Source organism: Ruegeria sp. YKSD179, assembly GCF_059612885.1.
Genome location: NZ_JBXWRL010000010.1, coordinates 1 through 57,671 on the forward strand (window position 1 = coordinate 1; position 57,671 = coordinate 57,671).

At 54.0% G+C, this 57,671-nt stretch carries 42 protein-coding genes (1 of these 42 running past the window's edge); 26 read left to right on the forward strand and 16 right to left on the reverse strand.

Annotated elements, in window-relative coordinates; genetic code table 11:
• Positions 1-366: 366 nt before the first annotated feature.
• Complete coding sequence (locus AC2FNE_RS07755; RefSeq protein ID WP_496805091.1) at positions 367-1,776, forward strand: leishmanolysin-related zinc metalloendopeptidase; 1,410 nt, start codon at positions 367-369, stop codon at positions 1,774-1,776.
• A 483-nt stretch (positions 1,777-2,259) separates the two neighbouring features.
• Here AC2FNE_RS07755 and AC2FNE_RS07760 read toward each other — a convergent pair whose 3' ends face one another.
• The 4 genes from AC2FNE_RS07760 to AC2FNE_RS07775 all read right to left on the reverse strand — a co-directional run bounded on the left by AC2FNE_RS07760 (position 2,260) and on the right by AC2FNE_RS07775 (position 6,780).
• Positions 2,260-3,867 (reverse strand): N-acyl-D-amino-acid deacylase family protein, encoded by a 1,608-nt coding sequence (locus AC2FNE_RS07760; protein WP_496805092.1) that lies wholly within the window; start codon positions 3,865-3,867, stop codon positions 2,260-2,262.
• 10 nt (positions 3,868-3,877) lie between these two features.
• Positions 3,878-5,167: a TRAP transporter large permease gene (locus tag AC2FNE_RS07765; protein WP_170610657.1), complete on the reverse strand. Its 1,290-nt coding sequence runs from the start codon at positions 5,165-5,167 to the stop codon at positions 3,878-3,880.
• Positions 5,164-5,703: a TRAP transporter small permease gene (locus AC2FNE_RS07770; RefSeq protein WP_170610655.1), complete on the reverse strand. Its 540-nt coding sequence runs from the start codon at positions 5,701-5,703 to the stop codon at positions 5,164-5,166. Before AC2FNE_RS07770 ends, AC2FNE_RS07765 begins: the two co-directional genes overlap by 4 nt.
• Before the next feature lie 78 nt (positions 5,704-5,781).
• Positions 5,782-6,780 carry a TRAP transporter substrate-binding protein gene (locus AC2FNE_RS07775; RefSeq protein ID WP_496805093.1) on the reverse strand — a complete coding sequence of 333 codons (999 nt, stop codon included), beginning with the start codon at positions 6,778-6,780 and terminating at the stop codon, positions 5,782-5,784.
• A gap of 156 nt (positions 6,781-6,936) precedes the next feature.
• Here AC2FNE_RS07775 and AC2FNE_RS07780 point away from each other — a divergent pair, with 156 nt between their 5' ends.
• The gene (locus AC2FNE_RS07780) at positions 6,937-8,562 is read left to right on the forward strand and encodes an amidohydrolase (RefSeq protein WP_496805094.1); all 1,626 of its coding nucleotides are present in this window, start codon (positions 6,937-6,939) and stop codon (positions 8,560-8,562) included.
• Positions 8,559-9,461: a CobW family GTP-binding protein gene (locus AC2FNE_RS07785; RefSeq protein ID WP_170610647.1), complete on the forward strand. Its 903-nt coding sequence runs from the start codon at positions 8,559-8,561 to the stop codon at positions 9,459-9,461. Before AC2FNE_RS07780 ends, AC2FNE_RS07785 begins: the two co-directional genes overlap by 4 nt.
• 350 nt (positions 9,462-9,811) lie before the next feature.
• Here AC2FNE_RS07785 and AC2FNE_RS07790 read toward each other — a convergent pair whose 3' ends face one another.
• Entirely contained in the window at positions 9,812-10,618 is an 807-nt protein-coding gene (locus AC2FNE_RS07790; protein ID WP_170610644.1) for a methyltransferase domain-containing protein, read from the reverse strand.
• 302 nt (positions 10,619-10,920) lie between these two features.
• Positions 10,921-11,823, reverse strand: a complete 903-nt coding sequence (locus AC2FNE_RS07795; RefSeq protein ID WP_496805095.1) for a LysR family transcriptional regulator — start codon at positions 11,821-11,823, stop codon at positions 10,921-10,923.
• Positions 11,824-11,910: 87 nt separating this feature from the next.
• On the opposite strand from AC2FNE_RS07795, the gene AC2FNE_RS07800 reads away from it, so the two are divergent.
• Complete coding sequence (locus tag AC2FNE_RS07800; RefSeq protein ID WP_496805096.1) at positions 11,911-12,123, forward strand: hypothetical protein; 213 nt, start codon at positions 11,911-11,913, stop codon at positions 12,121-12,123.
• A 374-nt stretch (positions 12,124-12,497) separates the two neighbouring features.
• On the opposite strand, the gene AC2FNE_RS07805 is transcribed toward AC2FNE_RS07800, so the two are convergent.
• Entirely contained in the window at positions 12,498-14,261 is a 1,764-nt protein-coding gene (locus AC2FNE_RS07805) for an adenylate/guanylate cyclase domain-containing protein (protein ID WP_496805097.1), read from the reverse strand.
• A gap of 258 nt (positions 14,262-14,519) precedes the next feature.
• Here AC2FNE_RS07805 and AC2FNE_RS07810 point away from each other — a divergent pair, with 258 nt between their 5' ends.
• The gene (locus AC2FNE_RS07810) at positions 14,520-15,650 is read left to right on the forward strand and encodes a phosphotransferase (protein WP_496805098.1); all 1,131 of its coding nucleotides are present in this window, start codon (positions 14,520-14,522) and stop codon (positions 15,648-15,650) included.
• A 546-nt stretch (positions 15,651-16,196) separates the two neighbouring features.
• On the opposite strand, the gene AC2FNE_RS07815 is transcribed toward AC2FNE_RS07810, so the two are convergent.
• Positions 16,197-16,991, reverse strand: coding sequence for a DUF2652 domain-containing protein (locus tag AC2FNE_RS07815; RefSeq protein ID WP_496805099.1), 795 nt, complete (start codon positions 16,989-16,991; stop codon positions 16,197-16,199).
• A 398-nt stretch (positions 16,992-17,389) separates the two neighbouring features.
• On the opposite strand from AC2FNE_RS07815, the gene AC2FNE_RS07820 reads away from it, so the two are divergent.
• Entirely contained in the window at positions 17,390-18,787 is a 1,398-nt protein-coding gene (locus tag AC2FNE_RS07820) for a phenylacetate--CoA ligase family protein (RefSeq protein WP_496805100.1), read from the forward strand.
• A 307-nt stretch (positions 18,788-19,094) separates the two neighbouring features.
• On the opposite strand, the gene AC2FNE_RS07825 is transcribed toward AC2FNE_RS07820, so the two are convergent.
• The 3 genes from AC2FNE_RS07825 to AC2FNE_RS07835 are packed head-to-tail and all read right to left on the reverse strand — an operon-like array spanning position 19,095 to position 21,950.
• Positions 19,095-20,648: a phytoene desaturase family protein gene (locus tag AC2FNE_RS07825; protein WP_496773934.1), complete on the reverse strand. Its 1,554-nt coding sequence runs from the start codon at positions 20,646-20,648 to the stop codon at positions 19,095-19,097.
• The gene (locus AC2FNE_RS07830; protein WP_496805101.1) at positions 20,635-21,030 is read right to left on the reverse strand and encodes a nuclear transport factor 2 family protein; all 396 of its coding nucleotides are present in this window, start codon (positions 21,028-21,030) and stop codon (positions 20,635-20,637) included. Before AC2FNE_RS07830 ends, AC2FNE_RS07825 begins: the two co-directional genes overlap by 14 nt.
• A complete protein-coding gene (locus tag AC2FNE_RS07835; protein WP_496773938.1) occupies positions 21,027-21,950 on the reverse strand; it encodes an N-acyl homoserine lactonase family protein in 924 nt (307 codons plus the stop codon). The genes AC2FNE_RS07830 and AC2FNE_RS07835 overlap by 4 nt, the downstream gene beginning before the upstream one ends.
• A 515-nt stretch (positions 21,951-22,465) precedes the next feature.
• On the opposite strand from AC2FNE_RS07835, the gene AC2FNE_RS07840 reads away from it, so the two are divergent.
• The 14 genes from AC2FNE_RS07840 to AC2FNE_RS07905 all read left to right on the forward strand — a co-directional run bounded on the left by AC2FNE_RS07840 (position 22,466) and on the right by AC2FNE_RS07905 (position 35,713).
• Positions 22,466-22,729 (forward strand): DUF3489 domain-containing protein, encoded by a 264-nt coding sequence (locus AC2FNE_RS07840; RefSeq protein WP_496805102.1) that lies wholly within the window; start codon positions 22,466-22,468, stop codon positions 22,727-22,729.
• Positions 22,726-23,139 carry a DUF2924 domain-containing protein gene (locus tag AC2FNE_RS07845; RefSeq protein WP_496805103.1) on the forward strand — a complete coding sequence of 138 codons (414 nt, stop codon included), beginning with the start codon at positions 22,726-22,728 and terminating at the stop codon, positions 23,137-23,139. Before AC2FNE_RS07840 ends, AC2FNE_RS07845 begins: the two co-directional genes overlap by 4 nt.
• On the forward strand, positions 23,139-24,767 hold the full coding sequence (locus tag AC2FNE_RS07850) for a recombinase family protein (RefSeq protein WP_496805104.1): 1,629 nt from the start codon (positions 23,139-23,141) through the stop codon (positions 24,765-24,767). Before AC2FNE_RS07845 ends, AC2FNE_RS07850 begins: the two co-directional genes overlap by 1 nt.
• Positions 24,768-25,175: 408 nt before the next feature.
• Positions 25,176-26,717: an ADP-ribosylglycohydrolase family protein gene (locus AC2FNE_RS07855; protein ID WP_496805105.1), complete on the forward strand. Its 1,542-nt coding sequence runs from the start codon at positions 25,176-25,178 to the stop codon at positions 26,715-26,717.
• 256 nt (positions 26,718-26,973) lie between these two features.
• Complete coding sequence (locus AC2FNE_RS07860; protein WP_496805106.1) at positions 26,974-28,467, forward strand: DNA modification methylase; 1,494 nt, start codon at positions 26,974-26,976, stop codon at positions 28,465-28,467.
• Entirely contained in the window at positions 28,467-28,877 is a 411-nt protein-coding gene (locus tag AC2FNE_RS07865; protein ID WP_496805107.1) for a DUF5681 domain-containing protein, read from the forward strand. The genes AC2FNE_RS07860 and AC2FNE_RS07865 overlap by 1 nt, the downstream gene beginning before the upstream one ends.
• Complete coding sequence (gene terL, locus AC2FNE_RS07870) at positions 28,858-30,279, forward strand: phage terminase large subunit (protein WP_496805108.1); 1,422 nt, start codon at positions 28,858-28,860, stop codon at positions 30,277-30,279. Before AC2FNE_RS07865 ends, terL begins: the two co-directional genes overlap by 20 nt.
• A 156-nt stretch (positions 30,280-30,435) precedes the next feature.
• On the forward strand, positions 30,436-30,867 hold the full coding sequence (locus AC2FNE_RS07875; protein ID WP_496805109.1) for a DUF6508 domain-containing protein: 432 nt from the start codon (positions 30,436-30,438) through the stop codon (positions 30,865-30,867).
• Positions 30,868-31,169: 302 nt separating this feature from the next.
• Positions 31,170-32,483, forward strand: coding sequence for a hypothetical protein (locus AC2FNE_RS07880; RefSeq protein WP_496805110.1), 1,314 nt, complete (start codon positions 31,170-31,172; stop codon positions 32,481-32,483).
• The gene (locus AC2FNE_RS07885; protein ID WP_496805111.1) at positions 32,473-33,081 is read left to right on the forward strand and encodes a hypothetical protein; all 609 of its coding nucleotides are present in this window, start codon (positions 32,473-32,475) and stop codon (positions 33,079-33,081) included. The genes AC2FNE_RS07880 and AC2FNE_RS07885 overlap by 11 nt, the downstream gene beginning before the upstream one ends.
• An 11-nt stretch (positions 33,082-33,092) precedes the next feature.
• Positions 33,093-33,533, forward strand: coding sequence for a thermonuclease family protein (locus AC2FNE_RS07890; RefSeq protein WP_496805112.1), 441 nt, complete (start codon positions 33,093-33,095; stop codon positions 33,531-33,533).
• Positions 33,534-33,762: 229 nt separating this feature from the next.
• Positions 33,763-34,317 (forward strand): DUF6946 family protein, encoded by a 555-nt coding sequence (locus AC2FNE_RS07895; RefSeq protein WP_496805113.1) that lies wholly within the window; start codon positions 33,763-33,765, stop codon positions 34,315-34,317.
• Between the two features lie 124 nt (positions 34,318-34,441).
• The gene (locus AC2FNE_RS07900; RefSeq protein ID WP_496805114.1) at positions 34,442-34,603 is read left to right on the forward strand and encodes a hypothetical protein; all 162 of its coding nucleotides are present in this window, start codon (positions 34,442-34,444) and stop codon (positions 34,601-34,603) included.
• 99 nt (positions 34,604-34,702) lie between these two features.
• On the forward strand, positions 34,703-35,713 hold the full coding sequence (locus AC2FNE_RS07905; RefSeq protein ID WP_496805115.1) for a hypothetical protein: 1,011 nt from the start codon (positions 34,703-34,705) through the stop codon (positions 35,711-35,713).
• A gap of 141 nt (positions 35,714-35,854) precedes the next feature.
• Here the strand turns inward: AC2FNE_RS07905 and AC2FNE_RS07910 are convergent, their stop codons facing one another.
• From AC2FNE_RS07910 to AC2FNE_RS07920, 3 genes are all read right to left on the reverse strand, one after another.
• Positions 35,855-38,470: an AAA family ATPase gene (locus tag AC2FNE_RS07910; protein ID WP_496805116.1), complete on the reverse strand. Its 2,616-nt coding sequence runs from the start codon at positions 38,468-38,470 to the stop codon at positions 35,855-35,857.
• Positions 38,467-39,597: a metallophosphoesterase family protein gene (locus AC2FNE_RS07915; RefSeq protein ID WP_496805117.1), complete on the reverse strand. Its 1,131-nt coding sequence runs from the start codon at positions 39,595-39,597 to the stop codon at positions 38,467-38,469. The genes AC2FNE_RS07910 and AC2FNE_RS07915 overlap by 4 nt, the downstream gene beginning before the upstream one ends.
• Before the next feature lie 203 nt (positions 39,598-39,800).
• Positions 39,801-40,799, reverse strand: coding sequence for a helix-turn-helix transcriptional regulator (locus tag AC2FNE_RS07920; protein WP_496805118.1), 999 nt, complete (start codon positions 40,797-40,799; stop codon positions 39,801-39,803).
• Positions 40,800-41,132: 333 nt separating this feature from the next.
• Between AC2FNE_RS07920 and AC2FNE_RS07925 the strand changes: the two genes are divergently transcribed.
• Positions 41,133-41,558, forward strand: coding sequence for a hypothetical protein (locus tag AC2FNE_RS07925; protein ID WP_496805119.1), 426 nt, complete (start codon positions 41,133-41,135; stop codon positions 41,556-41,558).
• A gap of 214 nt (positions 41,559-41,772) precedes the next feature.
• On the opposite strand, the gene AC2FNE_RS07930 is transcribed toward AC2FNE_RS07925, so the two are convergent.
• Positions 41,773-44,727: an SNF2-related protein gene (locus tag AC2FNE_RS07930; protein ID WP_496805120.1), complete on the reverse strand. Its 2,955-nt coding sequence runs from the start codon at positions 44,725-44,727 to the stop codon at positions 41,773-41,775.
• Positions 44,724-47,693, reverse strand: a complete 2,970-nt coding sequence (locus AC2FNE_RS07935) for a hypothetical protein (RefSeq protein WP_496805121.1) — start codon at positions 47,691-47,693, stop codon at positions 44,724-44,726. Before AC2FNE_RS07935 ends, AC2FNE_RS07930 begins: the two co-directional genes overlap by 4 nt.
• A 136-nt stretch (positions 47,694-47,829) precedes the next feature.
• Between AC2FNE_RS07935 and AC2FNE_RS07940 the strand changes: the two genes are divergently transcribed.
• The 5 genes from AC2FNE_RS07940 to AC2FNE_RS07960 all read left to right on the forward strand — a co-directional run.
• Positions 47,830-50,205 (forward strand): UvrD-helicase domain-containing protein, encoded by a 2,376-nt coding sequence (locus AC2FNE_RS07940; protein WP_496805122.1) that lies wholly within the window; start codon positions 47,830-47,832, stop codon positions 50,203-50,205.
• 26 nt (positions 50,206-50,231) lie between these two features.
• Positions 50,232-53,387: a helicase-related protein gene (locus AC2FNE_RS07945; RefSeq protein ID WP_496805123.1), complete on the forward strand. Its 3,156-nt coding sequence runs from the start codon at positions 50,232-50,234 to the stop codon at positions 53,385-53,387.
• Positions 53,387-55,207 (forward strand): DrmB family protein, encoded by a 1,821-nt coding sequence (gene drmB / locus AC2FNE_RS07950; RefSeq protein WP_496805124.1) that lies wholly within the window; start codon positions 53,387-53,389, stop codon positions 55,205-55,207. Before AC2FNE_RS07945 ends, drmB begins: the two co-directional genes overlap by 1 nt.
• A 2-nt stretch (positions 55,208-55,209) precedes the next feature.
• Positions 55,210-56,877, forward strand: a complete 1,668-nt coding sequence (locus AC2FNE_RS07955; protein WP_496805125.1) for a nuclease-related domain-containing DEAD/DEAH box helicase — start codon at positions 55,210-55,212, stop codon at positions 56,875-56,877.
• A gap of 215 nt (positions 56,878-57,092) precedes the next feature.
• Positions 57,093-57,671, forward strand: the 5' portion of a protein-coding gene (locus AC2FNE_RS07960) for an ATP-binding protein (protein WP_496805126.1). It continues 1,059 nt past the right edge of the window; the window shows 579 of its 1,638 coding nt (coding positions 1-579); it begins with the start codon at positions 57,093-57,095; its stop codon lies beyond the right edge, outside the window.

Consider the following 57,671-nt stretch of genomic DNA (forward strand, 5'->3'; position numbering starts at 1 on the left):
ATCAGGGCCAGCGGTCAGACGCACCGCGCAAACAGGCCGGACACAAGACCGCTTCTGACCACACACCCCTCACAAAAATGTCTTGCTTTGCAGGAGCCATCCACACAGGACAAAGCTGTGATTGGCTTTGCGCATCGCCAGTGAACCATTGTCAATGGACAATTTTGATTCGAATGATCCGCGAGCGCGCCCAATACTGTTGCCTCATTTTCGTCACATATTCAGAAAAATTGGAGACAAACGGCTATTCATGAAATCACTGTCAACAGAACCAAGACAAGTATCACCTTTCGCTTAATGGGTTGCCGCTTAACTGCCTAAATTTCGGGTTACACTATTTCATTCCCCCGGCGGAGGACTATTGAAATGCGATACATCCCAAAACTGCCTGATGTATTTGGCGAAGAAATAGACATTCTGGAATCTCTGTTTGGCGAGCTGCCACCGACGGGCAGCACACCGATGGTAGACCCAGCAGAAATTCTGGCATCCCTGTTTGACGAGCTTAGCGAGCAGTCACCGACAGATAACACACCGATGGCCGACCCAACAGAAATTTTCGATGCAGTCAGCTATAAAGCGCAGGGAATGCAGGGCTTGACCGTTGACCTTCTGACCGGTGCGTCAACGCGCGGCGTAAATTTCCGATCGGCAGCAGGCGAGACGGAGCTCGCGAACGCGATCCTGATGCCCGGTGGATACGACCATGATCACGACAGTGAAGAGCATCACCAAGATGAAGATCTGTACGGAGCCTGGAGCGGTGGAGAAATAGCGACGGCGGCGACGCCCGGTTTCGAATACAGCAACGTTGGTCCTCCTGCGGGTAAAGGCCCGAACAGGGGCGGCGGTGACAATACTGGAGGCGACAGCACCTCAAACACCCTGTACGCGACCTATACCAGCGGTCAGCAGGACACTGGTGAATTCGATTACTTCAATATTAACATTCAGTTCTACGGCGAGTGGTCTTCTGTCTATATGGACGCTTTCGCGGCCGCTGCGGATTTCCTGAGCTCCGTCATAGTGAGCGGACTGCGCGATGACACAGAATCCTTCAATACGTTCAGCACGGATTTGTTTACTGTAGACGATGTTCTGATCGAAGCGCGCCTACCTGCAATTGACCAAGAGGGCGGTATACTTGGCCGGGCTGGTGCCTACTCTGTACGCGAAGGTGGCACAGAAGACGAATACACGACCGTTGTTGGTGTTATGGAGTTCGATAGCGCCGATGCAGCCTCGCTGCTTTCAGATGGCACATGGGACGATACGATTCTGCACGAAATGATCCATGTGTTGGGCTTCGGTTCGCTATGGGACAATTTCTATCCGGACCTCGTTACGGTAACGGAGACAGTGAACTGGATTGCTGGGGAAGAAACCAGAAATCCGCGTGACGACATTGTGGAAGTCACTTCGACCGCTGTTTACAACGGTGCCGCAGGAACGGCCGAGTACCTTGCTGAAAAAGATGCGGCAATGCCGGACCAGCTCATTGTCGAAACTGACGGCGGCAGTGGTACGGCGTTGGCCCATTGGGATGAATTTGAATACGATGGCGAGTTGATGACTGGATATCTGAACTCCAACGCCAGCGACATGTATCTTTCGGATTGGTCGCTGATGGCGCTTGAGGATATCGGATATGACGTGACCGATGCTTTCGAAGGTGCCAGCAGTCAAAATGCACTAGCAGATGGTGTCGATCTGGAATCTGCCGATCCGCTTCTAGCATTTTATGATGCGGACGGAGGTGTACTCAGTTTTGCGTAACCGGAAACGTGGAAGCATTGAGCTTTCTGATCTGATACAAACAAAGACCGCAGGTTCGCTCATGCGGTCTTTGTCTATGGCTGTTTCGTAGAAAGAACGCCAGTTTAACTGAAATAGAACGACGGCTCCGGGCTCGACTCGGTCATCTGAGCGATTTGGTCAGATGTCCCCTAATGGACGGATAGCAGACCCAACGTTGCAAAACGCCAACCTCTGCCTTGCGGACAAAACGGACCTTAATCTTTTAGGGGCCCACAAGTTTAACCAACCGAGAAGGCTTTTCTTGGTGGTGCCTGCGTCAACATTCCTGCAATCTACAAGAGTCTCTGCGTTCAAAGCATGCATTTATTGATTTGAAGCGAAATGCATTCGTCGACCGAAACAAGAATAGATACGCGCGTGTAGGTCCAATTGAACGTCAAAACGACCAAAGTTCGGTGGTGCTCCAAACAGCGCATCCGACAGCGAGTCTTTCTGAATTTCTTAGTTTACAAAATCCCTCAACACGCGGCCTGCATTAACTTGAGTGCGAGAACCATTGTGCATCGCGAGTGCGCCGTTGACTAGAACGTGAGCAATTCCTGTCGCATAGCGTCTTGGGTTTTTTGCAGTTGCATTGCTCGCGATGTTGGCCTGATCAAAAACACAGATGTCGGCTTGATAGCCTGGAATCAATCGGCCACGGTTTTTTAAGCCCAATCGGTCAGCGGGGATCGAAGTCAATTTCGCTATGCCTTCGGCAAGGGTCAACACCTGTCGATCCCGCACAAAGTACTGAAAGAACCGCGCCGCCCAACCATACCCCGACAACGAGCCGACGTGGTCCTTCAATATGCCTTCGTTTGCAATGGCCACCGTGTCGGAGATGACAGCGCATTCCGGTTGGTCGAGACAGAGTTCTAAATCCGAGTTTCGGAACGACTTGGACGACCACATGCAAGCCATTAAGTTCTCGCCTTCTTCAAGCAAGATATCGAGTACAGCGTCGTAGGGGTGACAATTGCGCATTCGTCCTATCTCAGCAAAATCGGCGCCCACGATGTCTTTGTTCACAGTCGCGTTCAACAACACGATATCTGACCACTTTTCCGCCTTCACAATCAACCACATGGGTTGCGGGTTGGCTTTTATCTTCTCGCGACACTCCGGGTCAGCCAAACGTTGCAGAACATCGTCAAGCCTTCCGGCCTGCGCCCATTTTGGAAGGATGGCGGCCATCAACGTATGGTTCCAGTCGTGCGGGATGACGTCGAATGCAATGTCGCAATCATGGTTGCGTGCCACATCAATCATCTCAAGCGTGTGTTCCATCGCGTAATCTGGCGCACCAAACTTGGGCTGGATATGGCTGATCTGTAGCTTGGCTCCTGCTTGGCGGGCGGTTGCGATGGCTTCGGCAAAACCCAGGTCGTAGTGAGTGTCGCGGTTGCGAACGTGTGTTGCATAAAGGCGTTTGTGTTTTGCCGCGATCTCGCACATCGGCACTAGGTGTTCCGGTGCGGCGAGACTGCCTGGAAAATACTCCAGCCCGGATGAAAACCCACCCGCGCCCTCGTCCATGCAACGGTCGACCAACCTTGCCATTTCTGCCACTTCGTTTGCTTCTCCCGGGTGCAACTCATCCCCCAAGACGGCACGATGAATCGTACCATGACCCACAAACGCCATTACGTTGACACCGAGTTCCGTACGATCCAGCACTTCCAGATAGTCCCCAAATCCCAACCACGTGTCGTGCTTGGCATCGGCGGTGTACCAAGGTGCCACTCTCCGAATATCGCCCGCGGAGTTTACTGGTGCACAACTGATCCCACATTGCCCGATCACCTCTGTTGTAACGCCTTGATGAACTTGGCTTTCTGCGCGCCCGTCCGCGATGAGAGTGAAATCTGAATGCGTATGCATGTCGATAAAGCCAGGCGCAACTACAAGACCTGAAACATCTATAACGTTAGCTGCGTTGTTAACGTTCAATTCGCCGTTGGCTTCGATTGCGACAATCACTTCGCCTTTGATGCCCACATCCCCGCAAACACCATCTGTTCCCGATCCATCAAATACAAAGCCGCCTCTAAGAACTAGATCGTACATTCGGTCTCTCCTACTTTGCCTCCCCGTAGAGCCAATTGGGCAAAAAAGTGGTTAAATCTGGGAAAAAGATCAGTATCACCATTCCGATGACGTAGGCCAAAATAAATGGCAAAACGGCAACGGAAATTCGCTCGATCGAGATTCCAGAGATTCGCGCGGCCACAGTCAAGTTTGCCCCCAACGGCGGCGTCAAGAAGCCGATTTCGCAAGTAATGACTGTGAAAATCCCAAACATCACTGGATCGACACCCAGGGAAACGACCAATGGTAAAAACACAGCGGTGAACAGAACGATCTGGGCTAGTGATTCCATGAACGTTCCAATGAAAATGTAAAAGATGCCGATCAGCAAAAGCACGAGAAATTTGTTCTCGGTAATCGATGTGATACCGTCTTGCACCGCGGTGGGCACGTCATAAAACGCAGTCAATTGTCCGAAAGCTAGCGTCGGCGTCAACAGGATTAGAATGCCGGTCAGCAGTGCCGTAAATCGGAGGGCTTCTATTACTTTTTTGAAAGTCAGTTCACGATAAATGAATAGACCAACGAAAAGTGAATAAAAAACCGCGACTCCGGCCGCTTCAGTCGGTGTGAACGCGCCGCCGTAGATACCACCGAGTATAAGAACCGGGGCGCCGATCGACCACTTTCCGTCCCAAGCGGCATGCAAGAATGGACCCCAGGAAAACGGATCTCCGTCCCCGCCATAACCGCGCTGGCGCGATATAATGTAGGTCGCGATCATCAGCAGAACTGTCACCATAACGCCCGGAATCAGTCCGGCCAAAAACAGGCGAGGGATCGAAGTCTCGGAAACAAGGCCATAGATAATCAAGAGATTGGAGGGAGGGATCAGGCTACCCAACGCTCCGGCGCTTGCGGTGATTGCTGCAGCAAATGGAACATCGTAGCCTTCACGACGCATCGCCGGCACGGTAACCGAACCGATGGCAGCTGTTGTTGCTGGCCCCGACCCTGAAAGGGCCGCAAAAAGCATGCAAGCAAACACAGTCACCAGTCCCATAGAGCCGCGGTAGGCACCTACAAGGTTAGTAGCGATGGCGATCATCCGGTTGGCCATACCCCCTACTTCCATTAACCTTCCAGCGAGCACAAAAAGCGGGATCGTCAGCAGCGGAAAAGGCGTGAGGCTGCCGTAACCGGTTTGAGCCATCAGCGTATACGGAATGTCGATAAGGAAAAGCGCAAGGGCGGTTGTCAGACCAACTGATACGAATAGGGGCACACCCATGATCGTTAGAACTACGAATGCAACCGCGAGGATCATCAGTGGGCTCATAACTGATGCTCCTGATCCTTGGTGGTTTCTTCCCACTCTTCTTCAAGCATTCCAGGGAGGCCGTTTCCTCCCTCTCGCCACCAGGAAATGTATGTCTGGATCAGCCTAATCAGCATCAAGCCATAACCGATGATTAGGATGGTTTGTGGATAAAACTGGTTGATGCCAAGCGACGGGCTGGTTTCAGGAAAACGCCAAAAAACATAGAGGTAATCCCAGCTAATGCGGACCATGAAAATGCAAAAAAAAGCCCAGAGTAAGTCGGCGAGGAAAATGATCACTCGGCCGATACGTTCGGGCATTGCTTTCACGCCTACAACGATGCGTATATGGAAACGTTCGCGCACGCACAGTGAAGCACCCATGTAAACCGCCCAAACCATGCAAATAGCGGCAGTTTCTTCGGTCCAGTGCAACGCAACTTCGAAGGCGTAACGGGCGATCACCTGAGAAAAAACGGCGACGGCAATCACCGACAGGCAAACACAACAGATTACTTCCTCAAAATGACGTTCTAGCCATTTGAGCGCTGGCATACTCGCCTCCCCGTTTAGTCATTGTTGTCGAAAAAAGGGGCGCCTCGACGCCCCATTTCGTGTTTTGCGGTGCGGCGGTCAGTTTGCGGCAGCCTGAATCGCTTGGACTAACGCGACGAAGTCATCGCCGCGCTTAGCTGCGAAGTCCGCCTGGACCTGTTTTGCTGCTTCGACAAAATCGGCCTTGTCCGGATCGGTGCGCGCCATTCCGCCTTCCGAAACTAGCCACTGACGAACTTCTTCGGTCTCAGCGGCAAATTGGCGGGACAGCTCGTCGCTGGCCGCCTGTGCTGCTTCATAGACCCAGTTCCGCTGTTCGTCCGACAGCTTGCTCATAAAGTTTTCCGAGGCAAAGAGAGGTGCGAAGGCTACGAAATGTTCAAGGATCACCAGATGGGGTTCGAACTCGTAGAATTTCATGTCGCGGATAAAGGTTGTGCCGTTATCACCACCGTCAACGGTACCGGTCTGCAGTGCCGTCGGTGTTTCCGACCACGCAAGCGGAACGGGGTTCGCACCGAAAGCTTCGAATGTGGCTATCATAACCTCGTTCTTAGGAACGCGAACTTTTAGACCCGCCATATCGGCCATCGAATTTACCGGACGCACAGAGTTATAAAAATCGCGATACAGCGCTGGCCCGAATGCCAGCATGTGAACGCTGGTTGCTGCCTGAAGCTGATCCTTCATCATCTGGCCAACCTCACCTTTGAGAACGTTTTCGAGATGATCGCGGTCCTGGAAGATGTAAGGCAGAACGGTGACATCCATCAAAGGCCAGTGTGGCGAGACGTTATTCGCCGTAATGAAAAATCCATCAACTGTGCCCAGTTGCATAGCCTTGAACGCTTCATCTTCGCTGGAAATCTGGTTACAGCACCGCAGTTTGACCTCCATTGTGCCACTGGAACGCTCTGCTAGCTCTTCTTGAAACAGCTTCCCGAAACGACCATAAATAGACTCCTCTGGCGCCCCAAATCCCACATTCATCGTCACATCGGCCGCCGCCGCGGGCAGCGCCAATAGGCTAACAAACAACGCCCCAGCGGTCGCTTTCATCACAGATCTTCTGATCATTTGAACCTCCCATTTTAGATGCAATCGGCTTTTCTACTCGTATGCATCGGGTACAGCCGACCATGCCGTGACTACTCGCGTCAAGCGATTTGGTTTAGTTGCACGTAGACGAAATGCGAAATTACAGCCAATCTGATCTGAGCGAGGTTGTTAAAAATGAAGGATATAAAGGTAATCAAAGCGCGCAAAATCCGAACAATGGATAGCGGTCGACCTGACGCCACCCATGTCGCTGTTAGTGACGGTCGAATACTAGCGGTGGGAGACGCGGATTGTGCCACTCAATGGGGCAGTTTCACTGTTGACTCAAGCCTCTCGGACGTGGTTCTCGTGCCGGGTTTCGTCGAGGGACATGCGCATCTAATGGCCGGCTCTATATGGGACCATACCTATGTCGGTTATCATGACCGAACAGATCCTAATGGCGTACTATGGCCCGGTATTTCCTCAACTGAGAAGATGATTTCGCGCCTAAAAGCGGCAGCAATTGCAGCGCCGGAAAATGAACCAGTGTTCGGATGGGGATTTGATCCAATTTTCATCGCGTCCGAACGTTTAAGCCGTGCCCATCTGGATCAGGTTTCGCTGGATCGGCCAGTAGCCGTAATGTTTTCAAACTTTCATCTGCTATGTGCAAACTCAGTTGCATTGCAATTGGCTGGCTACGATGAGCGTACCCTTGCCGAAGGAGTCGTTAAAGGAGACGATGGTTTGCCTTCGGGCGAGCTGCAGGAAATGGCGGCGATGTTTCCTGTCTTGCGCCGAATGAACATTGATTTTCGAAGCCTGTCTCAAAGCGAGCAGGCAATGCGAAGTTACGGGAAAATTTCTGTTCGTGCAGGCGTCACGACGATTACTGACCTATTGTCTATGATGGAAGGAGACGATCTTAAGCAAATGCTCAGCATTACGGGTCAAGACGATTATCCGGTTCGCGTTGTACCCGCGATTGCAGCCAACGGAACACCCGAACAAGTCGCGGAAAAGGCGCTGGATTTAAAGACAAAGTCTACGGACAAACTACGTTTAGGTTCGGTTAAGTTAATGACTGATGGGTCAATACAGGGCTGGACGGCTCGCGTGCGCTGGCCCGGCTACATCGGTGGAAAGCCAAACGGTTTGTGGAATGCAGCACCGGACGAGATCTTTGCAATGACGGCTGAACTGCAGTCCCGCGGCATCCAAATGCATATTCATGTCAACGGAGATGAGGCGGCGGAGGTTTCGCTTGATGCTCTCGAAGCGGCGGCGAGGAAAAACCCATGGCCAGGCGCGCGCCACGTGCTTCAACATTGTCAAATGATGGACCGAGCGCTTTACCATCGCGCGGCCGAACTTGGTGTTGCATGCAACATCTTCGCGAACCACCTCTGGTATTTCGGAGACCAACATGTGGCCCTGACCATTGGCGCCGATAGGGCAAATCGCATGGACGCAGTTCGGACAGCGCTCGATGAAGGAGTTTGCTGCGCAATTCACTCTGATGCGCCAGTCACACCCTTGGGGCCGCTTTTCACAGCGTGGTGCGCCGTGAATAGGCAAACAATGTCAGGAAACGTATTGGGCGAGGCCGAGCGCATTTCAGTGTACGAGGCGCTGGAACTAATCACACTGGGCGCAGCGCGTACGTTGAAATTGGACAGCGAGATCGGAAGCATCTCTCCAGGTAAACGTGCGGATTTTGCAATACTTGAAGATGACCCACTAACAGTTGAAAAGACGCGGCTTAAGGACCTGTCCATATTGGGCACTGTCTTTGGCGGGAAGGTTAACCTGATATGAAACCCCTTCCTCTTTCGGTCATCGGTGGATACTTAGGCGCTGGAAAAACTACCTTAATCAATCGGCTTCTAGCTGCGGACCATGGGTTGCGGTTAACAGTTTTAGTTAACGATTTTGGAGCGATCAACATCGATGCCAGGCTGTTGAAATCGGGCAGTGCGGATACCATCGAACTAACGAATGGCTGTGTCTGCTGCACGTTATCGGGCGATCTGTATTATGCGGTTGGCGATATCCTAAATAGAAAGGACAGGCCAGATCACCTTTTGATCGAAGCCAGCGGAATATCGGACCCAGCAAAAATTGCTAATGTGGCATTAGCCGAAATGGACCTGCGATACAGCGGTGTTCTGACAGTTATTGATGGGTTGAACTTCCCACAGTGTTTTGCCGATCACAGAATTTCTTCGCAAGTCGCTGCGCAGGTAAAATGTGCAGACATCCGGGCGATCAGTAAAACAAAGGAACCGAGTACAGAACTGACAAAAGCGCTGGAAAATGCGGGCGTGACCCATTGGCTCGACGCCGACGACATTGATGCTATCCAGCATGCTCTTTTCGAACCCTCTTTGCAGAGAGTTTTGGAACCGTCCATACAGCTTTCGCACCCAAGTTACGCGACTTGGTCATCCAAGAACTTGGCAGCAATATCGGAAACCGATCTAAGATCGCTGATGTCTCTGGTGCCTAAAGGTACCTTGCGATTGAAAGCTATTTTGCCAGATGTTTCGGGCGGATGTCTTGAGGCGCATGTGGTTGGTTCGATTCAGGAGATTCACAATCGGTCCGACTCCCAAGCTCCCGGAATCATCGCAATTGGGATGAAGAACGAATTGAGACCGGGCGAATTGGAGGACTGGTGGAATTCAGGAATGCCTGCGTTGCGCGGTGAAATATAGGTTTTCCGCTAGGTTTCTAAATGATTGAAATTTTTTCCTGCAAATTCAATCTTCTGCGACTGCGAGCACCCGTGCGAGCCTTCTTTCTCGCAACTCAGACCACCCATGTTTAGCTTAATTGATTATGCGCTGCACCTTTATACATTAGACGCAATCAAACGTCCGGATTGGGCTCAGAACAGTCGTTCGCTGCGTTTTGCACGAATAAGCGCATACAATTACGGTTGCAGTTGAAACCGAACAAAACCATCTAATCTTCATCTGGTCTATGAAAGGGACTTTAGGACCTCGTCGGTGAAAGCCTTCTCCGCGGGGGGCTTTGACCGACTAAGCAAACAACATCGATTGTCCTAACCAGGCTTCGATGCAATGAGGCTTAAAAACGACATGAAGCCGAAAAAATGGCCCTGTCCGATCCTGGCCGCCGCCTCAGCTTTTAAGGCGTCGGCAGTTTCCTGGGTCATAAGCCCACCACCAGCCATAACGTCCGCGCCTCTTGCAACAACAGTGCGGAAGTACGGTGCATCCCCTTCTGCAAGGTAAGCGTGTCCTTCTACCTTTCCGATCTCAAATCCGGCGTCAGAAACCAAAGGTGTAAAACGCCGAGTCAGCCACAGGTCGTGGACATGTTCGCGTATGAACCATTGCACGACCGCATCAAGCGGATCGTTATCGAATAGAGCTACCGAGGAAGTATCGTAGTCGCCGTCGAAAATCGCCAGTGTTCCACCTGGTTTGAGTATGCGGAAAGCCTCTTCAACAGCCTTCTCGGGTCCAGGTACATGGCAGAGTACTGTATGCAGAACAACAAGATCGAAGCTTTCATCTGGCAAACCGGTGTTACGCGCGTCGCCCTGCCGAAATTCCAACCCTTGGACATCTTTGTGCAGCTCGCGTGCCCGGGTTACCATTACCGGTGAGAAATCGAGGCCGAGTACGTCTCCGCAGTCAAATACCTCAATCAGATCGCGGGCGAGATGGCCAGTTCCTGACCCTAAGTCGACTGCTTTTGCACCCTTCGAAATATCCGTATCGCCGAGATAGCGGTGCCGCATACGGATCTGCGCGGGCTCCGTGGACCTGGCTTCCATAGCTGCGGCAATTGCCAATTGAACGTCATCGTTAGCCTGATCAATTGTTGAGTAAGGGTCGGCCATAGCATTGCCTCCATTTTCAAATGTGAAAATCTTGGTTAATGAATTACCGATAGGCAAGCCCTAGCATTTTGGTCTGCTTCGGGCTCGAAGCGGTCGTTCGCCGCTACTTGCTCGTGTGACTGCTTTGCGGACGAAGCCGCCGTTAGCCGCACCGCAGCACCTTTGGCCTGCATGAACGACCGCTTCGCGGACCAAGCGGACTTGAGCGTCACGTGCCAGACCTAACAAAGCCCAGCGATTTATCGACGACGTTCTTCAGAGTTTTGCCGTGCGTAAAGCGATCAAAGTTTTCAAAAAATTGCCTAGCTATCTCGCAAATGTGCGCTGTATCGCGGCGCAAAATATGCTGTGAACGCCTTTACCTCAGGTCGACGATAGGCGGACGGATTCACCAATAGCCAAACGGTTGATCCTAAATCTGCAGGCAACTCGATACAGTGTACGAGTGAATCGTCGCTTTTCATGAAACGTGTTGGGAGAGTTCCAATGCCGGCCCCCATTTGAACTGCTGTTTCCATCGACTTGATGTCTTGGCAGGTCATCGCAATCTGATCTGAATCGATGCGTTCAAACAACCAATCATTCAATGAAACAAGTCTCTGGTTTCCACCAAAAACTAAAAATTTGTGCCCACCCATTTCTGTTTCTGAACGCGGTAGATCAGATTTGGCTGCGTAGGACTTTGACGCAAACAAAGAATGCGTAATGGTGGCTAATTTTCGGCAAATCAACGATGGCTCGTCGATTTCCTTGGTTGCCCACCTAATTGCGATGTCGACTTCTCCTGCCGATATGTCGAGGGCCGCGTCACTCGGGATCAATTCGAAGCTCGCACTCCTGTAGCTTTCGACAAAGCCTTCGAGCATTGCGGAAAGGCGCGGATTAAATGCGTCGGTCACTGCCGTTATTCGAATGGTGCGAGATTGGGAAGACACCAGCCGAGCGGCGGTCGCATCCAATGCTTTCGCCGCGTCCTCAACCGCTTCGGCGTTTGAAACCAGCGCGAGAGCGTCCTTGGTCGGGTGAAAACCCTGCGTGCTGCGTTCAAACAAAACCAGGCCCAGTGTGTGCTCCAATACCTCTATCCGTCTTGCGACGGTTGGCTGCGCCATCCCTAAAGTCTTGGAGGCCGCCAGTGTAGAGCCCGTTCTCAGCACGGCAAGGAAAACGCGCACGTCTGAAAGGTTAGCAAAAACGCTCTTCATTTTTGTAGAACAACACAACATTACCGCGGATACCAGCGCAATCCTCCAAACCTTAGGCTTACCCCAACGCAACGAGAGGACAGACCGATGACACTTACGTTCCCGATTTTTGGCATTTCAGGTCTGCTAGGAGTGTTTCGAACGAATGTGGTGAAACCCGCCACTAAGAGCACCCCAGAACATGAATTGGCCTATGAAGAACGCGCTTTTCTGCGAGAGCTGATCGCACGAAACCCAGAAGCCCTTGAAAACGATCAGGCGGTCATGGCGATGATGACCCAATACCCAAGAAGCTTTTGAGCAACAACTATCGACGGCGGGAGAGTTAGTTATCGCCGACGGCAGATTTTCAAATAACCAACTGTAGGCGTGCAAAGCTTCCGCCGGAAGCTGGATGTGGCTGAACTGAAGAACAGATACGATGCCACCAGTGTCTTCTTGAATGTTAGGTATTCATTTTGAAAATTTGGATAGAAACCAAATAGGCTGCTGAGGCCCAAATTACACATCTATTGTTACTCTAAGGAATGGTCGCGATGTTATTAGCGAGACGTTGCAAAGTCCGCTTTCTGCGCATTGCTGTAATTGGGGCATCGCGCAGCATTGGTCAAAGTGGCCTCGGTGCAGACGTTCGGCAGAATTCAGCGAATGTCTGCTACGCGGACATAGCTGCATTAGTCGCTAGGCAATCCTAATTCGACAAGTGTCTCAAGCGCATCGAGATCGTTCTCATACCATTCCGGCCAGCTTGGCTGAAGAAAGGCGTCCCTGTAATTGTCTTTTGTCAGTTCCGGACGTCGCTGCAGCGCTGCCGAAAGATGCTTTTTCGCACGATCTGTGAATCCCATTCGCACACAACCCACCGCGCAGATCATAAATACGAACCAAGGCGCATTTGTGTACCTGCACGCCGCTTCCATGTCTGCAATATAGGCGTCATCAGGGACCAAGCCGTTTTCGACCCAGCGCCCCAAGGCGGAAAAGAAATGGTACATTGTGGCGCGCGGATCCTTGGGGTTCAGCTTGAGGCATTCCTGCGCGCTTCTGAGCATCAGGTCCCCATCTGTGGCGGGATCGAACAAGCTTACCATGCACATCGCATAGTGGCACTGAACATTGTTTGGATTAAGCGCAAGGGCGCGGTTCACCGAGACCGATCCATCGCGCGGCTCTCCCGCCATTGCCAGCAAGACACCCAGTACGAGATGCGCCACTTCCTGTCGGTCGTCCAAATCCAATCCGCGTTTCACGCTGTCAATCGCGTTCTTGAGTTCCGACGCGGGATCCTTGCTCCACCCTGATCCAAGGCGCACCCACCCATTGCGCGCCAACATCACATGCGGATCGGCAAAGGTAGTGTCGCTCTCAATTGCTTTCCGGAAAAAGGTGTCGGCGGTGTCTATCGCCTCGGGCGTGAATTTCACTTGTTCGGAAATCCCTCTTTGGCACATTTCCCATGCTGTGAGGCTCTCAGAGGGTTTCTTACGCGCCAACGTTCGTTCATGGGCGCCCAATTCAGGTTCGACAGCCGTGACGATGGCAGCGGTCAACTCGTCCTGAACAGCAAAGAGATCATCTAGAGTGCGGTCCCATTTATCGGCCCAGACATGGGATCCGGTTTCCGCCTCGATTAACTGGGCGGTCAAGCGCACCCGGTTGCCCCCACGCCGTACGGAGCCTTCGACGACATAGCGCACGCCCAATTCGCGCGCGACCTGCCTGATATCGGTCGCGGTGCCCTTGTAAACAAAGGTCGAGTTCCGGGCGATGACAAATAGATTTCGGAACCGGCTGAGTTCGGTAATCACGTCTTCGACGATTCCGTCGGCGAAAAACTCCTGTTCGGGATCCGAAGACATGTTGTCGAATGGTAGAACGGCAATCGAGGGGCGCTCGGTTTTTTCTTCTTGCACTGGCGCATTAACGCCGTTGATCTCGACCCGCCAAACCTCGACCGGTTCGGGGATGTTCTTGACCATTTGCTGGCCAAGTTCGGTCATGGGGGCATCAATCTTACCACGAAGCTGGTCATGGACGCTGCGCGAGATGCAAATCCCGCCCGGCGGCGCGAGGCTCTCCAACCGTGCCGCCACGTTGACGCCGTCGCCGAGGATGTCATCGCCGTCTTCGACAACGTCGCCGACATTTATGCCGACGCGAAAGCGCAGGCGCTGGTCCGCGGGGCCGGTTTCACGCGCCACCATCTGTTCCTGGACTGAAATCACCGATCGCATGGCTTCGACCGGCGAGGGGTATTCGACCAAGATGCCATCGCCCATCGTCTTGATGATCCGCCCGTTGGCTTCGGCCACCGCCGGGTTAATCACATCGCTCCGTGTTGCGCGCAAACGCCGGATAACGCCTTCTTCATCGATAGCCATCAGACGAGAGTATTCCGCCAAATCGGCGGCAACGATGGTGGTAAGTCGACGTTGCATAAGAAACTGTCGCAGTCGGATACGCCTAATTCAACAGTTAAAATGTTGAACCCTACGCAATCATAGGATTGGCCAATTCTAAACCAATACTGCTTTGGGCTCGAAGCGGACGTTGGCCCAAAATCGCGAATGACCTTTACGCCGACTAAGCCGCCGATAAAGTCAACTTCGCAAACTTCCGCTTCGGCTCCTAGTCACTGAAACGTGTTGGCCGCTTCAGATAGCCTAAAACGGTGGGGAGTGTGCTAGAGTGCAGCAATGATGAACAACGACATCCCGCTACTGAATGCTGTACGATGTTCCATGGGCGACCCGAAGGCGCAGGTTCTTAGTTGGAACCGACGTGCCCTAGCTGAAGGCTTTGCCGACGCGATGGCCGGAGGCGAGGGGCTCATTCTCCATAGTGGAACGCTCGCGACAAATGGGGTCGAGCGGGCGTATCAACTCGTTGAAAAGGTTTGCCGGGTTATGCCGCCCGGGCGTGAACCGGGGTCGTGGCTCTACTGGAAGCGCGAAGCGCAGGCATATGCCTCAGGACTACTTGATGGCCCTTTTTCCGGCATCCGGGCACCTGACTGCTATGGCGTCACTTATACGCGTGAGCCCTCTGCGCGTGTTTTTGTAGAAGCTGTAACAGACGAGCAGCCTGAATGGTCGGCTGATACCCATGTTCACGCGGCGCGCGCCTTAGGTTCGTTCTCCGCAAGCGTTGCGGGCACGCCGGACACTGAACGCCATAATTGGATGGCAGTAGGACGGGCCCACAGTTGGACAGAAATTGCCGCAGACATATTGAACGATCCAGTTACTCTGAAAGATGATGTTGTTCTCAGACGCTGGCTCGCCGGGCCAAATCTTGCTAGAACTAGGGACCTTTGGAATAACATTGATCTCCTTCAGGCGGCACTGTCGGACCTTCCCAAATGTTTTTGCCACCACGATGCTTTCAACCGCAATCTGTTATTTTGTGAAACAGATGAGGGAGAATCAGAAATTGTCGCCATCGACTGGGCATTCGCTGGCTATGGTGTTGTTGGAGAGGACCTTGCCGCCGCTGTTGGAGCATCGTTGATGTTTCTGGATACTAAATCGGAATGCGCGAGCGACCTGACTGAGCGCATGTTTTCCAGCTATCTGTGTGGGTTGCGTGATGAGAATTGGGCCGACGTATCGGCGGATGTTCGTCTTGGTTTCTGCGCAACCATAGCGATGATGTTTGCATTGGGCGCCATTGGCCCATGGTTGCCGCTTTTACGTGACCCCGAGCTTGAGCCAGTTGTGAAGGGCATCACCGGAGCCGATCCTGACCAGTTCATCGAAAATCTTTCCAAAATTCAGGAACACTTCCTAGACCTCGGCGAAGAAGCAGTCGCGCTAACTGGCGGCTGAAAACTTAGCGCGGTGCCAAAATGATATGCGTCGCATTAGCTCAACGCATAAAGGACATGCCTATGGTGTACTGTGAAAACGAAGTCGTTCGGACAACGCGCAGCATCGGTCATTTGGGCTCGCAGCCGCCGTTCGCTGCAGCTTGCATGAACGTCTACTTTCGGCAGATCCAGCCGTTGGCCAGTCTTCTTTCCAGCGACCGGCTTGCGGACGAAGCCGACCCTGAAAATTAAAAGATTAAGCCCCTTCGAGTTGTGGGCATTTTGTAGTTATTTTGACTGACTGAGTTGCTTGTCCATCTCAGGAAATGACGCCGCCCAGAAATCCGCCAAAAACGCTGAAGCCTCTTGTTCGGAGATTTCCGAACGAGTTCCGCCGGTATCCGTTGCCACTCCCATCGTGTAACGCAGGTTAGTTCCACCTTCTGTTTCCGTCAGGTGGTACGTCTCAGGTAGACTTATACCCGGACGAGCAGGGTCCTGAATACGCGTTGAAAAATAGTCAAACGGTTCCCAATCTGTAACTCGGTAAAAAAAGTCCGCTAGTTCATGAGCGCAATGATAGTCGGACCCTGGGTCTATTCGGGTTATCGACTGTTACAGTCTTGATCCGGTCCATCCAATTTTGCTTGTGCTCGGGAGCAACGAGAGCCTCCCAAACTACTGCAATGGGGGCATTAAAATGGTATCGGAACGTCCACACACCATCTTCTTCGTTGAGGAAATAGCGATCGCGACTAGCCCGTAACTTTTCCCATGATTTCGCCAAATCATAGACCTTCATATCGACTTCGCCGAAATGTTCAAAATCCTGCGAAAAAGGCTCCATAACATCGCCGACGTCCATGGCATTTGCGGCCGCATCGCTGAACAAGGCATAGCTGCGAATACCAGTACAATGGGTTACATCAGTCTTGGTCATCCTGTGGACAAGAATAACATCGGCCCCGGATATGTCTTTGGTCGGACCCAACTGCAATTCATCGAATTGACCGTGATGAACGATTATTTTGAGATCCAGATTGCCGACATTGGCGCAAGCACGGCATGGGCATGTCGTGTTGGCGATTATGTCCTGTCGCCTGAGCGCAAATGCGTTGTAGAGATTTTCGCAGATAGTGAGAAACGTCTCTCCTGATGGGAAATCCTGTCTTGTCGAATAGGCCAAAACGGCGTCGCCTTCAGTTTTCCAAAAGTGCAGTGGGTCTCCAACTTGCTCAAGCAATGCTCCCAGCAGAGATTGCAAGATGGGATTGGCATGATCCATTTCCGAAGATGTCAGGAATTGTGTGTAGCCGGTGACATCTGCAATCAGCAAATAACCTGTGTGTGTTGTTGTCATCGGCTCCCCCTGATTGAGAAAAAGATACAGTGCGCTCATTTTAGTTGGAATTTTTACTCAAACAACAACCATGCCCGCATTGGACTCAACGCGGTCATCTGAGTCTTTCAGACAGATGACAGCTTAGGAACGGATAGCGGTCATTGTTGGTGGTCATTCCGAGAAATTTCGCCTGAAGGTCTGCATTTACCAGCACCAGACATTCGTTGAAATCTTCTGAACGGCAGAATTGCGGACGGAGCTGCCGTTTGGTGTTGGTGACCTCATGTCCGCTTTCGCGGTATCTCAGGTGACTTTGATCCTGCGCGGCTGTCAGATTTGACATTGGTCAATGCAGCCCAGCTCTTTGCTATAGTTAAAAATTAACGACTTTTCCGACGCGGGATACAAAACGAGAAATGCCAGAAAACATGCATCTTAGTCTTCATAAAGCATTAGGGTATTTGATTGGTGGACTCTGGACAGGTTGGGGCGGACGTACGCGAATAGAAGCCAAGCAACTCCGCAACCTGCGGCGCCTCGTGGATAAGGCGCGTGGTGACTCACCTCTGTTTCGCCGACTATACGCAGAGCTGCCACCAACCGCCGAGATCGAACTTCACGACTTACCGGTGACCCATAAGCCCGAACTCATGGCGGAGTTCGACGACTGGCTGACAATCCGCTCTCTTCCACTTGACAAGGCCCGCGAACATCTGCGGGACCTGCGCAAGGTTGGTGTGCCTATCGACGATGTCGCCGTTTTTCAGACCTCCGGGACTTCGGGCGAACCTGCCGTCATCGTCTTGTCTGAATCATTCGTGGAATATGCCTATGGCATCATGCTCGCACGCTTCGAACGATATCATCGGAAGCTCGTGCGAGACGTCCGAAAACTTGGCGACAGGGTGACGATTACAGGAGGGAACGGCCATTTTGCCGGAAACGGTTTCAACAAACTAGTGCAACGTTTGAACCCCCGGCTTGCCAAGGGCTTTGGTGTCACCTTTGTCGAGGCTGAACAGCCAATTGGTCAGCTTGTCAAAAGACTGAATGCGATTGGGAACATCGCTTGGATCGTGACGTACCCCAGCATGCTGGCCATTCTAGTCCAGGAAAAAGTGGCCAGGCGGCTGCGGATCGAACCGGCGTTCATTACCACAGGAGGCGAGACACTCACCGACGATCTCCGCGAACGAGTCGGGCGAGCCTTTCCGTCGCTGAAATACGGCATTGCCGATCCCTATGGGTGCACCGAGTGCTTGGCGCTTTCGTTCGAGTGTAGCCACGGGAGGAAACACGTGAATGAAGATTGGGTTATCCTCGAAGCGGTCGACGAAGCAATGCAACCCGTTCCCGACGGAACGTTGTCTGCGACCGCTCTGCTGACCGTGCTCGCTAACGACGTTCAGCCCTTCATCCGCTATGATTTGGGTGACTGTATTCGGTTTGACCAGGATGCTTGCCCCTGTGGATCGCCGTTTCGTAGTTTGCAGGTCGAGGGACGCCAAGCGACGTTGGTTCGCGTAGGCGAGGTGACCCTGTCGCCACTGATTTTCGATTTTGAGCACGACCAAGCTCAGCGCATCCAGTTGATCCAGACTGGCGAATTCGATTTCGAGCTGCGCGTGCAACTGGCAACGGGTGCGGCGGAGGGGCTTGTTCTTGAGGAAGTCATCGGGTCGGTGAAGAAAGTATTCCGCGACAACGGCCTAGATGACGTCACAGTTCGAGCAAGTAAAGGATCTCCCGAATTCACCGCAAGCGGCAAATTCCACGAAGTTGTGCCTTTGCGAAACTCTAGGTCACCTTCATGAGATAAACCGGCAGTCGCCAGTAAATCTCTGAGAAAGTGTGTTCTTGGCTTTCCTCTTCCAACTACGCGGGGTTCTTCCCTTCGTCAAAGCCGACATTCGCCGCGACGCAAAAGACAAGTAAATTGGGCTCGGAGCGGTCGTTCGCTACGCAGCGCATCAATGGCCGTTGTGCGAACCGAGCAATCCTTCAAGCGCCGAACTCGAACGGCTGTTTTGTGGCCAAGGAACAAACGCATTTCACCTAGAGGTAGTGCTGTTCAGGAACACTCTTGGTTGTGTAGTCAGACATCCTTGTGCCTTTCCATTCTCATTTCTGGAAGTGTTTGAAGACCCTTGGGTCAACGCTGGCGGCGGCGAGCAACCCACCCCAGAGTGCCCCTGGGATACCGGGACTTGCGACATCCTGTCCTGCCAGAAAAAGACCTTGGATAGGCGTTTTCGCCCGCAACCCATCGCACATGACCCGCTCGGGCGTCACGTCCAGACCGTAAAACGACCCTTTGCGGTGCCCAGTGAAGCTGACGGTCGACAGCGGCGTTGCTAGTTCTTGGTAAACGATCATTTTAGCCAAATCGGGAAACTGGGCTTTGAAATGCGCCACCAAAGTGTCTTCAGCGCGCTTCTTGAAGGCTTCATAATCATCGCCTCGCGCACCGGCTGGACGGTCTGCCCATTCCTCAACAGTGGACCAATCCGCCCAGAAGATGGCTTGGCCCACGTGCGTCTGGCGTGGTCCCGGATCATGCGCGGTGTTCTTGAGCGAGCCAAAGGACACAGCCATGTGGGGCGGCGGCCCGTCAGGCGCATCCGTCCAGACAACATCGGTTTCCCCTGTTGGGTAAAACCAGTGGTTTGCCCGCGTGGCACCGGCAGCCTCTATGTCTCCTTCGAAGCCAAAGAAGAGATTGAAATGAGCAATGCTGGAAGGCAACGCGCGAATTTCTTCGATCCAGTCTTCATGGCCGCAGTTCTCGGGCAAGAGGCTGTCGATGGTCTCACGCGCGCCGATATCCGAAATTACGACCTTTGCGCGAAACTCCGTGCCGTCATCTGTCCGCACCCCGACCACAGTGTCGCCGTCAAAAAGCAACTCTGTGACGGTGACACCTCCGCGTGCTTCGCCGCCGCGCTTGGTGATGGTTGGAAGAATGTGTTCGGCGTAAGCCTTGGCCCCACCCACGGGATACCATGCCCCGCTGGGCAGGTATGCACCTGCAATCAGGGCATGCATGGCAAAGCTCGCTTTGCTGGGGCGTCCGCCGTGGTCTCCCCATTGGGCTGACATGACGGCCGCTAGCTCCTTGTTGTCGGTCAGGTCATCGATGACCTCTTGCGTCGTACGAGCAATCCACTTCGAGATTGTCGCCCTGTTCCACCAATCGAGCATATCTCCTGCGAGCCCCGGCATCGCACGGGTCGGAAAAATCTTGTACATCGCATCGTGGCCGGCTCTCATGGCGTGGGTCCACGCCTCAATGGCATCGGTTGCGTCGGGGTAACGGTCCTTGAGATCCATTTCCTGGGCTTCATAGGGACGCGAGAGGGACAAAGGTTCGGCCGACCCGATGTGCATTGTATCGTAGATCGACCCCAATGGGGCAAATTCGATGGGGGTGTCGGACAGCCAGTCAAGAAGAGCCCGGGCACGATCACCGGGTGACATTTCACTCAGGTAATGAACGCCCACATCCCATGTGAATCCATTTCGGGAAAAGCTATGTGTGAGCCCGCCGAGCGTCCAGTGCTTCTCCAGCATCAAGACCTTGTGACCGACCTGGCTTAGGGCCGCGGCTGCTGCCATGCCCCCCATTCCCGAGCCTATGACGATGGCGTCCCAAACAGTGTTCTCAATTTCCGACATGTCGTATCTCCGTTGGTTGACCCGGAACGATGTCCCAGACCTCTTGAATGCGCCCTGCGACAACGCGCCAGACAACAACGACGTCCACTGTGATGATCTGAGCTTCGAGGGTCAGCGTGTTGCGAGACTGGACGACGACCAGTTCAGGCCCCACGGGCGTGGCCGAAACGGGCTCTAACTGGCAAGTCCCTTGGGATTTCTCTGCGAACTTGGCAAAAAAGGTGCTTATGCCTGCCGGTCCCACGTAGTCGCCGTTCAAGTCCGGGAGATTGGGGTTGGAGTAGTGCCAGAGGGCAACCTCGGCGAAGAGATGCGCAGAGGCCGCCATGTTGGTAGTATCAAGCTGCTGTAAAACAGCCAATTCTGGGTGATCTGCAGTCATGACACTGAACCGTCCGGTTCGCGTGCGGAACCTGTCGCGTGGTCAATGAACTTTGACGCGCCAAAATCATGCGAGGGAACGATCGCAAGATTGGGCAGGCGCTCTTGCAGCTTCCGAACCTTGGCAAAGGACGCAAGCAGCGTTGGGCCGTCGCCAACACCAGGGACCACGTTCTTCGCCATCAAGGCCGCGTCGTAGGTGAGGTCAGCAACAAGCAGGATCGGATCCCAACCCTCCTGCCGGATCAACATCGACATCGAGCCCCTTGTATGACCGGGCGTCGGGATCAAAATCATGGAGCCGTCACCGGCAACGTCATGGATGCCTTCGAAGCCCTCAAAGAGCGGGTCGTCCGTGGGCACAAACGAAATCTGCTGCCACTTTGCGGACGGGATTTCGATATGCTCGCGCAGGATCCAATCCTGCTCTGGGTGTGGCTCCGACAGGATCGACCATTCCTCCGCGCTCACCAGCAAGTCAGCCTGCGGGATGTGACGAATTCCGCCGACGTGGTCAAAATGCAGATGCGAGATGACCGCGGTCTTAATCTCCTCGGGCGCGACGTCGGATTTATGGAGGACGCGATCGATCCGGTCCTCCGCAGTAAGGTGCAGCCGAAAGATGCGCGGCAGCAAGAAGCGCCCTATAGCCTGTTTGATGTAGCCTTGGTCAAGTTGGACAGCAGGGTCGATGCCCGTGTCGAAAAGGACCAGCCCATCACGATGGGTAATCAGAAAAGCCTGTAACGGAAGGTCGACCCAACGCCGTCCAAAGAACACCCACCAGAGTTTGGGGAGGGGACTACCGTTCCGGTGCTCCCAATGCTGTTCAGCGCGCCCGCAATCAAGAACCTGCACAGATCGAATGAGTGGGTCAGCGTTCTGATACGCACGTTCTTTATCCGCTTGTGTGGTTTCCATAGCTTGCTCCCTTCATTGGATCGCTCGGACACATCTCGATGTGTTCGCAAGCTAAATGAGTGTGGAGATCTGATATCAGGGACGACTTTGGCACATTTAGGGATTGGCAGAATTGATCTCTCTCAAAACTCACGCAAATCCATTACGTCATTGCCACGCTTGGCTAACGAGCATTCTGTCACCTCGTGGTCGGCTTCGCGATGCCGGGATCGTCAAATCTGTGTTTTTCCGAAGAGAGAGACTAAGAAGCCAACATTGGTGCGATACGCAACAAAAAGCCGATATGGGCTCGATGCAGTCATCTGAGTTTTTCTGTCAGATGACCGCTTGTGGTCGGAAAGCGGACACGGAAGCCATAACCACTGATCTAATAAATTCGGGCTTTCCCCCTTAAATGGACTGGACTTCATAGCGGTTCAGAGCGGTACTGTCTGTGTCGCATTCGCCCGGTGTCGCCGGGCTCCACTCAGTACGGGGCGAGGGATGTACCTTTGCCCGCAGAGTGGAGAAACACGATGATTACACCAAATGCAGCAACTCATAGTTCAGAGAGAACCACAAAGGTTACCAACAAACTGACCCGCCACCAGCAGTTGCGAAAAATGCTGACGCGGAAATCCGGCGTCACAATCGCGCAGCTTCAAAAGACCTTTGGCTGGCAACCGCATACGGCACGCGCAGCGATATCCGCGCAGCGCAAAGCTGGATGCGTTGTGGACAGAATGGAGACCGACAAGGGATCGGTTTACCGCATTATCGAAATGCAGAGCACCCAATGAAAGCGCAGCAAAACGAAAAGCTATCGATCCTGATATCGGAGATCGAAGCCTTGGATCGCGCTTCGTGTCTCCAGTGCTGGCGAGATTCCTTCGGACGCTCGCCACCGAAGAACCTCTCACCTCAATTCATGAAGCGGGTGCTGATCTGGGAGACGCAAAACAGGGCGCTGGGCGGCGTGTCTGTTAAGACCACCCGGCGCCTGAAACAGATTGCGGCTGGGAAAGCATCGCCCACGACCGCAAAGCCCGGTTCTCACCTTGTCCGGGAATGGAACGGACGGACCTATCAGGTCGAAGTGATAGATGGCGGATACGTCATGGATGGCAAAACCTGGCGGTCCCTGTCAGCCATTGCAAAACACATCACCGGAGCACATTGGTCGGGCCCGCGCTTCTTCGGGGTGCAGTAATGCGACGGATCCGCTGCGCCATCTATAGCCGCAAGAGCTCGGAAGAGGGGCTTGAACAAGACTTCAACTCTCTGGATGCACAACGAGAGGCCTGTGAAGCCTACATTGCAAGCCAGAAGCATGAAGGGTGGGAACTGTTACCCGAGCGGTATGACGACGGCGGGATCTCCGGCGGACATCTCGACCGCCCCGCCTTGCAGCGGTTGATGCAAGCCGTGGATGACAAGCGCGTCGATCAGATCGTGGTCTACAAGATCGACCGGTTGACCCGCTCACTGGCAGACTTTGCCAAACTGGTGGAACGGTTGGATGAGGCTGAAGCATCCTTTGTGTCGGTAACGCAAAGCTTCAACACAGCCACCAGCATGGGGCGGCTCACACTGAATGTGCTGCTCAGCTTTGCCCAGTTTGAGCGGGAAGTGACAGCGGAACGCATCCGCGACAAGATTGCGGCCTCGAAGCGCAAGGGTCTTTGGATGGGTGGCAATGTCCCGCTCGGTTATCAGGCAGATGGCCGGACGCTGAAGATCGAGCCGGAGGAAGCGGCGACTGTTAAAGCCCTTTATGATCTCTATCTTGAGCATGGGCTCATCCGGGTTGTGAAAGAGTACGCAGATCTTATGGATCTCAGATCGCGACGGCGTGTTCGTGGGGAAGGGCGGGTGTCTGGCGGTATCCGTTTTAATCGCGGGCACATCCACCACATTCTGAGCAACCCGATTTATGCAGGACGGATCCGTCACAAGGGCCAGGTCTATGACGGTCTACACCCAGCCATCGTCGCGCCTGAGGTCTGGGATGAGGTTCAGCAGATGCTGCAAGACGGTGCGGCTAAAACCCGAGGCACCAAACGCAAAACCGAGCGATCACTGCTTGCCGGCAAGCTATTCGATGAAACCGGCGATCGGCTCACACCCAGCCACAGCAGGAAGAATGGAAAGCGATTGCGGTACTACATCTCGCACCGGCTGGTGAAAGATCGCAGCCAAAAGCATCCGGATGCCTGGCGGTTGCCTGCAGAAGAACTTGAGACGCTAATCACAGATCTCATCAGAAAGGACCTGAGCCGTCCTGATTTTGTTGCAGCCCTCATGCCGGATGTATCTGCTGCAGAGATCCCTGGCATCGCCACGAAATTGCAAGCCGTCCTAAGTGCAAAACAGTGCCTTGCTCTTGTCGCGCGTGTCGATCTCAAGCCGGGGCAGCTCAATGTTCGTCTTAGCTCGGATGAAATCGCCGCGCTTGTTGGGTGTGAACGCAATCGGATCGACCCAACATCATTGCTTTCTGTAGCTCCGTTCCGGATGCGCCGGCGCGGTGTTGAGTTGAAGCTGCACTTAGGAGATTCACCGACGGAGGTGGATCGCACGCTGGTCCAGAACATCCTCAAAGCGCAACGATGGATGGCTATGATCCTGAATGGAAAAACCTTTACGGAAATCGCAGAGGCGGAAGGCACATCCAAGCGCCGTGTCCAGGACGTGGTTGATCTGGCGATGCTTGCACCAGACATCCTCGACGCCATTGCATCAGGAGAACAGCCGGATGGCCTGAGGTCTGATTATCTCATTAAGTCAGGTGTGCCGGCTTCATGGGCTGAGCAAAGCGAACAGTTCGCAAAGCTCTGAGCGAAGCCAACTAACAATCTATCAAACTCGTACCGCCGAAATGGCGAACAGAGACTGAGGGCCGAAATCGGCCGTATTTGCTCAGCATCCCGCGTCTCTGACAGAAATTGCCCATGCCAACATGCGGAAATCACGCAAGAATATCGCCGCAATCTCTCGTCAGCTCAAATTTAAGGAGTGGTTGGCTGTGCTGCCAGTCTCGAGCTATCCAGTCTGCGCTAAATTTCCCTGGTAACAGGGATTTTTACAGGGAAAATTGCGAATTTGGGCAAATATCTCTGAGATGGCGCAATTTTTATTACATTATTTCAGGTAGATAGGGTAAATTTCCCTACTCTGCAAAACAGGGAATTCATGGGGTCCAACAGTGAACGCACCAACGGCTAACAGGGAAGGAAAATCTTGGGAGTGACTGGCGACCAGGAACAGCAGTTGATCATCAACGAAGTGAGCGTTGGCACCGGTCGTATCGGTCTGGCGAAATGCCCGGGCACAAGCATCCGTGGCAGTGGTGCTGCCCGTGACCGGCATGGCGTCACCTCAGATTTACAGGTCATCCGGCAATGGGGTGCGGACGCCATTTTGTCTTTGGTCGAGGAGGAAGAATTGCAACACCTCCAGGTGCCAGATCTTGGCGACGCCATCCAACGAGCAGGATTGACCTGGTATCATTTTCCGGTGCCTGATTTCGGGGTTCCCGATCCTGGGAGCATGAAGCGCTGGGAGCAGATGTCAGCGCAGTTTCACCGGTTGCTCGACAGAGGTGAGGAGCTGCTTATTCATTGCCGCGGTGGCCTTGGGCGATCTGGCGCGATGGCGGCCCTGCTTCTTATCGAGCGCGGCGAAAGCTGTACGCGCGCGATGGAAATTGTCCGGAGCGCACGGCCCGGCGCAATTGAAACATCTGCCCAGGAGAGTCTTCTGGAAGAGGCTGCAGGTCCGGGAAACAGGTTGTCAAAACTCACGCGCGCCAGTTTGTTCGGGGGCGCGATCGGTGATGCTCTTGGCGCTGAAATCGAATTCTGGCCTCTGGACCGGATCCGACAACGGTTCCCGGACGGGGTCGATGAGATGCTGGCGCACGATGGACGTATCGGCTCGATCACCGACGATACGCAAATGACGCTGTTCACCGCCGAAGGGTTGCTGCGGGCCAGAACGCGGGGCATGACGAAGGGCATCTGCCATCCGCCCGGTGTTGTTCATCACGCACTCATGCGCTGGTTTGCCACGCAGAATGAGACGCCGCTGTGCGACGTTGACAGCACTGGTCTCGTCCTCGACCCGCGGCTGCATGTCAGGCGCGCGCCTGGTAACACCTGTCTGGACGCTCTGGGACACTGCCAGCGTTTCGGTGGGCCTGCAAAAAATGACTCGAAGGGGTGCGGCACGATCATGCGCGTCGCGCCTGTCGCTTTGCTCGCGCAGTATGCTGGTGACCGTGAACGACTTGCCGCCGAAACCTCTGCACTGACACATGGCCACGATACGGCTCAGAAAGCCGCGTCGGCATGGGTGGCGATCCTTTTATTGGTCCTCAATGGCGTGTCTGTTCGTGACGCCGCTACGGATGTTCTAGGTCGCTACAGCGGTGAAACAGCCGTGGCATTGAAAGCGGCACTTTCCGCACCCGAAGATGGAAAGCCGGAGACTGTCGAAAAACTCGGAAGGGGCTGGACCGCCGCGGAAGCGCTGTCGATTGCGCTCTATTCCTGTCTGGTCTCCCGATCATTTCAGGAGGGGCTGAAGATTGCCGTAACCCATTCGGGCGACAGCGACAGTACCGGCGCCGTTGCAGGGAACCTGCTTGGGCTGGTGTATCCAGACGACGTCATGTCGCACCCTTGGCGTCGCAAGATTGAATGTTCAGATCTGATAAATCGCGTCGCGAGAGATCTTGCCGTGACCGATCCTTCTGAAGAAGACCTCGATCGCTATCCGGGGTGGTGAAGCCTTTCGCAGCCCACCGCGGATCAATTTTTGAGATCAGAAAAGTATTCACGAGCCGAAAAGCAGTGCCCCGCAGCACGTTTGTCAACTACATATAGAATTTCCCTATTGACTGGCGCATTATGTAGTGTCATATGCCAACTTACCACGACTTGAACTTGGAGAACCTGTGTGAAGCGAACGCCAATATCGGCGGGCTTTGCGGTTTTCCATATCCGCATTTCCCGCCTCAAAAATTGAGAAAGGAAATGCCGAAATGTCGGTCAACTCTGTCGATCCTCCAAAGAAGACACAGCCTGTGCCAACCGGGCCATCGGCCGGAGGCGATGAGCAAGAGGCGAAGGTTGCGTCAAATACGACGCCGCTTCTGTCGAAACGCAACGACCTGCACCGTGATCTGACATTCGTCGATGTTCCGATTGAAAAGATTAGGATCGCGGAGCAGCGGGTGCGCAAACCGAGCAATCGACAGGTGTCCCGCGTAAAACGGTCAATCGAGACGTTCGGGGTTTGCGGTTTTCCTCTGCTGGACCAGGAAAATTGCATGATTGATGGTCACGCGATCGTCGAAGCAGCCCGGCAGCTGGGACTGAAATCAATACGTTGCATCGTCCTGCAGGACTGCACGGAGTTGGAACGTCGGGTGCTGTCAATCGCGCTCAACCGCTTGCAGGAACGCGGTGAGTGGGACGAGCAGGCACTGAGGCTTGAGTACCAATACCTGCTCGAATTCAATGTGGACCTCACTGTGACAGGGTTCGAGATTTCAGAAATCGACCGCGTGCTCGTGCTGGATGATAATGGTCTGGACGAAGTCGATCCGGCAGACAGGGTAGGGGACTTGCCTGCGTCCGATGGGGCGGCGGTTTCACGCGCTGGTGATATCTGGCTGCTAGGTAATCACAGGGTGATGTGCGGCAACGCCCGTAGTCCTGAACATCTTGCAGCTGTGGTGGGCGATGACACCATATCCGTCGCTTTCACGGATCCTCCCTACAACGTGCCCGTCAATGGCCACGTGCGTGCGTCCAAGGGCAAGTTCGAGGAGTTCGCCGAGGGCTCTGGTGAAATGTCCAACGCGGAATATGAGGAGTTTTTGCACGTCACGACTGCCAATATGGCCAAGCCCGTCAAACCAGGTGGCATCCTGTTCCTCTGTATCGACTGGCGCCATGTTGAAGTTCTGATGCGTGTCTTGCGCGGGTTGGGGCTGGATCTGATTAACTTTTGCGTCTGGGACAAGGACAAGCCCGGGATGGGGTCACTCTATCGCAGCCAGCATGAATTCGTGCTCGTGGCAAAACGGCCCGGTGCGCCGCACCTCAACAACATTCAGCTTGGTGCACATGGCCGTAACCGCAGCAATCTCTGGCGCTATGCCGGAGCCACAGGCGGGCGCAAATCGGAAGAAGATGATTTCTCGCTGCACCCGACCGTCAAGCCTGTTCGGATGGTGCGCGATGCCATCCTCGACGTCACAGCTCTAGGAGAGGTGGTTCTGGATCCGTTTCTGGGGTCCGGAACGACTTTGCTGGCCGCGGAGCGCGCCCATCGTGTCTGCGTCGGCCTGGAGGTCTCGCCCGCTTACGTCGATGTTGCCGTCCGGCGTTGGGAAAATATGACGGGCCTCAAGGCGCGGCTGGCGGACACTGGTCATACCTTCTCCGAAGTCCGTGCTGAGCGCTCAAGTGAGAGCCCACGGAATGAAGCGTCACCCTGGTCTCAAAATGCCGGCACGGAGGATTTCTGATGAGCGATAGTGACAAACCCTATGAGGTTGGTCATGGAAAACCACCCCCAGAGCATCAGTTCAAGCCGGGCCAGTCAGGGAACCCGAAGGGTCGACCCAAGGGGGCGAAAAATCTGCTGAAGGTGATCTCGAAACACGCGGCAAAGAAGGTGACGGTCATCGAAAGCGGTGCCGAGAAGCAGATGGCCAGGCTGGATGTCGTCATAACGGCGATGTTCAACCAAGCCTCAAAGGGGGACGTGAGCGCAGCGCGCCTTGTCACCCAACTGATCCTGGCATCCTCGCAACTGCCCGGCGAAGATTATCAGTCCGGCTATTCCGACGAAGACCTGAAAGTGATCCTGGAGGAAGCGAATTGGCAGGCCGAGCTTGTGAGGTTGGCAGAGGAGAATGACCAAGATGACTTTTAACCACGATCTGCTTCGCAAGGTTTACGCAAACAGCCTGCACGCGTTCGTATGCCGGTCATTCAAAGTTCTGAACCCAGATGACGAATTCGTGGAAGGATATTACCTCAGAGCGCTCTGTGAGGCGCTGACAGGCGTCGCTCTTGGGGAGACAACGCGTCTCATCATTACTCTGCCACCTCGACACGGGAAATCTCAGGCAGTCAGCGTTGCGTTTGTGGCCTGGCTTCTCGGCCGAAACCCTGCCGAGAAAATCGTCTGTGCCAGCTACAGTAGCAACCTCGCTGGTGATTTTGCGAGGCAGACGCGTGATCTGATGCAGGCGCCGTTCTATCGCGCGACGTTCCCAAAGACCCTGATCAATCCGAAAAAGAACGCGGCTGAGGAGTTTCATACCTTGGCAAAAGGGCGACGTATTGCAACCTCGGTCGGAGGGACGCTCACGGGGAAGGGAGGACGTTTCCTGATATTCGATGATCTGATGAAGGCGGAGGATGCAGAGTCGCTCGTAAAAAGGGACAATTGCCACAATTGGTTCCGCAACACGGCAGCCAGCAGGCTGAACAATCCAAAGACAGGCGCAATCATCATTGTTGCTCAGCGGATCCATGTCGATGATCTAGTGGGAAGGCTGCTCCCGAGCGGTGACTGGGAGCATCTGAACCTGCCAGCGATCGCCACCGAGACACAGGTGGTGTCGCTGGGTGATGGTGCCGAGTGGACGCGAGAACCTGGCGAACTGCTTCACCCGGAACGGTTCACGGCGGAAATCCTCGAGGAACGCAAACGTGAGCACGGTTCAAGGGTATTTTCGGCACAGTATCAGCAGCGGCCTGTTTTGCCGGGTGGCAACCTAGTCAAGCTGGAGTGGTTCCGAACGTATGAGAAGCCGCTGCAGCGCGCCCAATATGAAGCGATTGTTCAAAGTTGGGACACGGCCGCTGTCCCAGGGGAATCCCGCGACTATTCCGTTTGCACGACTTGGGGAATAATTGGTCAATACGTCCACCTGTTGGACGTTCACCGTCAACAGTACCTATATCCTGATCTAATTCAGGCCGCCTTGAAACTGAGGGAAAAATGGAAGCCAAACCTTATCGTTATTGAAAAGGCTGTAACGGGTTTGTCTCTTAGGCCAGATCTTGTTCGGAAAGGCGTGAGGGAGGCATTCTGGCTCTCGCCTGAAAAAGGCAAGGTTGAACGCATGGTCGCGCAATCGGCAAAGATCGAGAGTGGGCAGGTTCTTCTTCCGCGTGAAGCTCATTGGCTCGAAGGCTTCAAGTCCGAAGTGGCTGCATTCCCGAATGGCAAGTACGATGACCAGGTAGATAGCCTGTCGCAACTGCTTCGTGCGCTTGACATGCGTCATCATACAACCCGTCATTGCAGTCGCTACAAAGGGTAATCGGTTGCCAGAAATTATCCCAGAAAATCAACAGATTATCGGCTGGCAGGACTTGATTTATTCGCAGCAATTCTCCTCTTTGTCCGCTTCCCTAAAATCAACTGTGCGCATGTGGGTATTAAAGAGCGCGAAAATACGACCGGAGAGAATGCAATTATGCCAGACAATTCCTACAACGATGAAAAATTAATAGCGTTGGCCGCATTCCTTCCGGTTTTAGAGGAACCTAACTTTTCGGCTGGTGAAATGGTATATCCGCCCGATTTGCCCAATGGAGTAGCGCGCGTCCCTTATTCTTCCCGTAGCGAAACTGTCTCTAGCTTCGTGCGTATGCTTTACGAGAAGAACTGGATCAAATCCTTTGATTGGTCTAACTGGTTTAGAGATCCTGAAGCCAACGCTTTGTTTGAAAGCGAGGGCATTGCCTTGTCTGAGGCCAGTGAGGATCAACTAAGCCGAATGCTGACCATTTGCGAACGCCGGTGCAGGTTTTCGTGGGGTGACCCGCTGCTGGAAGATTTCGAGTCCGGACTTATCCTACGCATTGTTCGGCGCGCAGCGGAATTGCTGGAGAAAGGGCAAAACTAGAGGCGCGGTTTTTATCTCGGGTTTGCAGTCGCACGTTGAAAAAGCTTTGCCGCGGTGCGTCGCTCTACAAAGCGACACTTGCGAAAATTTACAAAACGACAGGTTCGAGCGCCCCCGGTTCCTAAGTTTCGCTAGGTGGTTTTTTTTGATCCGGCCCACCACCGTTCCCGCACGTCTGAAGCGTGACAGGATTTGTCACCCACAGAATATATTAAAGATTCGTTAGCGAACAACACTGGCTGTTTTGGCAAGCAAAGCGGCAGTGTCTTTGAGTGCGACAACTGTGAGTAGGAACGGGTAAATTGAACAGTGAAAGTAGAAAAATCATTGGTGTGGCGATCGGCGCGGAAATCCTGATCATTGGTGCGGGGCTGTCGTTGGCCGCAGCCATCGGGTGGCAATCCTTCAGTGAACATCAGAACATCACACTTGCTATGTCGGCAGCCGCGTTTCCCCTGATCCTGGCCTGTCTGGAATTCTTTAAGATACCGGCAGGTTATGCCCTGTACAGATCGCGCTGGATCATGAAACCCTTCGCGCTGCTTTTGCTAGTCGGGGGCATTGTCGCCACCTTTGAGACCGTCACCATGGCGGGATCGACATGGTTCCGATCTGTCCAGTATGACGTGCAATTTGCACAGACCGAACTGGAGGCTCTGCGGCAGCGCAGAGGTGGCCTTGAAACGAACGTGTCGTTTGACGCCCAACAGGCTGTGATCGCGGCACTGCAAGCGCAGCTCAATAGCCTAACTACCTCGGCTGCAAGCAAGCAATTGAGTTCCAAACTGGCGCAAGCCAAGGCTGAGCGCGCGGTGCTTCTGAACAGGGCGTCCGAGATGCGGGACAAATTTGGCGCAGAATGGGACGCTCAAACGGCAGACAACGAGCGCCGGGCTGCCAGTGATAATCCGGTTATCCGCAGCCAGGGAGAAGCCTCGCAAAGGTCTTTGCCAACGCGTGCGAACTACATCGCCACTGAAATGTCTCGCTGGCAAGCGGGCGAGGGCGGTCTGATCGAAGCGGAGGTCAAACGGATCACTGCTCTCATTGCAGATACGGAAGCGGAGCAGGCTCTTCTGGTCAAATCGGAAGAGTATGGTTCGGAAATCGCCTTGGTTCAGGAACAACTAACGGAGGCGAACGCGGCATTGTTGACTGCTCAGAAAGCGGCGTCTCAGGCAGCGGTAGATAAGATTGCTCTTGGTATAGAGATTGAGAAAGCTCGCCTGAACGTGGCGGAAACCGCGAGCGCATCGATCATCTATGACATCGCTGCGAAATGGTACGCCACGCCGATTGGCGAGGTTACCGAAACACAAGCAAACGAGGTAACTAAGTGGATTGTCGGCGGCGTGGCGGCTGCTGCGGCGCTCTCCACGGGGATGGCGGCTTTCGTCGCAGCACATATCGCATCACCTTCTCCTGCCCTGTCCTTAGCGCAGGCGTTGCGCCGGTATGTCCTGCGCCGCCGCTGGCGGCGGAAACAGAAGGTAGAAAAGATCGTTTTCAAGGACCGGATCGTCCACAAATACCTGCCGATCACCGAGGGTCTGACCAACCTCAAAGAGCGGTCGATTAGGGAGGAACTGAAACTGAGGAGTGTTAATGATGGATAAGGTTGAACATGACTTCAGCGCTATCGAACAAGCCCTTGCGCAAAATGAAGCGCCTATGCGGATGCGAGAACGGATTGGTAAAGGTGCCATGGCAGGGCTGGTCATTCTTGCGTCAGGCGTGGCTGTAACACTTGCAGCACTTGGTATAGGCAAGGGGATCTTCTGGGCGAAGGAAGAAAAGGTCATTGAGGTCGAAAAAATCGTCGAAGTGCCGGTGGAGAACATCGTCGAAGTTGAAAAGATCATCGAGGTGCCCGTGCCAGCACCGTCGCTGCCGCAAGTCCCGCCCCAAACGAATGCGAAGGTCGTTCGAAACTATACAATTTTTCAGGATGTCGATGTCCCTGTTGTTGCGGGCAAATATAACGACGACTGGTTTGTTACGGCCGGGCATAACTATGCGACCAGCCAGCAGCGTAATTACGATGAAGCTTACTGCTATGCGTATGCCGTAATCGATGGCGTCTATATTAGTGTGGACCTTTCGACGAAGACGAACACTGGTATCGTCACTGACGAAGTCGATTTAGGAGCCGCAAAGATGGGGATGGACGAAGCCGAGCTGCGCCAGATGCGCAACCTGTGCCCGTACCTTTGAGGAGTGCTAGCGTGAAGTATTTTCTGATTGCCTTTGCTTTGCTCGTAGGGAGCACAATGACTGCTCTGTCTGCTGAGCAACCCGGCGTAGTTGGCTCTGCGCAAATTCGCGACGTCGATACTATCGTTGTATCGGGTGTGCCGATCCGCTTGAACGGCGTTGACGGACCAGAACTTGGCACCGCCGCAGGGAGCGACGCCCGACGCTGGATGGTCAATCATTTGCGGGATAGAACGGTCGCGTGCTTTTTGACTGGAGCCAAAACATACGACCGCCACGTAGGTACCTGCTACATTCAAGGAGGTGCCACAGATCGTTGGATTGATATCGGGGCTTCCGCGATATCAGCTGGTCATGCGCTCGATTGTCGTCGTTACTCTGGTGGGGCATACGCTGATCTGGAAACACCAGCTGCTAAGTCGCGGATCAAACGAGCGGGCTATTGTCGGTAAACAATGGTTGCTTTCTGTTTGAGATGAACAGCCAACTTTTGCGGATTGTCTCTGGGTCAGAATGCCCGGGGTATTGAAGTTTTCTTGAATTATGCGCTGCTGATAACGTTAAAAAGTTTGGTCGAAGTCGGGTCGAGAGTGCGCTTGTATGAAGATAAGTGGCTGAGTGGGCTGTATCGGAACCGAACTTTCTCTACCACCTGCGCAATTTGTTATACCGCTCTTCTGCATGTCTACTCAGCGGCTTGTAAAATTTCTCCAGGCTCCAATCGCTGGAAATCATCGCTCTTCACCTGAACTTCTTCTGGCCATTCCTGAGCACAAAGTTGCGTTACCCGGCGGTCGCCGCGAAAGCCAGTGCGATGTGTTTGCCTTGGTCAAAACTTCAGAAGACACTGTGGCCATCGCGGTTGAAGCGAAAGTGGACGAACCGTTTGGCCCAACTATCGGCGAATGGTTGAAAGACGCCAGCGCAGGAAAGATTGAACGGCTGCGTTTCATTTGCGATTTGCTTGGCCTCGATGCATCACCTCCAGATGGTTTGCGATACCAGCTGTTCCACCGGACGGCTGCGGCAATTCTTGAAGCTAAAAGGTTCAAAACCGATGGTGCGGCCATGATTGTACAATCGTTTTCCCAGGAGAGCCGATGGTTTGAAGACTTCAAAGCATTTGCTGATCTCTTCGGATTGGAGGTTAGGCCGGGAAAAAGTGCACGCATGGAATTACCCTCGGGAAAACCGCTTATTCTGGGCTGGGCTATGGGTTCGGCCGCATACCTGTAGCACTCTCGCCCGGGGCATGCGGTGACCGCTCTTCGTCCTGGCCTGATAAGACTATCCGCAAGGTGTGGCTACTGAGAGATGACTGGCAAATTCAACGGTTTGCGCCCGAGGGATAGTTTGTGAAATGCTTGAGTTTTTACTGATCGTCTGTGCCGTTTTAGCGTTTCTGGCTGTCCTTACCTGGGAGCCAGTACGCCGATTGATTTCTGTCGCGCTGGATCTGTCCATTTTAGCAGTTCTGGTCTTAGTGATTTCGGGGCTGATTTGGTTGTTTGCTCGAGCGTAGATTGGACTGCCGTTGGGGAGTGGCGTGTGCAGCTTCAGGTTGTACAAATGCTAGCATCACAGCTAACCCAAACATGTTAATTGGGGTATTGGAGGAAGAATGAATTGGTTTAAAGCGATTACTGGCTTTGAAGAAGGCGGCTATCACGACACAAAGTCGAAGCTTTTCGAAAGAGACGGATACCTTCATTCCGAATTTTCCCAAAATTGCTATGCCATTGGGGACTTTTGCCTGCCGAGCTTGGCCGAACTGCGTGAAAGACAAAAGCAAGATACACCCACGGGTCGCGTTTCCGTAGTAAACATCTCCGGAGACGTGCGAAATATGCACTCGAAGGCTCAGTATCGTGGAGCGCTCTTCCAGGTGGCCTCTCAATTCAACATGCTGGAAATGGTCCACCCCGGCGTCACACCGGAACACGGTGTCACCGGATATCAACACGACATGACACAAGGTCCCGCTTGTGCGATGGCAGCTGGCGCCGCAACGATTTACAGGAACTATCTTGTCCCCTTCGAAGGACAAGAAGGTCAGTCGGAAGAGCGACAAATCAATGGGCTTGCAGATCTCGGTGCGAAGCTTGCATCGGCAATGGGGGTTGATGTTGCCGATCTTTGGAACATGAAAAACGGCTATGCAATGCCAACGAAGGATAGTCTGTTAAAGATCGGAGAGCTGCTGAAAGACTGCAGTGTGGCCGAAAGGCAATCGTTGAAGAGCTGCCTAAGGATAGGCTTGCACACAGGTTGTCAGGTTACAGATGCACCGCCCGAGGATAATGTATTGGTGTCTCAAGCGTTCTGTTCTGCATTGCCGGTCGCATACACTGATATCGATCCTCAACATTGGGAGCCTTTTGCACGATTGATCCTGAAGGCTTCTTACGAAGCAGCTGTTTTAGCGGGTGTAGAAAACATGCGCGCGGGAAGAAGCGATCATGTTCTGCTGACAAAACTGGGGGGCGGAGCCTTTGGAAACCGCGAAGAATGGATCAGGGATGCGATCATGATTGCGTTGGCGCCGGTGGCTGAAGAAGATCTTAAAGTCTTGCTTGTAAGTTACGGAGCGCCGTCAGAACAAATGAGGGCGATCGAGAGAGCTTTCTCGTGAACTCCTTGAAACACCGTTGTTTAAACTTGTTCTTCCAAGCTTTCCTTTTCATTCATAGGCCCTCGAGCGAGGTGCTGTGGAAGAAAGCCCAAATACTCGAGAGGCATGAAGCATACAGGCTATAAACCCGGCCTGTCTCAATCAGTGCGTTGCAACTTCCTCTTTAACTGACGACAGGCGCAGGGCGTGGCCGCCGAGATCGCGAAATGCCCGCTGCCGGCAGGAAAAAACAATGATTTGCAGGTCGCTGGCCTGTCGGTGCAAGGCATCGAACATGCGTTCGATCCTGTCGTCATCGGTAAAGATCAGCGCATCATCCAGAATGACTGGCGCAACCCGTCCTGAGGCGGCAAGCATTCGTGCGAAGGCCAGACGGACAAGCAGTGCCACTTGCTCTTGTGTCCCGCCGGAGAGGATGTCGATCGACTCCTCCCGACCGTTGCGAACAAGAGCATCGGGTAACAGCGACTCCTCGCCCCAGGTCAGTTCAGCATCCGGCCAGAGAAGGTGGAGAAGCGGTTTTAGCTCCTTTGCGATGGGAGCAAAGTAACGTTCACGCGCTTCGTTTCTAGCTGCACCTAACACTTCCTCGAGCCGTGTTAACACTGCGACCTCATGCTCAATACGCGCCAGTGTTTCTTTAGCCGCTCCCAGTTTCTCTGCAGTTTCGGCCAGACGTTCTTCAATTGCGTCGCCGGAAGAGCGGCCGATACGTTCGTCGAGGCGAGCGAGAAGCGGTTTTAAGTGGGCGATCTGTTCTCTTGCTTGTGCTTCTATGGACTCGGCGCGGGACAGCGCAGCCTGCGTTGCCGCAAGATCTGGAGCGTCCTTGGCTACCTGGGCATATTCCGCCTCGGCGGCTTCGAGTATTTTTTCGGTGGAACCCACCGCTTCGGCGAGAGCGGATTCGGATGTATCGCCGAGCTTCTCCAGCGCGTCCTCAGCCCTTTGCAGACGGTCGCGGAATGAGGCGAGCTTTGTTTCAGCGCGTGTCGAAACGGTTCGGTCATCCGCAAGTCTTTCGGACGCAGTGTCACGGGCGAGGCGCGCTTGCTCATAGGTTTCCCGCGCATCCAACAGTGCCGCCTCAGCAGCCTCCGGGTCCAATGCCTCTGTGTCCAAATCCAAAACAGGGATCCGGTTGAGCGCTTCGCGTAGTCTATCGATCCCGTCGGGCGCGAGACTCGATAGAACCGCTTTAGCTTCGCGATGGCTTTGTTCGGCCTCGGTGCGAACAACCGCCGCTGTACGGGCGGCTTCGAGATCGTCAAATCCGGCCTCTTTCAAAGCATCTTTCAGTTTTTGTGCCGCCAGTTCGACCGTGTCGACGTCATGATCGCTCGCGCCAGGGCGCACCTCAAGCGTTCCCACGCCTTCAATGGTTAGGTGCGTAGCGCGAGGCAGGGCGTGAGCGTGCCCGTCGGCCAGCGTCTCATCCCCGGCGCGGATTGCGCCATCTCTGCCTTCGACATATCGGGCGATGACCTTGGTCGCAGTAGCTTCGCGTGCAGCGCGTGCAGTGTTATGGGCAGTGGCCAAAGCCTCAAGCCGGTTTAGCGTTTCCGCATTCGGACCAGCTCGGGCTGCGACGGCTGCCGCTTCAATCGCGCTCCGCGTCTTCTCCGCATTTGCGATACGCTCCTCTAGCTCGCGCCGTCGCTCCACACCTTCCTTGGCAGCTTTCGCCCGCTGGGCAAGAGCGAGGGCGGTTTCTGACTCCTTGAGCTTAGCCTGCGAAGTCTCGAAGGCGGTTTCCGCAGCATCGCGTACCGTGTGTTGCGCCTCAAGCGCTTCGCTCGCAGATTTCGCCTCATTCGCCGCCGCTTCGACCTTCGCGGCGGCATCCTTCCTCTCAGCCAGCGTTTCGCGGAAGCTGTCGAGCCGTGTCCTCGCGCCATTAGTGGTCAACCGCGCCATTTCGAGTTTTCTGGCTTCGGCCTCGACTTTCTCGGCGTGCTGCTCTGCAGCTGCATGCGCTTTTCTCGCAAGCTCCAGTTTCACGCGCCGTTCTTCCGCTGCTTCTGGAATCTCTAACTCCCGTAAATCACGCCTTGCCCGCTTTCGTTCTGCCAGTGCTTCGTGCAGATCGCGCGCCGTTTCATCAAGCGTCTCGTGCTGGGCCGCGAGCATTTCGACCTGTTCCTGAGCCTCTTTCCAAGGCCCCGAGGTTTTAGGTCTTCCGGTCCCCGTGACATACACCGCGAGCTCTTCGCGGCAACGTGCCAGTGCAGCGTCCATGCGTCGCCCGCCCGTCATTGCTTCGACTTCATCGCCGACTGACGTCATCAGGTCGCGCCGGGCCTCCAGAGCAGCGTCTTGCTCTTTCTTGGAACCCCCGGTCAGATCAGTCATGCCTTGTCGTACCCATATCAAGCCCGACGGGCCGCCAGCGTCACCGCCCAACGTATCCGAGATCCATGCTTCAGCTTCGTCGGCCTGGGCGATCAAAACGCCATTCTGATGTACGGAGGCGACGGGCTTTTGAAGCCATCGCTTGAATACCGAATAGCGACCTTCGTCAGTTTCGATGTCGACAGTGACTTCAGGCGCGCCGCCCGCATGAGGACGGAGGCTCGAGACCTCCTTGTCTCGCGAGCCATGTGGCTTGAAGAATAATGCTTGCATAGCGTCGAAAAGCGTGGACTTCCCAAATTCGTTGGGCTCGGAAAGCACATTCAGACCATCACCGATATCTTCGACACGAGTGGCTTTGGTGAAACGACGGACATTGTTCAGAGTGATGCTGCGTATCTTCATGTCGAGCCCTCCCGGACGTAGGCATAGAGACGGGCGAGCGCATCTCCTGAAACCTCGCGTTCCTCCTGAGAGAGAGTTTCAGACTCCGCATCCTCCATCAGCCTGTCAGCAGCAAGCCGCAATGCGCCGCCACGGTCGATCTCATCGAGATCAGTCGCATCGTACTGAGTGCCGAGGGCATCCGTCTTCAACTCGAAATGCGCAAATTCAGGCGCGCATTGCTCGGCGGTACTTTGAAGATCGACCTGGTCAGGCAGGCTGGCCCAACCGGTCGCCGAGACCCGCAGCAATAGATTGCGACGGCCGGTGGTGGGCAGGACTGAATCCAAGGCGGCCGCAGCGTCCTGACGGGGATGGAGAGGCAGTTCCACCTCGGACCAGAGAAACGAACCCGTTTCGATTTCCTCGACCTGCGGCGTAGCTCCTGGCCCATCGAGCGTGATACAGAGACAGACGCCACGCCGACCATGTTTGAAGCGATCCTGCTCGGGGCTGCCGGCATATTGCACCCTGTCTGATACGGCCATCCGCCCATGCCAATCGCCAAGCGCGAGGTAGTCGAGCCGCGCAGTGCGGTCGCGGTCTGGTGCGATTGCGTCGCCTGAGTCTGTGAAATCCGTCACTCCGCCATGAGCCAGTCCAATACGCAGCTTTCCTTCGTCGCTCGCCATCGTGACCAGTGGTTCGGTAGGATCACTTGCGGCGGAGCGGTAAGCGACGGGGCAGGGTAAGAGCGTTGCCGTCTCCCCAAGGTCATGCGGTGTCGCTTCCATCAACGCAATGACATTGGCTGGGGCGTCTCGCTGGATCGTCTCCCACAAAGGTTCGGCGTCCCGAAGGTTGTCATGGTTGCCCGGCAGCAGCCACCATGTCAGGTCGGGCGTTTCCCCCATAGCTGACAGCGCCTGCCGGATCACAACTGGGGAAGGTGTGGCTGTGTCGAAGGTGTCGCCGGCTAACAGAATGTGTGCTGCGCCGCGATGAATGGCCGCCTCAGCCAGTTTGCCTATCGCACCGTGCCGTGCCTCCATCAGGCGCCCACGGATGTTACCGTCGGCGGGCTGCGGGATGTTGGCGAATTTTCGTCCGATATGAAGATCGGATGCATGAATGAATCGAAAGGCCATAATTTGAATTCCCAAAGTGCTGATTGCCGCGTCTCAACTTAACCGTGCTCAAATCCAACATTAGGAGGGTGTCAGAAACTGTCATAGTTTTAAGAAGTATTTGATTCCGGTGGATAGACTCTCGATGATTGTCCGGGCGATTTAGATGTAGCCCTCACCAAACTGGCAAATTTGAGCGGCCAGTTTGAAGCTGACGTCGTGATTCAAGGAAGCGCCGGAAAGTCGTCTCTCCTGTAGTTTTCAATCATTTCGCGGAGGCTTTCAGGAGCAATGACTTCAACCTGGTTACCCCACTGATACAGATGCCAGGTCATCTCCATGAGTCCAGATGCCGAGAAGCGTACTATCAAGCTGCCATCCGGCATCTCCTCCATTTCCTGTTCAGGGTGAAAGATAAATTGCTTTGCAGTCGATGCCGCCTGAACTGAGAAGCGCCATTCCACAGGCCCGAATTCGGCATCCGAATGAAAGGATCCAAAAGCCTGTGCTGCAAAGGCGTCAAGGTCGAAGTCAGGATTCCGGGCAAAGCTACGTGGCGTGATCGCGGCCTGCTCGATCCGGTCCAGTCGGAAGCGACGCATTCGGCCATCGCCTTCTGATGGGCGGGCGATGAGGTATTTGCGAGTACCGAGCAGAATTCCGTGCGGTTCGATGAGCCGCTCCCTCGGGCAATCATCTTGAGCACCACGATACAAGATCTTCAGCTCCCAAGGCGCCCGCAAAGCTTCGGTCAATGCCCCCAAAAGCTTCATGTCCGAGACAACGCGTGGTCCCGGTCGCGAAGCAAAGCCCTGGGCTTCTAGCAAAGCTTCTGCGTCAGCTTCCGCGCGTCGTTTGTGTGAGCCCGGCATCATAGCCAGCAAGCGATCCCGCAGCCGACGCAGGCTTTCTGCGTCGTTTGCAGAGCCGTCACGTTCGGCACGTCTGATCGACATTTCCAGTGCCGTAAGTTCTGCGTCCCGGATACCTTGTGATGCGACAAGTCTTAAGCTTTCGCCCCCGAGTTTCCAGTATTTGCGACGTTCCTCGTCAGTTCTTGTCTCGACCAGTGGAAAGACAAACTCAAGCGCCTTCGTCATGCGCTGGGCAGTGCGTCGGTCCACCTCGAACGTTTCCTCAATCTCTGCGAGGCCCACGCCAAGGTACCGAACGGCGGCAAGTTCCGCCAATCTCAGTAGGTCAAGTGCTTTATTATAAGACATTTTTTCCTCAGTGACAGATTTTGTCACCCTAAGGATACACTTATTGAGCGTCAAAGAAATTGGCGAAGGAGGGAAAAAAATATGACCAACGCCAGATTATTGAGTCGGTCGACATTTTTTTCCATGTGAGCGCAAGAATTTGACGATGGAGCTGTGCATCAGAAGAAAACCAATCCGAAAACTGAGAATTTGAGGTTTTGCCATATGGGTGCCATTTTCGTTAACGAATGTCGTGATAAAACCTAAGCGTAGGAGCGATCTCGCACCAATTCTGCACGTGATTAACCTTATACTCCAACCATCTTTACCCAACAGCACTAGGAAAGAAATAGAATGTCATTCTTGCTCAAAGTCAGTCGAACAGCATTTTCAGGCGAGAGTGGCTTGGTTCCCAGAATGAAGTCGGCCAAGCTTTCAGCAGATGATATCGGCAAGGAGGTATTTGTCTGGCTTGATGATGGTGGCGGTCAAAAGAGTGGCCTGCATGCAGTTGCCAGGCTTGTGAGCATCGATGAAGTGGAAATGCCACAAGTTCGCAACCCCAATAAAAGCAAGCCAGGCTATATGCTAAAGCTATCCGACATATCGACGAACGTTACATTGCCTCTAACAACCGATAATCTCTCTGACTATCGATATAGCAAGGGGACCAGTGGTCTTGAAAGGCTTGGCAAAATCCACCGAGATCGAAATGACAAGATACTGAGCATTTCCCCGTCCGAACGAGATGAATTGGCCGCGCGCTTCGGTTTTCGTTGAGCCAACTGCATTCAGGCCATGTCATGCTCTCAATCGGAGTACTTACCGTCTTAATCCCGGAAATCGCAAGTAGCGCATCACACCGATTTGTTTGAAATTTCTTGAATTGCTTCGTCTCGCCGATCTTGCCCCGGCAGTCATTGCGCATTATTTCAGCCCAATCGAGCAGGCTATATCTCAAACCGAGGCGCCGACGCATTAGTGTGTGTTGTCTTCACTGATCGCTGACAAGGGACACCAGAATGCTTATCGGCTCTGGCTGCGGAAATTTCAGTCGTCCGGCACCAACCTCCTGAACCAGCCTGATCGCCTCAGTTCCGTTCAGCCTAGCCATTTCAAGTGAACGCTCAAGCACTGCAATTTGACCTTGCCAGAGTTCAAGGGGTACCCCTTCCGGCCGCGAATTTCTGCGCCGCTGCAACCCAAGTTCACGGTTTCGGACTTCAATTTCAATCTGACCAGAAACTTGTGTGGCAAAATCCTCAAGCACCGACAAGGATTGTTCCACAACACGTTGGGAGAATTTGACTGCTTCCGATTTTATATACTCCAGTTGTTTCGCTCGAAGAGCTTTGGCTACATCAGGCCGCAGAAGATTTGCAAACGGGGTGCGTCCACGAGCGATCGCGTTGTCGGTCGAGGCGGTGATGGGCTGGAGGCAAAGGTCAATATGTTCAGTACTCAATTGCTTCCAACCATCTGGACCGTTTACCGTCCCCACCCGGATCAGTGTTCCGGGGTTCTCTAGACGCACTTTGCGTTGTAGCGCCCTAAAGAGAGCTTGAAGAGCCCTACGGTCCGCCAGGAGCGCATTTTTCTGCGCGTCAGTTCTGGCATTGTTGAGAAGTGCTTTTGCCTCTGGAGACCAAAGGTCTGGAACGATTTGATCCGGGAAGGAGTCGACGGTCGCAACCGTCAGGAGCGCAAGAGAGCCAATTTCACGGGCTGGATGGCCTTCGGGAAGTATAACACTGGTTTGCACAACTGGTGTTTCGATGCCGAAGTGATCGCTAGCAGCCTTTGCATAACCGTTCAGCACGGCATCGTGGACGACATTTCCGTGATCCAGGAAATGCAGAGGCCTCGCTGTTTCTTCACCTTGATCGGTAAACACAGCTTTTCGCGGAGGTGTTCCGATATCTGAGCGACGATAGATGAAAGGAATATGACCGGACATCCAGTTGTCCCGAGTGGTCTCTGGTAGCTGAAAAGGGCTTTCGCCTGCACGCCCTGTGGCAGCTTCGCGATAGTACCATAAAGTTCTGAAACGGTACCCGTCCACGTTGTCAGGGCGGGAGCTTATATCGAAGTCTCCGGATTTCCCGATAGTTTTGAACCACGCGCCAAGGGCGCGCTCTTCTCGTTTGACAGGCGTTTCCTGTGACTTTGCAATGTCTTGCATCATTGCTGGTTCCGGGCAGGCCTGGTCCCGCCAAGAAGAGAACGCGACTGTCGCCCGCTCTGGAGTATATGGGTCTGCTGATAGGAAGTTGCTTTTCAGTCCTGTTCCGTTCTCAGCGAGACGCGCTATCGTACCAGGAAGTTTTCGAGTTTTGGCAGTCTCGCCCAGCAGGGTCTGAACCTTCTGAAGTTCGTCAGCGGAAAGGGGGGGTAACGGTGCATCAAAAACACCCAGCGATGCGACGAGATCAGCGATAGCTGCCTCCTGAGAGCCCTCTACGAGGATGCGCCATATGTCGACCGTGTTCTGCTTCCTGCTTCGGAGCTTTGACCTGCCGAGACGGTCGATCCGGCCAATAAGCTGGTCAATGCTATCGATTTCCCAAGGCAGTGCGAAAAAAATAATTCCTTGCGCCACGTGATGAAGGTTCAACCCGGCCTGCACCCAGTCCCCAACAAGCAGAAGCCGGCTCTCGCCCGCGAGTAGCGGAGCAAGAGTTTCCTGTATTTCCCTGAGATTTGATACTCCGTCCACTTCGCTTGTTGCAGGGCGCCGCATCACAGAAATCGCGTCCGTAAGGTCAGGAAAATATCGCGGCAACGAAGTGCGGAGCATGTCAATCGTGGGGTTGTCGCCACAGACAATTATGAAGGATCTTTCCGGTGCATCACTCCATTGGCTGGCCAGAATATCCAGAAGTGCGTCAAGGCGGCTGTCCCCCGGGTCCTCAAGCGAGGCGAGGCGCGCCTGTTCCGCCGTTTCGCCAAGCTTTCCGCCTTGCACTGAAATTTCGGACAGGACGGTGCGAGCAGCCCGTGCGCTTCGCTGCAATGCTCGTGCAGCAGTCCAGGTTGGTCCCTGAAGGCCGTTCGCTGGATCAGCGTCTGCCAGCAATCTGTCAGCAATTTCAAATCGGACACGCTCGGAAGCAATCGGTTGGATACGTACTTCGTGGTTTCTGCGCTTTGGCAAGAAGTCGCTCCACTCGTTCCTTCCGTTGCGGATTATTCTCCTCCCCGAAGACGCTCGTAAAAAGCTCCGAGCCCACTGTCGGGCGTTATTGTCATTTTCAAGGAGTGCGATCGCGTTCTTTTCGCGATCTTCAAGGACTTCATCGAGAGTCCGTCCCTCCAAGCGCGCCAACTGACTTGCTTCAGGTTCAATCATCCGCAGGATCAGTTCACGCCACGCCTGATCGCCGAGGCGTGGCGTGGCTGAAAGTACCAGTACTTGCCGAAAGTTATCAGAGGCCTGCGACAACAGTTGGATTGTCTCGCGCGGCATGGTCTGGGGCTCGTCTACAATCAGTAAGTCGAACACAAACGGATCGGCGGTGATGGTGCGTTTGCCCTCACCCTGGCGGATCATAAGGTCACGAGGCCTTGCAAGAGTGACGGCCGCTGTTTCGTCAATGCTGTCATCCAGCGTGCCTGCAAGGGAAGGCATGATGTGCCCGCGGATCCAGCATTCCTCCTGCCATTGCGACAAGAGGTTGTCGGGAGCGACAACAATCGTACGATGTGAGGACTGCTGCCAGCGCAAAGCATTGATGATCATCAATGCCTGGACTGTTTTACCGAGGCCGACCTCATCTGACAAAAGATGCCGGATGTGGGTATCACCGAGGACTCGTCGCACCGTTGAAAGCTGGTGAGGAAGCGGATCGGCGGCTACTCCAAGAGCTCCGCAAAGGCCGATACTTAGCGCCGAGGTCCTGCGGCGAAGGGCTTGAACTCCATTGACGAAACGAAGGTACTGATCTGTCACGTCATCGCTCCGTCGCGCATATCCTGTCGCGCAAGCTTGTAGCGAAGAGCGGTATAACGAACTGCGCGCGCCGTTCGCACATCTGACAGGGTTTTAGCAAGAAGCCGTGGCCAGTTTTCCTCAAATATTGCTGCTTCTGGAGACAGCCAGAATTGCACTAAGGTTCGCAATTCAGCCCTGCCGATCCATCGCAGTCCAGGTCGACGAGAGGCATCAACGTGGCATTCGTCAAGAAGATCGACAAGATCGTTCTCGGTGAACTCGTCGTACGGGGCATTGGAAAGTGATATCCAACGTGCGTCAGGAAGGATGAAGCGCCTGAACATGGGAAGAAGTGGCATTTCCTGCGCCTGCACTAATGCCTCGAGCCAGTCCTCTGCTGGACGCGCCATATCGACTTCTTCGAACGCTTCGCGACCATCTTTCTCCAGATGAAGTCGAAGGTCCTCGTAAGCGTCAATCACCGCGAGGTCCAGATCTCCACCCAGGTCCTCCTCCCAGTTGTGCAAGGTTTCGGCGATCGTATTTACCGTTGCCCTAAAGCGGTCAATCAGGCGGTCTCTGAAAAACATCCAGTCAGAATTGTTTTCAATGCTCGGCAAGTCTTCACCTGTGAGCAGTCCCGCAGACTCTGCACATCGGAACAGCGCGCCATGTTGAGACAGGATGGAGAGATCTATTCCCGCCTCAGTTTTCTGCCACTCTTTGCCACAAAGGAGTCCAATGACTGCAGCTTCGAGATGGTCGACAACAGAGAAACGACGCCAGTTGCTGATAACATCGTCGGCTTCAGCCAGTTGCCAAGCTAATGTGGCCCGAGCAACATCGATCAATCCGACGTCGCCGTCGCGGGAGTCGGTCTCTCGTAACAAAGTTGGAAAGTTTACCCTTTCTCCAGTTAGTTGTTCAAAACTGAACTGGCGGCTGTCCGAAACAACAATTCCTGAGCCTAGCGTCTGATGCTGCCGGGAAGCCGGTAAGAGTAACTTCAGGTCACCGTCGTCGCCTTGGTCGGCATGAGGCAATGGGGAGCCCGGAGTCGCAACAAGAGTCGAAAAGGTTACGTTTTCGGTATTTTCGTCCAGCCAGCGCCCCAAACCAGGATCATAATAAAGATCCGGAAGGCCGGGTGAAAGCAGAGCACTGGCTGGCCGGAGCCCCTTTACTTCCACGTCGAGGCGCACGCTACCTAAAGGTCCCTCATATTGATGCAATTGCGTGTGTAAGCTCCGCAGCAGCGGCGAACCCCCGGCGATCACATGAGGTGTTCGGTCGATTATTTCTTTGATTGTGGAAATCCGCCGGTCGCCCGACCAAAGGCGAAGGCAGACAGAAACCTGTTCTAACGCAACTGGCGAAGCGATTTTTATCTCCAGTCTGCCGAGCTCAAGATCACGTAAAGTTGCTCTGGCGGGCTGAATACTGATGGAAGCTGGTTCAATATCGGGCGGCTCTATGACCTCGATAAGGATGGAGTCCGCGTCGTCGAGGTCGGGTGATGAAAGCGTGTGCTCTCCCGGAGAAGGCTGAAACGCAGCCCATCTTTCGCCGAGCAACTCCAGCCAGAACTCAGGGTACTTCTCGCCATCGAGAAAAGGAGTAAGACCATTATTGCGAGCCGAAACAAGAACCGGAAACTGCGCGGAAAAACTTGGAGTGACACCGGGCATTGGCATGCCTAGAACACGAAAAGCCGGCTTCTTTGATGGCAACGTGAAACCATGCCGTCGCAGGAACTCAGCATCTGCATCTGAATCTGTTTCAAGACGGCGAAATTCGGGTGATCCATCGCGATCGTTCCGAAGCCATTGAATTACTGACGCGCTTGCTGGAAGAACGTCAGTAGAGAAAACAGCCGTGGCACTGTGTTCTCCCGCTTCAATCAAAAAGAAGGATGCGTCGTCAGGCTGCAATTTATCCAAATATGAGTTTGTATCTTCCCGTTGCTGGCCAGACGAGGTGCCTAAATCATACAGGGGATGTTTTGGAAGAGTACCAAAAGGGCCAAGCGCGATCTCGCCGCCAGCGAGAAAGGAGCGCAGTGAAATACTTTGTTCTGCGCCCATGGCTCTGATCCGATCTCCTTGAATGCGCAGTTCAGCGACCATTTCGTCTCGCAGACTTGCTTTCAGAACTGGTCCACGTATTGCCAGTTCATGAGGTAAGCCATCGGAGAGGCTGAGGACGAAGCGGGAGGAGGGGAATTCCTTCGCTCGTGAAGTCTTGCGTGCCAAACCACGGCGAGCTTCGGAAATCGCGCGGAATGATCTCGCATCCTTGCGGACATCCTCGTCGATCCTGCCAAGAATACCGGCAGACATCCATCCCTCAGCGTCGGGAATGAGCAAACGTCGCATAACCTCGTGCGCGACATCACCGTTACCAAGCCAGTGCTCAAAGCGACGGCTTGAGTGTCCTGACGCAAGTTGTTTAAGGTACTCAAAGAGAGAGTCCGTATCCTCAACTGAAATTCCTGATCGTATCGCTCGCCGGAGCGCATCAGTGATCTGAGGCTGAATCTCCAAAGGCGCTAATGCGTTGCAAATTGGCCATGCAATTAATGGGAAATGTCGTTCCCATGGACTGTCTCCCGGACGTGCCAGCTGAAAATTCTGGTGACCAATTTCAAACAATCGAGTGATGGCGGTCCTAAATTCCAAACCGGTCTCGACGATAATTTCTCGAGATAATAATGGCCAGAAGTCCGTTCCCGTACCCCTGTAACGGTACCCGACCTCAGAAGCCACAATCAAAAGTGGCAAGTAACTCCAGGTCCAGTTTGCCCGCTTCAGGTGGGGATCCTGCTCCAAGGCGAGAGCAAGGGCTGTTTTCAGTTGCTCGATCTGAGTTCTGTCCAGCTCGTGCTCTACGGCGAAGACAGGGAGGTTTTCACGCGCACGGGCGAGATCGGAGAAATGGTCTGCAAGCGCCGAGTGCTGGCCTTTCAGGACCTCGGTTGCTTGCATTAGCCAATCTCCAAACTTTTTTCTTAAAATACTTCGAGTTTAACCTACGGTTGCAAATTTCTGCCGCATCGGCGACAAAGTTGATAGTTAGGCTGATGAAGTCAACAAAAATACTTAAGAAATTTGAGATTTAAGCGTGAATTCTGTCCCGGTGAATTTTCCCAAAGTTTTTGTATCTATGCGTTCTGGCCCACGTACCAGGCGCGCAATTGCGGACCTTGTTCGTAGCATAGTCAACGTTAGAAAAGGCATCAGCCGCATCTCTGTTGTGGAGTGGGTTACTCAATTCATTACTGATGGTGATTCCTCGGATGTCGTTTCCACTGTTGAGAATGTGATAGATGTCTTGTGCAGCGTAAATGACATCGGATTTGGCGTAGTTCGTGATGAACCTGTTTTAGTAGCACTGCCTGAACGGCGGGTGGCGCTTCCCGATGGTCGCATCATTGTGCTCGGCAATCACGAGGTTGGTTTCAGCGAGGAATCTGACCTTCTCTTTCCAGAGGCGGAGACAGGTGCAACTGAAACTTTGATCGACCTGCTGAGAGAGTTCGCAGCAGAAGATACTCAGGGGCCTATTGGCTTTCTGCAATCAAGCGGACGGTGGACAAATCAAAGTCCTATGCCGCCGGAACTAATGTGCGCGCTGCAACTATGCGGTTCTTTCGATCCGGTGACGCTGGAGTGGTCCCTAAGCGACGTGAATGCCAGTTTCCTTAACGAATGGTTCGGGACACTGCCAACATCAGAGTATGAGCAAGGCGCGTCGCGGCTCGATCCCAGTCAGCAAAGAGTGGTCAATGCTCCTGCGCAGGCTCGTCTGGTAGTCGAGGCCGGCCCTGGTTCGGGAAAAACCCATGTAGCATGTAAGCGAGTGATTACGCTCGTACAGGAAGAATCTCTGGCTCCTTCTCGTATTCTTCTTCTAAGTTTCACCCGCTTGGCGGTGGCAGAAATCAGGGATCGGATCTTCGCGCAACTTGCCGACGTGCCGAATGTGACGGCTCTTCAAATCCGTACCTTCGACTCTTTTGCTGCTCGTCTTCTGTGGGTCACCGGGGCTGGAGGATCCGCCGGGTACGATGCCAACATCCGAGCTGCGACGAATCTTCTGCGTTCGGGGGACGCATTAGTGGCAGATGCAATCGGTCAGCTTGAACATGTCGTAATAGATGAGGCACAGGACCTCGTGGGCGACAGAAAGGCACTTTGCGACTCTCTCGTCGAGTTGTTGCATCCTGAATGTGGCGTGACGATTCTGGGAGATTTTGCTCAGGCAATCTATGGTTACCAGGGTCGCAGCAGAAGCGAAGTTACTTTCCTTTCCGAAAAAGCAAATTCTGAGAATTTCCGGAATGATCGGCTGGAGTTTGACCACCGAACCACGAACAGCTCTCTTCAGCGGTTATTTGAAGAAGCGCGGGAGGTTCTGCGAAGTGATCCTGATGGTTCTCGCGATACATACTTCAAGGTGCGCCAACAGATACAGGATGCAGCTCTGGAGACGGGTATCGCAAAGTTCACGACCCATCCGACCACAACGCGCGGCCTGATCCTCACGCGGAGTCGCAAGGCCCTTTTTACTGCGGCGGAGGCGTTGCGAGCCGAAGGGCGTCAGTTCCGCATGCGGCTTCCTGACCGTCCGGTTCGGATTGCACCCTGGATCGGCGCAACGCTTGGCGGTCTTCCGGCATCTGAGAGACTGTCTAGGGAAGCGTTTGAATTTCTTCATGGTGCCCTTCAACCGGCAATTCACGAGGATAGTCAGGCGTGTTGGGAAATTCTGCTCGAACTCGATGGATCCGGCCGCGACAGTATTCTCATAGGCCATGTGGCAGAAGCCCTCGAGGATGCTCCACTGGAACTACTCTGCGACTACGAGGGCAATGGTGGGCCACTTATTTCAACGATTCACGCGATAAAGGGTCGCGAGGATCAACGCGTAATGTTGCTCCTGACCCGTGCTCCATATGGCGATACAGTCGATTGGGGAGACGAGGCGCGAACTCTGTATGTGGGAGCGACGCGTTCCGCTGCCGAACTGAGGACGGCATGGATCACTCCGGACAAGTATTATTCCAAAGGTAAGCCTGCACGATACTGGGCTCCTCGAAAGGAATACCGACTGATCGAAATCGGGCTCGAAGGTGATCTTGAAAACTGGCAAGATTTCCTGCGAGTAGCAAAGATAGACGATCCTCGACATACGATAGCAGCCATCTGGCAGGCTGCGGCTGCCGGAGTTTTTGCAGAGACAGTCGTAGATTCTGAGGAAAGGCTTCTTATTCGTGCTGTTGGCGGAGACGCCGCGCTTCTGGGCTGCCTGTCCCCCGGCTTTGTCGAGGTGCTGCAATCGATAAGGCAGACCGCTTTGGACAGCCCGTTGCCGGAGCGCATCTCTGGGTTTTCGGTGGTGGGTGCCACGACCGTCGTGGTGCTAGATCGCACAGGAAATGCACCCTCTGTTGGATTGATGCCTCTCATAGGGGGCTTCGCTCAGGTACCTCGTTGAAGTGAAAAAGGTTTTGAAGAATGCACATGAACGATGCTCGCGACATATTGGTGAAACGATTGAAAGTCGACCTCATAGGGCCTGAAGCGGAAGATGAGGTGATCAGCGACAGGCCAACAGATCGATATCTCACGGGGATTCTTTTTGCTCAAAGGACGGCAATTTCTGCGGAAGATGATGATGAGGCATCTGATGCTGATGACGCTGATTATGCCGGCACCGCACTTGACGGTGTAAAAGCTGCATCGACGTTCAGGCCGAGTTCTGCAGGCTTGTCATTTGCGGTTTTGCCTTCAGGCAAAGGCGCTTCGTTGCGTGTGACGGTTGAAGGCGCGCGCTATCGTGCGGATGAGGCGCAGAGCGAAGAAGGGGAAACTCGTTCTCGACGCAGGAAGGATTGGCGGCGCGAGCCCTACTTGGCCGAACTCATTCTTGAGCTGGACAAACTGCAATCCAATGAATTGCCAACCCTTAGTCTGGCGGAGTATGGCCTCCCGGGGGCAAGTCTTCACGTACGTGTTGCTCCCTGGAAGGATGTCCAGCTGGTTACACTGGCCCTGACGAACGATGCAAAGCCTGCTGAGGCGAAGAGCCGTGTTGCAAATGAAGAAGCGGCTTTGTTTCAAGTATCGCTCTGTGTTGAATGTGAGCGGGAGTGTCACTTCGTTCCAAAGCCAGATCGTCTGGTGGGCACAAGTCAAGACGACGATGCAAAATCAGCGGGCCTCCTCTACAGAAATGTGCAGCAATGGGCCGTGGGACACACATGTTCCGCGACCTGGGACGAGCCGGTTGATGGCACAGTCCGGGAGGTAAGAACCAGCTGGTTCCCGGAAGCGACAGTTCACGTTGTGAGCGCCGTTGGTGATGTTGAATTCAATAGTGAAGAAGCTCGCGCGCCGCTTAGTGCTAGCTGGCTCGCGACAAATGATACAGCTGTGCTTTGCGAAGGTCTGCGTGCATTTGTCGATGGATATTCTGAATGGATTGCAAAGGCAGAGGGTGGGGTCTCTGGGCTCCCGACCCAACTGACCGAACATGGGGAACTGCACATCAGCCGTTGCCGCGAGGCTGAGCAGCGAATGCGCAAAGGGATAGCGCTTCTTGAAGAAGCGCCTGACGTTCTTAATGCCTTTCGAATGGCCAACGCTGCTCTAGGGCTCCAGTATTCGTGGCGGATTAATCCTGAGCCGCCGGAACTTTCGTGGAGGCCTTTCCAGCTAGGGTTCGCGCTTTTGAGTTTAGAATCTCTGGCCAACAACTCGTCTCCGGAACGTGAGACAATGGATCTTCTGTGGTTTCCAACAGGTGGTGGGAAAACAGAAGCCTATCTTTTGCTGACGGCCTTCGCTATTTTTCTGCGCCGCCTGAGGGCTTCAGGCCATCCCCGTGGTGCAGGGGTAACTACCTTCATGCGATACACGCTTCGTCTCTTGACGATTCAGCAGTTTGAGCGAGCTGCCGCGCTTATTTGCGCCTGCGAGATGATCCGGATCGGAAAAGCTGATGCCGGCTCTGCCAAATTGCCTGCGCATTTTGCCACAGATGCCCCAATTTCATTGGGGCTCTGGGTTGGTGAAGGGGCAACGCCGAACAAAGTGGCAGATGCGGAAAGGGCTCTGGCAAATAATGGCGAAAGTTCTCCGGCTCAACTGCGAACATGCCCAAGATGCCACCAGCCACTGGACTGGAAACAGTCCGCTGACGGGGGAAGGATTGAGGTACGCTGCACTTCCATGTCTTGCGATGTGGCCGAGGCAATCGGTCTGCTGCCTGTCTGGACGGTTGACGAAGACGTCTATCGCGAGCAGCCGACGCTTATAATTGGGACGGTGGACAAGTACGCGCAAATCACCCGAAATCAGACATCAGGGTGCCTTTTCGGCGTAGGAACTCCGGCTGATCCGCCGGATTTGATTATTCAGGATGAGTTGCATTTAATCTCGGGACCTCTCGGCAGTCTGGCAGGGCTCTATGAAACGGCTATCGATGAGTTGTGTCGTGGGACGTCCGAACATCGCGCCAAGATAATCGGATCGACCGCAACAATCCGCCGAGCTGAAGCTCAGATTAGGGCACTGTTTGACCGGAACTCATTCCAGTTTCCACCACCGGGTCTCGACCACACGAATTCCGGCTTTGCTGTTGAGGACCGAAGTGTTCCGGGACGCCGGTATGTTGGTGTGACAACTGTTGGACGCTCGGCCAAGTTCACCCAACAGGCCGTTGCCGCTTCGCTTCTGCAAGCGGCAACAGACGCCAGGCTGGATGACGGCGCGCGAGATGGCTACTGGACGCTGGTAAACTACTTTAATTCGCTAAGAGAACTCGGTGGTGCGCTCGTACTGATGCGAGACGACGCGGCGCGAAGTATTCACGATTACGCTGCTCGCCATGGGAATGAACCAGAACGCGATGCTCAGACACAAATCGAGTTGACGAGTCGTGTGCGCTCAAGCGAAATTCCTCGCTTCCTGAAGGATTTGGAACGACCATGGAACGATCCGGATCACATCGATGTCGTGCTGGCCAGCAACATGATTTCGGTTGGAATGGATGTTTCGCGTCTTGGCTTGATGCTGGTTAACGGGCAACCAAAGACCATTGCTGAGTACATTCAGGCTACCAGCCGCGTAGGTCGCAGCAGTCGTGCCCCCGGCCTCGTGATTACCTTATTTAACGCCGCAAAATCTCGCGATCGCAGTCGGTATGAGACTTTCGCCAGCTGGCACCGCAGTCTTTATCGTGACGTCGAAGCCACGAGTGTCACACCCTTCGCGCCGCGCGCTCGAGACAGGGCACTCCATGCTCCGTATGTGGCTCTGGTTCGCCACCTTGTAAACGGAATGACGGACCCGGGAGCCATTCAACAACATCAGAAAGAGGCAGAGGAGTTGTTGAATAGGATCATTGAACGGATAGAGCGCATCGATCCAGCTGAGGCCGACGCTGCGCGCCGGCAGCTCGACAAATTCCTTGATGACTGGTTTGATCATCAAGGCCTGAGTGAATACTGGAGCGACTATAACGATGCGCTTTTGACCTCGGCAGAAGCTGCTGCAGAGCGCGGAAACAGAGCCCGCTTCAGCAAACAGAAACCAACGCCTAATTCACTTCGCACAGTAGAGGCGTCTACGCCATTCGTCCTCCTTGGTGGATCTCACGACAGGGGGGCAAATTGATGAAATCTATCGGGAAAATTCGACGGAGTCAGGTTCTCTCTGGCAACGGTCCCGGGGCTATTATTGATTTTCGAGGTGAGGACGGGGCGCCTATCTCTGTGGTGGCCGCCGGTCTCGAGTCCTGGGACAAACTTTCGGCTAAGCCGGGCTTGCTCAATGACCAGCGGATCAATCACGAACCGCTCCAGGCACGCCTGCAAGTTCGGGGATTTCGCCTGCCGCCTGTCGGTGAGGAACGTTTCGGACAGTCCAAGAGGCCGCGCCTGCTGCCCGCATATCGCTTCCCAGACTGGCATGTTTGCCCCAAATGCAATCTTTTGCAGAGAAGCCGCTTCTGGGGCTCTGAGATTGAAAAACCCGAACTCTACTGCACAAATTGCAGTTCCGGCAGAGGAAAAAGGATTAGAAAAGTTTACGCGGTTCCGGTTCGATTTGTAGTCACTTGCCCTGCCGGTCACCTTCAGGATTTTCCATGGATGTCATGGCCGAGACATCTTGAAACGTGCTCAAAAAAGAAACCACTAAAACTAATTGGCGATGGAGCTGGTCTGAAGGGGCTGAAAGTTCACTGTACCGAATGCAATCAGCAAAGAGACCTCGACGGGGCGTTATCTCCTGGAGCGCTCGGAAAGCTGCCCTGTGATGGAAAGTCGCCTTGGCTGAAATCTGAGGCAAAGGGGTGCAGCCATCAGCCTGTCGCAATTCAACGAGGTGCTTCAAATGCTTACTTCCCGGTCATTGCTTCGGCGTTAGATGTTCCTCCGTTCGGCGGTTCTTTCCGGGATATGCTTGAGGAATTCTGGGATGATCTCATATCGCTGGACGATCGGGACCAGCTCCCTCTCTATGTGAAGAAAAAGATTCACCCGGTTTGGCCAGATCCGCAGGTTAGAGCAGAGGAACTGACGAAAAAAATTCTGACTTTGCTCAATTTGCTGGACGACCAAACGGGCGATCTTCGGCCCAATGAGCATATGATGCTTTGTTCCGGAGCTGCTGGTGATGAGCATTTCCCTGAGTTCCAGATCAGCCCACAAAGTTTGCCACCCGGCATGGCTGGTTACCTGAGCCACCTCGTGTCGGTCGAGCGATTGCGCGAGGTTCGCGTACTTCGAGGGTTCAGCCGCCTCAACGCTGTGGAGGCCAATGATAATAGTGCATTTGTTGCGCCGCTTTCGGACGCAAAACTGAACTGGCTTCCTGCTATTGAAGTGCGTGGAGAAGGAATCTTCATAAGCTTTGATGACGAAAAAGTTTCAAAATGGGAGGCACGAAAAGAAGTTTCTGACCGGGCCAGAGAGGCGCACATTGCGGCAGAAAGCGCCTGGCGTGAGCATAATGGAGAAGATCGCCCTTTCCCGATGACGATCTCGCCACGCCTGCTTTTGGTGCACACGACCGCACATGCCCTTGCAGAACAGCTTTCACTGGACAGCGGATATTCAACTGCCTCCATCAGAGAGCGTTTGTACGTTTCGCCTGGTCCGGGAGGAATGTGCGGCTTCCTCCTCTATACATCGGCGCCGGATTCCGATGGCACTTTGGGAGGGTTATCCCGAAAGGGACGAACAAACGAGCTGGGGCCGCTTTTGTTTTCTGCATTGCGTGATCTGGAATGGTGCTCCTCAGATCCACTTTGCAGCAGCGGGATCCTGTCTTTGTCGGAAGGCTCGGGTTCTGCGGCATGTCATTGCTGCACCTTTCTTCCGGAAACCTCTTGCGAGCATTTCAACCGGCATCTGGACCGCGGCATGCTCGTAGGTACGCCGAACCAGCCCGAAATCGGGTTCTTCAGAAATCTTCTCAACGGGGGGGAATGAACATGGCCCGCATGTATCCGTCTCAGCTTCCGAAACACGTTATTGAAAATCCAAAACTGTCTTCTGAAATTCGCGTCTACGAGATGCTTCGCGACCAACTCGCAGGTGACTATAACGTCTATTATTCAAGGTCATGGCATGAAGCGGATGCTGGCGGCGGCGAATTTGATGGTGAAGCCGACTTCATCGTAGCGCACCGCGAGAATGGGCTACTTTTTCTTGAAGTTAAAGGGGGGCGTGTAAGCTGCCGAAAGGAAGACGGCCAATGGCTCAGTACTGATCGGGATGGATTTACGTTCAAAATCAAGAACCCTATTTCCCAGGCTCGGAGTAGTAAGCATCACTTTCTCAAGCGACTAAAGAAGCGTCTCGGCAGTCGTTTTATACGCGTTCGTCACGGCGCAATCCTGCCAGGCAGCACGCGACCTTCACGTGCACTTGCCTCTGACGCGCCGCTCGAAATCGTGGCTTTTGGTGATGACATGGAAAAACTTGACCGCTGGGTCGTTCGCCGAATGACGGAGGGGGCTGACGCTCGTGAGGAGCCACTTGGCCTTGATGGGTTGAAGGCGCTCGAAGAGCTGCTAGCCAGCCACTTTGAACTTCATGCCCACATCGGCGGCAGCCTGGCGGATGACGCCAGGGAAATAGAACGTCTGACCGGCGAGCAAGCCTGGATTCTTGACTCCCTCGCTGACAACAATGAACTGGCGATTTCTGGCGGAGCAGGAAGTGGCAAAACCGTGTTGGCCATTGAAGCCGCCATCAGATTTGCAAAGGACGGGCAGCGTACTTTGTTGACCTGTTTCAACGCACCGCTGGCAAACCATCTTCAGAACTCCTGTAAAGGTCAGGAGAACCTTGTAGTTGCCAGTTTTCACTCACTCTGTCGCAAGTTTGCTGAAGATGCTTCGATTGATTTGCCTGCGAACGTGGGGCAGGCTTTGTTTGATACTTACCTGCCAGAAGCTCTGGTGGACGCAGTGGGCAGTCGACGTGATTTCGGTTTCGACACAATCATTATCGATGAAGGCCAAGATTTTCGTGACTCCTGGTTAAACTCATTGCGACTGATCCTGAAGGATGGAGGGGAGGAGCGCTTCTATGTGTTTTTCGACGACAATCAGCGTCTTTTCTCACAGGATGACAATTTCATTTCAGCTTTGCCTCAGTCAGCCATCCCACTGACGCGAAACCTCAGAAACACCCGGCGCATTCATGCACTTATTTCTAAGTGGTACGAAGGCCGGCGGTCAACTGCCATTGGCCCCGAAGGCGAGCCTGTAGGCATCATGGAGTGTCGCTCAAGCGATCTCGCGTTTTCCAAAGTTAATGAACGAATAGCTCGCTTGTTGTCGTCCTCCCAGGTTGGTGTCGGACAGATAGCCGTGCTCACAAGCAATTCGACAGACTTGAAAGCGCCGCCGGGAAAAATTGCGGGCATCGATACTTGCCGCGCGGATGAGCTTGCCCCTAATCGTATCATTTTCGACTCTGTCCGCAGATTCAAAGGTCTCTCCCGGCCCTGCGTCTTTGTAATAGGCCTTGAAGAATTGCGAGATCCCGAGCTGATTTATGTCGCCACAAGCAGGGCAAATATTCTCCTTGAGCTGGCAGGAACGTCTGAAGACATTGCTCGAATTACCATGATTAAGGAAGATGAGGGCTGACGTTTGCACCTGGCCCAAATCACTTGTTCTAATTTGACGGATGCCCTCCCACTTCGGCCTTCATTCCCGGCGCGAAAAATCCTCGGCTCAGCCTTGTAAACGCCTGCTCTGGTCTCCACGGTAGGAGGTGAGCAGAGTCAGCAACATACCTAGGCTTCCGCCGGACCGGTCCGATTAGGCTGGTCACGGAGGTCATCGAAGAAGGGAGCGCAAATTTGAAAGATCTGATTAACCAGCCCGATGCCCCTAGGCTCATCTATGGCCTTAGGGACACTGGATACAGCTTTAACACCGCGGCAGCCGACATAATTGATAACTCGATTGCGGCGAATGCAACTGAGGTTCACGTCCGCATTGAGCTGGCCGAGGACGGGAAGAAGTTTGTTTACTTCGGGGACAATGGCGACGGCATGGATTACGATATGCTGTTCGATGCGATGCGCTATGGTGCGCCGGCGAGAGCAAACCTCGCCAGCCTCGGGAAATTCGGGCTTGGATTGAAGACAGCGTCCAGTTCGGTCTGCCTCAGATTCACTGTTATTTCTCGTAGGTCTGCCAGCGATGAGTTCTCAAAGCTGGCGTGGGATCTTGAGCATGTCGAGGAGGAAAACCAGTGGGAGATGCTGCGGGAGCCAATGACCGCAGATGAACATGAGGTTTTTGAAGAGCTTTGTGGCGATAAGGGTACGCTTGTCATCTGGTCCAAATGTGATCGCCTGTTGTCTAAGGAATACGAAGAGCCAGGTGGCGCTCGGGAGCAAGCGGCGGTCCGCAGGCTCGGTGACCGACTGAAA

Bases quoted from the DNA above. Each gene is read 5' to 3' on its own strand.
- AC2FNE_RS07755 (WP_496805091.1), top strand. From the start codon at position 367: ATGCGATACATCCCAAAACTGCCTGATGTATTTGGCGAAGAAATAGAC.
- AC2FNE_RS07760 (WP_496805092.1), bottom strand. From the start codon at position 3,867: ATGTACGATCTAGTTCTTAGAGGCGGCTTTGTATTTGATGGATCGGGA.
- AC2FNE_RS07765 (WP_170610657.1), bottom strand. From the start codon at position 5,167: ATGAGCCCACTGATGATCCTCGCGGTTGCATTCGTAGTTCTAACGATC.
- AC2FNE_RS07770 (WP_170610655.1), bottom strand. From the start codon at position 5,703: ATGCCAGCGCTCAAATGGCTAGAACGTCATTTTGAGGAAGTAATCTGT.
- AC2FNE_RS07775 (WP_496805093.1), bottom strand. From the start codon at position 6,780: ATGATCAGAAGATCTGTGATGAAAGCGACCGCTGGGGCGTTGTTTGTT.
- AC2FNE_RS07780 (WP_496805094.1), top strand. From the start codon at position 6,937: ATGAAGGATATAAAGGTAATCAAAGCGCGCAAAATCCGAACAATGGAT.
- AC2FNE_RS07785 (WP_170610647.1), top strand. From the start codon at position 8,559: ATGAAACCCCTTCCTCTTTCGGTCATCGGTGGATACTTAGGCGCTGGA.
- AC2FNE_RS07790 (WP_170610644.1), bottom strand. From the start codon at position 10,618: ATGGCCGACCCTTACTCAACAATTGATCAGGCTAACGATGACGTTCAA.
- AC2FNE_RS07795 (WP_496805095.1), bottom strand. From the start codon at position 11,823: ATGAAGAGCGTTTTTGCTAACCTTTCAGACGTGCGCGTTTTCCTTGCC.
- AC2FNE_RS07800 (WP_496805096.1), top strand. From the start codon at position 11,911: ATGACACTTACGTTCCCGATTTTTGGCATTTCAGGTCTGCTAGGAGTG.
- AC2FNE_RS07805 (WP_496805097.1), bottom strand. From the start codon at position 14,261: ATGCAACGTCGACTTACCACCATCGTTGCCGCCGATTTGGCGGAATAC.
- AC2FNE_RS07810 (WP_496805098.1), top strand. From the start codon at position 14,520: ATGATGAACAACGACATCCCGCTACTGAATGCTGTACGATGTTCCATG.
- AC2FNE_RS07815 (WP_496805099.1), bottom strand. From the start codon at position 16,991: ATGACAACAACACACACAGGTTATTTGCTGATTGCAGATGTCACCGGC.
- AC2FNE_RS07820 (WP_496805100.1), top strand. From the start codon at position 17,390: ATGCCAGAAAACATGCATCTTAGTCTTCATAAAGCATTAGGGTATTTG.
- AC2FNE_RS07825 (WP_496773934.1), bottom strand. From the start codon at position 20,648: ATGTCGGAAATTGAGAACACTGTTTGGGACGCCATCGTCATAGGCTCG.
- AC2FNE_RS07830 (WP_496805101.1), bottom strand. From the start codon at position 21,030: ATGACTGCAGATCACCCAGAATTGGCTGTTTTACAGCAGCTTGATACT.
- AC2FNE_RS07835 (WP_496773938.1), bottom strand. From the start codon at position 21,950: ATGGAAACCACACAAGCGGATAAAGAACGTGCGTATCAGAACGCTGAC.
- AC2FNE_RS07840 (WP_496805102.1), top strand. From the start codon at position 22,466: ATGATTACACCAAATGCAGCAACTCATAGTTCAGAGAGAACCACAAAG.
- AC2FNE_RS07845 (WP_496805103.1), top strand. From the start codon at position 22,726: ATGAAAGCGCAGCAAAACGAAAAGCTATCGATCCTGATATCGGAGATC.
- AC2FNE_RS07850 (WP_496805104.1), top strand. From the start codon at position 23,139: ATGCGACGGATCCGCTGCGCCATCTATAGCCGCAAGAGCTCGGAAGAG.
- AC2FNE_RS07860 (WP_496805106.1), top strand. From the start codon at position 26,974: ATGTCGGTCAACTCTGTCGATCCTCCAAAGAAGACACAGCCTGTGCCA.
- AC2FNE_RS07865 (WP_496805107.1), top strand. From the start codon at position 28,467: ATGAGCGATAGTGACAAACCCTATGAGGTTGGTCATGGAAAACCACCC.
- terL (WP_496805108.1), top strand. From the start codon at position 28,858: ATGACCAAGATGACTTTTAACCACGATCTGCTTCGCAAGGTTTACGCA.
- AC2FNE_RS07875 (WP_496805109.1), top strand. From the start codon at position 30,436: ATGCCAGACAATTCCTACAACGATGAAAAATTAATAGCGTTGGCCGCA.
- AC2FNE_RS07885 (WP_496805111.1), top strand. From the start codon at position 32,473: ATGATGGATAAGGTTGAACATGACTTCAGCGCTATCGAACAAGCCCTT.
- AC2FNE_RS07895 (WP_496805113.1), top strand. From the start codon at position 33,763: ATGTCTACTCAGCGGCTTGTAAAATTTCTCCAGGCTCCAATCGCTGGA.
- AC2FNE_RS07900 (WP_496805114.1), top strand. From the start codon at position 34,442: ATGCTTGAGTTTTTACTGATCGTCTGTGCCGTTTTAGCGTTTCTGGCT.
- AC2FNE_RS07905 (WP_496805115.1), top strand. From the start codon at position 34,703: ATGAATTGGTTTAAAGCGATTACTGGCTTTGAAGAAGGCGGCTATCAC.
- AC2FNE_RS07910 (WP_496805116.1), bottom strand. From the start codon at position 38,470: ATGAAGATACGCAGCATCACTCTGAACAATGTCCGTCGTTTCACCAAA.
- AC2FNE_RS07915 (WP_496805117.1), bottom strand. From the start codon at position 39,597: ATGGCCTTTCGATTCATTCATGCATCCGATCTTCATATCGGACGAAAA.
- AC2FNE_RS07920 (WP_496805118.1), bottom strand. From the start codon at position 40,799: ATGTCTTATAATAAAGCACTTGACCTACTGAGATTGGCGGAACTTGCC.
- AC2FNE_RS07925 (WP_496805119.1), top strand. From the start codon at position 41,133: ATGTCATTCTTGCTCAAAGTCAGTCGAACAGCATTTTCAGGCGAGAGT.
- AC2FNE_RS07935 (WP_496805121.1), bottom strand. From the start codon at position 47,693: ATGCAAGCAACCGAGGTCCTGAAAGGCCAGCACTCGGCGCTTGCAGAC.
- AC2FNE_RS07945 (WP_496805123.1), top strand. From the start codon at position 50,232: ATGAACGATGCTCGCGACATATTGGTGAAACGATTGAAAGTCGACCTC.
- drmB (WP_496805124.1), top strand. From the start codon at position 53,387: ATGAAATCTATCGGGAAAATTCGACGGAGTCAGGTTCTCTCTGGCAAC.
- AC2FNE_RS07955 (WP_496805125.1), top strand. From the start codon at position 55,210: ATGGCCCGCATGTATCCGTCTCAGCTTCCGAAACACGTTATTGAAAAT.